The sequence below is a fragment of the Flavobacterium hauense genome, assembly GCF_054457175.1.
This window is the reverse complement of sequence record NZ_JBTKVX010000005.1, coordinates 172,808-215,029: the sequence shown is the minus strand read 5'-3', so window position 1 is coordinate 215,029 and position 42,222 is coordinate 172,808. Positions and strand designations below refer to the sequence as shown.

Genomic DNA, 42,222 nt, shown 5'->3' with positions numbered 1-42,222 from the left:
GCCCCAGAACTTTCGTTCTCAAAGCGGCTGCAAAACTACAACTTCTTTTTAATCCCGCAAGCTTTTTCAAAAAAAAATTTTTCTTTTTTTAAAGCCTACCTTTTTAAGTCTTCCAGTCTTTTATGAACTTCCAAATCCTTGCGGTTTGGGAGGGCAAAGATAAATACTTTTTCCCTTTAATTCCAAAAGTTTTCTGAACTTTTTTTTCGGTTATTTCTACTCCTTAGTACAAGGGTAAAAATGCGGTCAGTATCTCAAAGTACGTTGCTCTGTTAAGCGGGGTGCAAAGGTAAATCCTTTTTCCTTTTAATTCCAAAAGTTTTCTAAACTTTTTTTGTTTCGGAAACCTCTATGATAAAAAAAAGCTGCCTTTTCAGACAGCTTTTAATTTGTAATTACATATTCATCAGCCAGTTCCGAACCGAAACCGCTTCATTAATTATTCCTCTCAATTCAGAAATTTTAACTCTATCCTGCTGCATACTGTCGCGATGACGTATAGTTACCGTCTGATCTTCGAGTGTCTGGTGGTCAACCGTGATACAAAAAGGGGTACCTAAAGCATCCTGTCTTCTGTAACGGCGGCCTACTGCATCTTTCTCGTCATAAGCCACATTGAAGTCCCATTTAAGGTCTTCGATGATTTCTCTTGCAACATCAGGCAGCCCGTCTTTCTTAACCAACGGAAGTACCGCTGCCTTAGTAGGTGCAAGCACCGAAGGAAGAGCAAGTACCGTACGTGTAGTACCGTCCTCAAGAGTTTCCTCTTTTAATGAGTTAGAGAAAACCGCAAGAAACATCCTGTCTAGGCCTACAGAAGTCTCTACTACATATGGTGTATAGTTCTGGTTTAGTTCTGTATCAAAATACTGAAGTTTCTTACCCGAGAACTGCTCATGCGCCTTAAGGTCAAAGTCAGTTCTTGAGTGTATACCCTCAAGTTCTTTAAAGCCGAATGGGAAGTTAAACTCAATATCGGCAGCAGCATTAGCATAGTGTGCCAGCTTTTCGTGATCATGAAAACGGTAGTTCTCTTTACCAAGACCTAATGAAAGGTGCCATTTTAGCCTTGTTTCTTTCCAGTACTCATAATATTTCATCTCTTCGCCCGGACGAACGAAGAATTGCATTTCCATTTGTTCGAACTCACGCATACGGAAAATAAACTGTCTTGCAACAATCTCGTTACGGAAAGCCTTACCCGTTTGTGCAATACCAAACGGTATTTTCATACGGCCGGTCTTCTGTACGTTCAGGAAGTTCACGAATATACCCTGTGCCGTTTCCGGACGAAGGTACAAGTCCATTGCAGTAGCAGCTTCAGCACCCAGCTTGGTACCAAACATCAGGTTAAACTGACGTACCTCTGTCCAGTTTTTAGAACCGGTTTCAGGATCGGCGATCTCAAGCTCTTCGATAAGTGCTTTTACGTCGGCAAGGTTCTCTGTTTCCAGCGAGCGTGCCATACGCTCAAGTATCTCTTTCTTTTTAGCAAGGTATTCTACCACACGTGTATTAGTGGTAATAAATTCCTGTTCGTTAAAGGCATCGCCAAAACGCACTCTTGCTTTTTCTATTTCTTTTTGGGCTTTCTGGTTTATCTTCTCGGCATAATCCTCAATAAGCACATCGGCCCTGTATCTTTTTTTAGAATCTTTGTTGTCGATCAAAGGGTCATTAAAGGCATCTACGTGCCCCGATGCTTTCCATGTTGTGGGGTGCATAAAGATCGCGGAATCAATTCCCACAATATTCTCATGCATCTGCACCATAGATTTCCACCAGTATTCCCTGATATTCTTTTTCAGTTCGGCACCATTTTGCGCATAATCATATACAGCGCTAAGTCCGTCGTATATTTCGCTCGACGGGAAAATAAACCCGTACTCTTTTGCATGCGAAATAACATTCTTAAATAAATCTTCTTGTTTTGCCATAGTTGTGCAAAAATATAAAAACCAGTTGTATATACCGCCTCACAATAATCAGAAAATATCTGCCTCTGCAATTACTAAGGGAAATATATTATTTCAACAGCATTTTAACGCATTAATAGGATTAATTCTATTTTTCTGAAAACCAGACACTAATTTATTATATTTACAATCAAATCACACCCCCAATGATTAGATCCTTACTTAATTTACTTTTCCCAAAACCATGTTCGGGATGCGGCAAGACGCTATTAGAAAGCGAACATTTGGTTTGTACTCACTGCCGGCACGACATGCCTTTTACGCAGCATCATCTTGACGAGAATAACGAAACCGTAAAAAAATTCAGAGGCAGGCTTCCTTTAGAACATGCTTCATCGGTAGTGTACTTCCATAAAGAAGGTATTGTTCAGGAACTTATCCACAACATGAAATACCGCGGTAAAGAAGAGATAGGCTCCCTTATAGGGAAATGGTATGCTCAGGATATTAAAGATGTTGAGGCCTTAAAGACCGTAACCGAAGTAGTACCGGTACCACTACATAAAAAAAGGCTGCGCCAGAGAGGTTATAACCAGGTTGCCGGTTTTGGCAAAGCACTGGCAGAAGGCCTTGGCAAAGACTTTAACAACGATATATTGCTGCGCACAACCTATTCCAAAACCCAGACAAAGAAAAATCTTGAAGCAAGGGCAGAAATAATAAGCGAAGCCTTTGATGTCAGGCCAACCGGTAACGAAACCAACAAGCATTTTCTGTTAGTAGATGATGTGATTACCACCGGTGCTACTCTTGAAGCCTGCGGCAAAGCACTGCTTAAGATTCCCGGAGCTAAAGTAAGCATCGTCACCATTGCTTATGCTCATAGTTAAGCATTCGCTTTAGCCACGAATCACTCCAATTTTACAAATTATATAAGCAATTCTGAAAAATTAGTATCCTTGCATGCAACCTGTCTGCCGGCAGGCAGGTTCGTGTCAAAAAAATTTCCTTAAGACGGAATATAATCGTTATTTTGTGCAGTCAAAGAATACGATATGCTGAAAAATAGAATTCTCCTTTTTTTACTGTTTGCCTCCCTGGCTTTTACTTCATGTGCTAAAAGAGGTAGTATCACCGGAGGAGCAAAAGACACTATTCCTCCTTACATCACCGGCAGTTCTCCCAAGAACATGAGCACCGAATTTAAAGGCAGTGAGATACGTATAAACTTTAACGAATATATTAAGATAAAAGACGTAAACAAGCAGCTTATCATCTCACCGCCAATGGAAAATCCACCGGTGATTACCCCTGCCGGAAGCTCGAGCAAGTTTATCAACATAAAAATAAAAGACACTCTTAAAGAAAACACCACATACAGCTTTAACTTTGGGCAGAGTATTACTGACAATAATGAAGGTAATCCGTATTCCCAGTTTAAATTCATATTCTCTACAGGTACCTATATTGATTCGCTTACACTTAACGGAAAAATCAAAGATGCTTATTCTGCCAAAACTGATAATTTTGTTACCGTGATGCTTTATGAGGCCGACTCCACTTTTACCGATTCTACCATCTACAAACAACGTCCACGTTATGTGACCAATACACTGGACAGCATGGTACAGTTTTCGCTGCAAAACCTTAAGCAGGGCAAATACCATCTTTTTGCACTGAAGGACGGAAATAACAATTATAAATTTGACCCAAAAACAGACAAACTTGGTTTTCTTAATCAAACCATAAATGTGCCTAACGATACAATTTATGAACTCGAGCTGTTTCAGGAAAAAAGGCCATTTAAAGCATTAAAGCCAATTCAGGCGAATTCCAATAAGCTCTATGCCGGATATGAAGGCAAAGACTACGAAAACATAAAAATACAGGTACGCAATGGTGCCGATACTGAAGATATTCCATCTATAGCCACTAAGGTTAAAGACAAAGACTCGTTGCAGGTATGGCTTCCCCGAAAGATTACTGCCGACTCTCTTAAAGTAACCGTAACATACCGCGATTCTATTAAAAAGTTCAATGTGAAATTCAAAGAACTCAAAGCCGCCGATTCACTTGCTATTGATGCAGTACAAAAAGGAGGGCTGCATTTCAGGGAAAAGTTCACACTTTCATCCAGTACTCCGCTTATCAGCATAGACAGCACAAAAATACGCCTGATAAACAAGGATTCTATTGCCATGAAATACACGATGGCCTACGATAAACTTAAACAGGAACTGGTCTTTGATTTCCCGAAAGAGGAAAGCCAAAAATATACCATGACACTCATGCCCGGTGCACTTAAAGACTTCTACGAAAAAGAGAACGACACCCTTAATTACAAGTTATCCACAAGAACCTATGCCGACTATGGCAACCTGCGCCTGACACTTGCCAATGCAAAAAGATTTCCGCTGATGCTGGAAGTACTTAACAGCAAAGGAACTGTCGAAGCTTTCTACTATTCTGAAGGTGAAACCAAAATAAACTTTGATGCCGTATTGCCCGATAAATATACACTAAGGATATATTATGACGACAATAAGAACAAAGAATGGGATACCGGCGACTACCTGCTAAGACGACAGCCGGAAGAGGTTATCTATATGCCTAAGGTAATAGATGTGCGTGCTAACTGGGATCCGGAAGAAATCTTTAATCTTGGAGACTAAAACTATCCCTGTCGCTTAAGAAATCAAACTTTTTACGGGTTTCAAGCATGCTTTGCTTATTCATTTCTACAGTAAAGACACCTTCGCTCTCCGAAGGAGCAATTACATTGGCACCAAGGAAGTCAACAACCTGAGAATGCCCGGGATAATTATGCCCATTATTGTCCTGCCCTGTCCTGTTCACGCCTGCCACATAACACATATTTTCAATAGCACGAGCCTTTAACAAGGTATCCCACGCATGAATGCGCGGAGCGGGCCAGTTAGCAACATAAAGTAGCAAGTCAAAATCTTCGGTGTTACGCGAAAAAACAGGAAAACGAAGGTCGTAGCACACCAGCGGACAAATCTTCCAGCCACGGTAGTCTATAATAAGCCTGTTTACACCTGCGGTATATGCTTTGTTCTCACCCGCAAGTGAAAACAGGTGGCGTTTGTCATACATCTTTATTTCGCCGTCAGGCAATGCAAACAAAAAACGGTTATAGTGATTTCCATTTTCAGCAATTACAATACTTCCTGCCACTGCACAATCTTTTGCGGCAGCCATGGCTTTCATCCATTGTATCATTTCCCCTTCCATGCTTTCAGCAACCGTTTCTGGCTCCATAGTGAAGCCCGTAGAGAACATCTCGGGTAGCAGGATAATATCCGTTTCTTCCTGAATGCTGTTAATGAGCCTTTCGAAATTAGCACGGTTAGTCCGGGCATTTTCCCAGATAAGGGAGGTTTGAATAAGAGAGATTTTCATGACAGGTGGTTTAGGGTAAAAATACAAAAAAGCGGACATAAAAAACGCCCCCGCTACAGCGGGGGCGTTTCAGTATAATTAATCTTCGTTGATTATTTAACGCTTGCGAAAAGATATTCCCTGTTCATACGTGCGATGTTCTCAAGAGAGATTCCTTTAGGACACTCAACTTCACATGCACCTGTATTTGTACAGTTACCAAATCCTTCTTCGTCCATCTGCCTTACCATGTTAAGTACACGCTGAGTTGCCTCAACCTTACCTTGCGGAAGCAATGCATACTGAGATACTTTTGCTCCAACGAATAGCATAGCCGAACCGTTTTTACAGCTTGCAACACAAGCACCACAACCGATACATGCAGCAGCCTCGAAAGACCTGTCAGCATCATGTTTAGGAACCGGGGTAGCATTAGCATCGATCGTACGTCCTGAAGTGTTTACAGAAACGAAACCACCTGCCTGCTGAATCCTGTCGAAAGAACTACGGTCAGTAACCAAGTCTTTAATTACAGGGAATGCTTTACTTCTCCATGGTTCAACATAGATAGTATCGCCATCTTTAAACGATCTCATGTGCAGCTGGCACGTTGTAACTTTACTAGCCGGTCCGTGAGCCTGTCCGTTGATGTATAGTGAACACATACCGCAAATACCTTCACGGCAGTCATGGTCAAAAGCCACAGGTTCTTTTCTTTCGTTGATAAGCTGTTCGTTCAGCTGATCAAGCATTTCAAGGAATGAACTTGCAGTAGAAACGTTATCAAGTTTGTAAGTTTCTATTTGTCCTTTAGATTTAGCATCTTTCTGACGCCAGATTTTAAGGTTTATATTTATATTTTTATTAGAAGCCATCTCTCTTGTATTTTATTTGTAGTTCCTTGCGGCAATTTTAATGTACTCATAGTTAAGAACCTCTTTATGAAGTTTCTCAGCATTAATATCGCTACCGCCATATTCCCAGGCACCCACGAAATTAAAGTTAACGTCGTCACGAAGGGTTTCACCTTCGCTATCCTGATACTCTTCTCTGAAGTGTCCTCCGGCAGATTCTTTACGCTGTAAAGCATCCATAGCCATAAGCTGTCCAAGCTCCATGAAGTCAGCAACACGGATAGCTTTTTCAAGCTCAGGGTTAAGTTCATTAGCAGATCCAGGAACATAAACATCTTTATAGAATTCAGCTCGTAGTGCATCGATCTCAGCAACAGCTTCTTTAAGACCCTGTTCGTTACGGCCCATACCTACTTTATTCCACATGATGTTACCAAGACGCTTGTGGAAGTGGTCAACCGATTTTGTTCCGTTATTATTAAGGAAACCATCGATCTGCGCTTTCACAGCATTTTCAGCTTCAACGAACTCAGGAAGGTCAGTAGAGATCTTACCTGTACGGATATCTCCTGCAAGGTAATCAGAAACTGTATAAGGAAGCACGAAGTAACCATCGGCAAGACCCTGCATTAGTGCAGAAGCCCCAAGACGGTTAGCGCCGTGGTCAGAGAAGTTAGCTTCACCGGCTACGAAACAGCCCGGAATTGTACTCTGTAAATTATAGTCAACCCAAACACCACCCATGGTATAGTGAACCGCAGGATATATTTTCATTGGTGTTTCATAAGGATTTTCGTCAGTGATCTGCTGATACATCTGGAAAAGGTTACCATATTTCTCTTCAAGCCATGCTTTACCAAGTTTGATAACTTCTTCGTCAGAAGGATTGTGGTTACCTGATGCATACGCAGTCTGTTTACCTTTACTGATGATCTCCGAAGAGAAATCAAGATAAACACCTTCATTAGTATCATTCGCCTCAATACCAAAACCTGCATCGCAACGCTCTTTAGCAGCTCTTGAAGCTACGTCACGCGGCACAAGGTTACCAAAAGCAGGGTATCTTCTTTCAAGGAAATAATCCCTGTCGTCTTCAGCGATCTGTGTTGGCTTCATGCTTCCTGAACGGATAGCTTCAGCATCTTCTTTTTTCTTAGGAACCCAGATACGTCCTGAGTTACGAAGCGACTCAGACATCAGCGTAAGCTTAGACTGGTTTGTTCCGTGAACCGGGATACATGTAGGGTGGATCTGTACGTAGCAAGGGTTTGCGAAGTAAGCTCCTTTTTTGTGTATTTTCCATGCAGCAGTCACGTTACTTCCCATTGCATTTGTAGAAAGGAAGTATACGTTACCGTAACCACCTGATGCAACGATCACAGCGTGTGCTGAATGTCTTTCGATTTCTCCTGTAACAAGGTTACGTGCAATGATACCACGTGCTTTTCCATCAACCTTAACGATGTCAAGCATCTCGTGACGGTTATACATAGCAACATTACCAACACCTATCTGTCTTGAAAGTGCAGAGTACGCACCTAACAATAACTGCTGGCCTGTTTGTCCTGCAGCATAAAATGTACGCTGAACCTGTGTACCACCAAACGAACGGTTGTCAAGCATCCCTCCGTAATCGCGGGCAAAAGGAACACCCTGAGCCACACACTGGTCAATAATATTTCCGGAAACTTCGGCAAGACGGTGAACGTTTGCTTCACGTGCCCTGTAATCTCCTCCTTTTATAGTATCATAAAACAGTCTGTAAACGCTGTCACCATCATTTTGGTAGTTTTTAGCGGCATTTATACCACCCTGAGCAGCAATAGAGTGCGCACGGCGTGGAGAATCCTGGAAAGCAAATGCCTTAACATTGTATCCCATCTCACCAAGCGACGCAGCAGCAGCAGCTCCTGCAAGGCCTGTACCTACAACAATTACATCAATCTTTGGCCTGTTGTTTGGGGCAACCAGTCTTAAATGGTCTTTATATTTCGTCCATTTTTCGGATATATGCCCTTCGGGTATCTTAGAATCTAACATAGTTACTGATGTTGATTATTTTATAAAAAAGTGAATATATACAGGGATGACAGCAAACAATAGCGGAACTATTATCGCGAATGCATACCCGAATGTTTTAATGAATCCGTTGTATTTAGGATTGTTGGCACCCAAAGACTGGAATGCGCTGCCAAAACCATGGTAAAGGTGGAATCCTAAAACTATCATAGAGATAACGTAAAGTATCGTGAAAAGCAAACCATACTGAGGCTGCTTGAAGAATTCAACCGTAATCTTGTAAAGGTCTTTGTAACCCTCTTTCAATTTTACATTAGCACTTGCTTCATAAAATTCAGTTCTGTTCTCTATTTTAATCTGACCCTGCTCTACCTGCATTTTAGGAATATATCCTCCATCAGTAGTAAGATAAAACTCCTGTGGCATACCGCCGGCGTTTATCATAACTGTCTGAAGCGGCATTGCTTTATCAAAGTGCATCCTTGCCCAGAAGCTTACCATGTGCGTAACGATGAAAATAAGAATAACTGTACCTAATACAGCCATATTTCTCGAAGCCCAGATCGTGTTCTTACCCGGTCTGTTCATTACATAGCTTACCGGCCTTGCTTTGCGGTTCTGTACTGTAAGCACGATACCGTCGATAGCATGGAATAGGATTGAAATGTAAGTTAGGTAAGAAAGAATTTTTACCGCCGGGTTAGTTGTCATAAACAATGCGTACTGGTTGAAGTGCAGTGCAGCATCTTTACCTGAAGACAACAATTGAAGGTTACCCAGTAAATGCCCTGTAAGAAACAGGCAGAGAAATAAACCTGTTAAAGCCATCCAGTATTTCTTGGCGATGGAAGACTTCAAAAATGCAGATTTTGCCATAATGTATGATTAAATAAGGATAAGGTTTTTAAAAAATCAAACAAAAATAAGGCTAAATGAAATTAACTACAACCTTTGCGGCTTATTTATAATGAGTTTAAAGTGCTCCTTTTCCTGAACTATTGGCAACAAAAAATTATGTTTTAAGAACTTTTAACCTCAAAACATCTAAAAATCTGCAATATAAATGCAATTCTTACAATTTATAACTACTGAGTCTTTGTCATATCCTCATCTACAACAAGAATAAAATCGGCAAGTTTAAGGTTCTCTTTTTCAAGTTTCAGTACATCTTTTTGCGACACAGCAGCGATTGTCATAATTTTTACAGCCGGCTTTTCTCTTTTAAGATACCAGTTAATACCTTCAAAATTATTACTGTGATAGGTTCCGTTATAGTGAATAAAGATAGTTCCCGGTTTAAGATTCTTAGCAATAAAATGAGCCATAGTAGCATCTTTTATCGCCTGAGCTTTAGGCATGTTAGATGTCGCATGGTCACCCATCATTTTCATCATCTCTACATAACCCGGCAGATTGGCATCATATTCTATTGGCAAAGGAGCGATCCATTGTTTTTCTTCTGCCGTAAGGCTGTTTAGCGACTCAAGTCCCTGTTTGTTCACCTGTCTTGCATAACGCCTTGGCACGTTCGTAGCAATGAACGGAAAATGCTTTTCTTTAGCATAGTCTACCAAAGGCTTATAGTCGGTTTTATGATTTGGCCAAAGACGTGCCGTAGAATCAAAAACCTTTTGATTGATCTCCCCTTTCAGGTACTGGTCAAGTTGTTTCTGGTTATCGGCCTCGATCATTTCGGCGCCCAGAACCAGCTTATTTTTCTCACCAAGGTCTTTGGTGAGCTCCAGCTGCAACCAGTGAATCAAAGAGTTATCATGAAGCTCGCCAAAAAACACCACTTCGGCATCTCCTGCCGCATTCAGCATTTTTTTATAGGTAACGGCCTTACCATCTTTGTTGAATATCTGGTACCCCTGTTTGTCCTGGGCTGTTGCAAAAGTAAAAGTGATAAAGGCAGCTAAAAGCGTATATAATTTCATGATAACCTGATTTGAATTTATTGCAGGCAAAAATAGGCATAACATCTTATTTAGAAATTGTCTAATTAAGAAAATTGTCCCCTATTTTGTTATAATTTGATAAAAATGAAAACCGGAATCATTTTATCAGCACAACCAAACATTCCTCTTACTAATTTTAGCGTTCCAAATAAGATAGCATGACTACCGGAATTGATGCAATAGCTTTTGATATCGCCAAACTATATTTGCCTATACAAACATTGGCACAGGCACGTGACATTGACCCTGACAAACTTGAAAAAGGCCTAGGCCTGCTCAGGATGACATTGCCCGATGCCCATCAGGATGCTGTGGTATTTGCTGCCAATGCATTGACAAAGCTTATCGAGCAAAACAATGTCAATCCAAAGGAAATTGCCCGTATTTATGTAGGTACAGAGAGTGGCGTAGACAGCGCAAAGCCCATTGCCTCATTTCTTGTCGGCCTAATGGACCAAAAGTTTGGATTGGGCACATTTTTGCACTGCGACGCAGTAGATTTCACTTTTGCCTGCATTGCCGGAGTCGATGCATTACAAAACTGCCTTGATTTTATCAGACTAAACCCAACAAAAAAGGCTATTGTAGTCACTACAGATATTGCAAAATACGACCTCGAATCGACCGGGGAATATACCCAGGGAGCGGGGGCACTTGCCATGCTGATTACGGCCAACCCAAAAATTATCGCTTTCGACACTAACTGGACAGTAGCTACCGGAAACAACTTCGACTTCTTCAAGCCACGACGTACCATTGAAAAAAGCGAGATTACAGGTGATGATGCTAACGAACCGTGGTTTGGTAATCTCGAGACCGAAATAGAAATACATAAAGACCAGCCGGTGTTTGACGGACAATATTCAAACTTTATTTATACCGACAAGGTTAAGAGCACCTACTTTATGCTGAAAGAGCTCAAAGGCATTCAGGTACCGCTTTATGATCAGTGGCACAGCATCATTATGCACCTGCCCTATGCCTATCAGGGACGAAGAATGTTTTCGGAGATTTACAATTTTGATTCAGATAATCCGCTTACAAGCCAGCGACTATCCCCCGAAGAATTTCAGGCAAGATTAAAAGAAGTACCGAAGTCGGCCGAATACAAAGAATTTGTAAACCAGAAACTGCAGCCTGCCGAAATAGCATCTTCACTTATAGGCAACCTGTATACAGGATCTGTATTTATGGGATTGTTGTCCACTTTGAGCCATTTCGCAAAGACTGAAACCGACCTGACCGGAAAGATTTTTGGCTTTTTGGCCTACGGAAGCGGATCGAAGTCGAAAGCTTTTGAGGGTATCATTCAGCAAAGCTGGAAAGAAGCAGTACAAAACGTACTGCTATTTGAAACCCTTGCCAAAAGCAACGAGATAGATTTTGAGACCTACCTGAAGCTGCACAAAAAAGAGCAAAAAGAGAGCATTTTGGCGCCATCCGGCGAATGGATACTGGATAGGATAGAAAAAGAAATCCCGAATCTGGTTGGGGCAAGGTATTATAAGTGGGTGGAGTAGTTATAAAAAATCGCTTACCCTAAGTATATCATCATAATTAACTTTACCAATCATCTTATTTTCAACCAGATACTCTTCAGAGTATTTTTTAATCAAAGAATTATAATCTGCTCTTAAATCATTAAGATTAATAGCAATTTCACGAATGCCAATATCTGTTAAATAAGTTACATCATAAGCATGATTTATTTTAACCACAAGGGCTTTAACAACTTTAATTTCGTCATTTGATCTAATTTCAATTCCTAAAATTTTACCTTCAACAAGTTTATCTAAAATTAAGGGTTTGACAAAAATTGCACGTTCAACATTTACGCCTCCAATAGCTATATCATTAATCTCCACCAATCTATTTTTAATAGGAAACATAAATTTTAAATTTTTGACAAATGAATCATTTGAGTTAATAATATTAACTCTAGAAATTGAATTATATAAATTTGGTTGTAAATTATTCTGGAAATTTGACAATAATTCCATTAATATATCTCTTTGGCTTAATGCGTTTAATCTTTTTGCGCTTACTAATAGTGTGTAGTTTGGCTCTAGATAACTATCATTCGGTATAAATAGGATTAAATCATAATTTTCTCCAGAAAGTCTAAAATCGTTCTTGTAAATTAAAAATTTTTCAAGCCGATTTTCTATTATTTTAAAAATTGTTGTATTCACCATCTTTTTTTTATCCAAGTTAAAATCCCATCTGTTCTATCTTCTAATGCATCAATCACATCACTAATATCAGCTTGAGAACTAGTCCCAATAGACTTATAACGAAAAACTTCAGACCAACTAGTGACTATCGACCAGTTTGTTTTAAATCTAATATTAGAATTTAATTCATTATCAAAACTTTTTTGCAAACCACCTAATTTAATTAAAGTTTCAAATTTATGAGTCATAAAAGACCTGGAAACTTCTCCAGAATCTGGATAATCAGAATCTAATATTTTGCATATCCTAGCTTTTAAAGCTGTTTCAATTACATATCCAGATAAGTATTTAGCCCCATCATATGACCCTGCTCGATAAAGTATCTTAACTTCAGTTAATCTCTTTTTTGCTATCGTTTGTAATTCATTTCTACTTGGCATACACAATAAGTTAACAATCTTACAAAGTGTAAATATATAAATCTGCACCCACCCTTTAACACAACTTCTCAATAATCTTACTACTTTTGGTATCCGAATAAAACTTATTATCATGAAATACCATCAGATAGACCGCAACCTGTACATCAAGAACCGTAAAAAATTTATGGCCGAGATGAAACCTAAAAGTGTTGCGGTATTCAACTCTAACGACATTTACCCTATAAGCGCTGACAGCACCATGCCGTTCCAGCAGCACCGTGATATCCTTTATCTTACCGGTGCCGATCAGGAAGAAAGCATCCTTTTGCTGTGCCCGGATGCTCCTTATGAGCACCTGCGCGAAATACTTTTTCTTCGTGAAACCAACGAGCATATCGCTATCTGGGAAGGCGAAAAACTGACCAAAGAGCGTGCTACCGAAGTTTCGGGCATCAAAAACATACAGTGGCTTCAGGATTTCGAAAAGACACTTTTCGAAGTGATGACCTACTGCGACACTATCTATATCAACACTAACGAACATTACCGTTCGTCGGTTCAGACACAGACGCGCGAAGACCGTTTCATAAAATGGTGGAAAGAAAAATACCCTGCACACCAGGTAGCGAAAAGCAACCCGATATTGCAAAGGCTTCGTTCTGTTAAGGAAAGTGAAGAGATTGACCTTATACAGACTGCATGTAACATTACCGAAAAAGGCTTCCGCCGACTGCTTGGTTTCGTTAAGCCGGGTGTTATGGAGTATGAGATTGAAGCTGAGCTTATCCACGAGTTCGTTCGTAACCGTTCAAAAGGTTTTGCTTATACGCCTATCATCGCGTCGGGTAATAATGCGAATGTATTGCACTATATCGAAAACAACCAGCAGTGTAAAGATGGCGACCTTATCCTTCTTGACATCGCCGCCGAATATGCCAACTACTCAAGCGACCTTAGCCGTACCATTCCTGTTAATGGACGTTTCACAAAAAGGCAGCGTGAAGTTTATGATGCTGTACTTCGCGTGAAGAACGAAGCTACAAAAATGCTTGTTCCGGGGACGCTTTGGAAACAATATCATATAGAAGTAGGCAAAATAATGACATCAGAGCTTCTTGGCCTTGGCCTTATCGATAAAGCCGATGTTCAGAACGAAGACCCTGCATGGCCTGCATACAAAAAGTATTTCATGCATGGTACGTCGCACCACCTTGGCCTTGACACCCACGATTACGGATTGCTTGTTGAGCCAATGAAAGCCAATATGGTATTTACCGTAGAACCGGGTATCTATATCCCTGCAGAAGGTTTTGGTATTCGTCTTGAAGATGATGTGGTGATCCAGGAATCTGGCGAGCCTTTCAACCTGATGCGCAATATTCCTATTGAAGCAGAGGAGATTGAGAGTCTGATGAACGCTTAATTTAGTTTTCAGTCGCAGTCACAGTTTACAGTGACTCACATAAATAAAAAAACGGCTTACGATTGTAAGCCGTTTTCTTTTTTAGCAAACCTAATATTTTGAGGCAAAGGCTGGCAAAGCGACTTGTTTACAATCTTCTCTCGCATCATTTCTTTTTTATTGAAATGCCTTGAAATATTTTGGACGATTTCAGTGTAATTATCGGTTCTACCATCTGCTTTTGGTTCATCAAACTGATGATAAAATACTTTTATTGAACGACAATTATGGTGCTCAAATATTTTGTTTAACAATATTCTATCAGACAGTCCACATGAATGTCCCATTATATATAACTGAAATTTATCACTATCAATAAAATCAAGCATATCTCTATAATTCGAATTTTGCAAATATTGAAAAGACTTGATATTTTTTAAGTATTCGTTATCATCCTTTTTCTCAATTATTTTATAATCATCGTCCATTTCATCACCGAAACCAAAGTTTATCTGATTATTTAAATCATTTAATCTTCCATGAATTTGAATTTGAGGAGAATACCCATATAATGTAAAATCTGAACTATTATTCATCAAAGTAATATACTTATCGATAGAATGTGTATAATTAAAATTCAAAAATAAATTAGTAATTTGAATATCTCCAGATTTAATCATTTGATTAAGATTACCGTCAATATAAGCTTGAGTAGCTGTGTTATCAAAATCAAATAATTCTTCATGATCTTCATTCGGAAATTCTTTTAGATAATCATTATTGCCAAATGACCTTAATTGATTCACTTTGATTTTAAACAATTTCAATATATTTTGATGAAAATCATTTGGTTTTGAAAAGTCATAACACTCATTAACTGCAATTTTCAGATACTCATCTAAAAGCTTTTTAACTTCTTCAAATTCTTCATTTAATTTTTTCACTCTAGAATTACTACCTTCCTCTTTCAAACAATCTTTCAACAATTTATAGTATTCATTCTCAATATCAACCCAATTTTGAATATAATGACGATTATTAATTATTTGAAAAAAATCATTTTTTGTAAAATCAATATAGTTGAACCCTTCAGTATCTATCCTTAATTCAGAACATTTTTTGACGAATTTAATATAATCTAAATGTGTTTCTATTTTTCTAAACTCCTCGAGTATTTGCATTGGAAGATTATATACATCAAAATTGAACCTGATAAATTCATCCTGATAATCAAACTTATACCGTGGGTAACTAAAAACACTAAAGACATTACGCCAATAATCATCTATAAAATCACAATACCCTGTTGGCAAGCCGTGTGCTAAATCAAATCCGTTTCCTACAATAACAAGTCGGTTCATCTGTATATAATTGATTCCCAAATTTAAATTAAATAAGTTAACATCTTTGCGGTATTTGGATGGATAAAGTATTTTTGCAATCAATAACATAACCCTAATCCCTCTGAGATTGCCACGCTCCGTTACACTGCGCTCGCAATGACAGGGAATACTTACACCGATCATCGGACTTCCGACATCGGACCAAAAACCATGAAACAACTCGTTTACAAAAACATCAACCTTGCCTATTCCGAAACCGGAAAGGGTACGGCTATCGTTATGCTGCATGGATTTCTGGAAAACAGCAGTATGTGGGATTTTTTTGTAGCAGAGTACAGCAAGAAGTACAGGGTTATTACCATTGACCTTTTAGGCCATGGGCAGACAGAATGCCTGGGGTATGTACACACCATGGAAGACATGGCCGATGCCGTTTATGCCGTTCTGCATGAACTACGTATCCGAAAAGCGATATTCATGGGACATTCGATGGGTGGTTATGTGGCTTTGGCTTTCGCCGAACTGTATCCTGATATGATGAAGGGAATCGTATTGCAGAATTCTACTTCACGTGCCGATAGCGACGAGCGTAAAGTCAACCGCGACCGTGCCATTAAAGCAGTCAAGCAGAACTATACGGCGTTCGTACGTATGAGTATTGCCAACCTGTTTAGCGAAGAGAACCGTGAGCGTTATGCGGACGATATAGAGGCCCTGCGCGAGCAGGCTGTGAAAACACCTTTACAGGGAATTGTTGCTGCCTTAGAAGGCATGAAAATACGCAAAGACCGTGAGGTAATACTCCACTTTGCGCCTTATCCTATCCTGCTTGTATTAGGAAAACAGGACCAGAGCCTTATTTACGAAGAACACGTTGACCAGATTGAAGGCACCGATGTAAAACTGGTTACCTATCCTTACGGACATATGAGCCATATCGAAAGCCGCAAGCCGCTGCTTAAAGAAACACTGGAGTTTTTTAAGCGTTGCTAAACAAGCTTACACAAAAAGCTATTACACAGAGTCACACAAAGAAAATTCAGAGATACACAAAGACTTTTTAGATATGAAAGCACACAGAGTCTTTTCTGCCAACGGCAGAATTCTCAGAGCGCTCAAAAAATAAAACTCAGTGATACTCTGTGCTGACTTAGCGAAGCTCTGTGGTATAACTTCTGCTCCCTCTATAAACATCGGACATCCAACCTCAGACTTCCGACGTTAAACAATTTTCTCCTTAAAAGGAACATCCACATTCAGTATCTCATTGATAAGCGCCACCAATTGCGTTTTGAACTCCTCAAGCATATCGCTGTCTACAAAATCCTGCGCCGGTGCCGACTTGTCAAAGCCATCCTTAAAGCAGAAGTTCATAAAACCGCTTTTCATGTTCTTAAAGGAAACGATACCAACTTCGGTTTCCTTCCCTGCACCATGCGGTTCATACATAAAAGCGTATGTAAGCAGCTGGATTATCTTTTCATTCTTTATATCGGCAGGAAGGCCATCCCATGTTTTAAGTACAAGGTTATTTTTCTCTACTTTACCAGTTTTATAATCGGTAATACGGATTCGTCCGTTGCGTTCCTCTATACGGTCAATATTACCCGAAATCATAACAGGGTAAGGCAGGCGGCTGTCTTCAAGCAGGCGTTCAAATTTATGTTCGAGAAATAAGATCTTTACAGCATCCCCTTCAGTAAGCTGTCTTTTCTCCTGCTTCAGGAAGTTGTGCACGTTACGTTTGGCAACCTCAAAAGCAAGCAGGTTACGTCCTTTTTTAACTTCCCCTTCTTTGTAGACTAGTTTAAACTGCCTCATCACTTCATCATCTGCCAGTGCCGCCATATTATCGACATCGTGAGTTGCCAGGAATTTCGCAACATATGGCGTATACAGCACTTCCAATGCCCCGTGGATGATAGTCCCGAGCGTATTCAGTGCTATGCTTTCTTCTACTTCTTCTGCTTCGCTTATGCGCAGCACCCTTTGATAGTAGAATTGCATCGGGTTACGGATATACCCCGTCAGTGCCGATGGCGAAAAGCCTTTAACAGTTGCGATCTCCTTCAGACGTTCCATTACCTTTTGGGTTTTGGGTACGACCATAGGTTCATAGGCCTTTGGCGGAAGGACAGCATTATATATTTCGGAAGTCAGCGTGTGTTTCTGCTGCTTCTCAATTTCGAGCTGGGTAAGGAAACGGCTGCGTTCGCCGGCATCAAGCCCTTCACTTTCGGTATTGTAAAGCAGGTAAATATTTTTCGCCCGCATTAGCAAATGATAAAAGTGAAAACTGTAAATCGCATCTTTCTCTTTGTAAGTTGGCAATCCCAGTTCACGTTTTACATCATAAGGAATAAAAGAATTCTGTGTCTTTCCGGCAGGGAATTTCCCTTCGTTCATAGAGGTGATGATTACATTCTCAAAGTCGAGAACACGGCTTTCCAACACTCCCATTATCTGAAGGCCGGATAATGGCTCTCCTTCAAACGAAACTTCAGCAAGATCGATTACCTGTTTGTATATGGTGTAAAGCACCGGGATACTGTCCATCTGCGGATGCGCCTCGTAGTAATTGATAAGCTTGTTGATTACTTTAAAAATAGAATACAAAAACGCCTTCGCAATCTTATCTTCTTCCTCGTCATCACTCATAAAACCTTTGAGCGTAACCAGAATATCAGATAACCTGTTGAGTATATCTCCTACATTGCCATCCCAACGGTCAAAAAGCAATTTGAAAAATGGCGAAGCATCAGCATGCAGCTCATATAATTTGGAATGCGAAAAGAAGGTAAAGTTATTTTGATTAATCGCCTCTATAAGTTCCGTCGCTTCCGAATAAGGCTCTACAAGCGGATGCGTTAATACATCAAGTACCTCACGGTAATAAAGCGTATAATTTTTCTCATTACGGTTAATGGCATTAGTATGCAGCTTAAACAATTTCTGTATCAGCAATTGCGCCGGATTGTTCTTACTGCTGTACCCCATTGTGATATTCAGGGCACCTACGCTTTTCGGCAGGCTGTACAACAAGGGAATGAGCATGCTTTCTTCACCCAATACCAGTGCGGTTTTATCAAGACTGTAACCCTCTTTCTGAAACTGCTCTACCAGTTCACCTGCAATCTTAGCCTGTCCTACGGTTTTTGGCGTACCAATGATGTGAATATTCTTCGACTGGCTGAACTCTTCCGTAATCCATTCAAACGGCTGTAATGCATATTGTTTCCACTCTTTCCTGAAACGCCTTATGAATAGTCCCGCATCGTGATACGGATCGCTTAAGAAAGCATTGTCTATATCCCAATATACTTTGGCCTGCCCAAGCGACATCAGATGCTGGATTATCTTTTCCTCAGCAGCATTCAGCGCGTTGAAACCTGCAAATACCATTTGCCCTTTGGTAAAAGAATTCGAAAAGTGATGGATATTGTTTACGGCTTCACGGTAAATGAGCCCCTGATAACCTGCGCCTTTTTCTAATAGGTGCGCATAAAGCGTAGTATAATAGGAAGGCAGCAATTTCCAAAACTCAAGATAGTTCTCGATCATGGTAGTGCGCCTGTCTACATCTACGGCCCAGTGTTCTATTTCCTGAATGTTTTCAAGATAGGTAAGTACGTGCACGGGATTTAACAGATAGCGGTCTATCTCATTAAAATCCTGAAGCAGTGTTTTTGCCCAGTTGGCAAAAGTTTCGAATGGCTGTTGCTTTTCTTTTGGCGTAAGGCCAATATACAGGGTATAAAATTCAAACAGCAGTTCAATAGTATCTATAGAACGGATGCCCGCCACATTCTGCACAAAATCTTCTATACTGATAATCTTTGGTGCAAATACCGTTTCGGTAAGTTGCTTTTTCAGCGCTTCCAACAGGAATATCCTGGCTCTCTTATTGGGCAGCACCACAACCACATCGGGTAGTGTGTTGCCATAATCCTGTATCAATTGGGTACTTAGCTTATCGAGGAATGTTACATCTGCCATGGCATAAAAATAAAAAAACGCCCCCGATTTGGGGGCGTTTCCTGTATTTATTTTGGGAGGTTATCCTTATTCTTTGATAAGTTTAACTACAACCCTTCTGTTTTCAGCTTTACCTTTTGCAGTCTTGTTAGAAGCAATTGGTTGAGTTTCACCGAAACCAACAGCTTTAAGTCTGTCAGCTGCGATACCGTTCTCTACTAAGTAAGCTTTAACTGCAGCTGCTCTGTTTTCAGAAAGCGTTTGGTTAAGTGCGTTACTACCATCGCTGTCAGTGTGACCTTCAAGGATGAATTTAGAGTTAGGGTACTCTTTGAAAATTTTGTTCATGTTCTCAAGAACTACAACAGTTCCTTCTTTGAATGTAGATTTACCGCTGTTGAATAAGATAGTTTTAGCATACTCATTCAGTCTTTTGATAACTTCTTCAGTTACTTCAGGACATCCTTTGTTAGCTACAGTACCTTTAACATCAGGACAAAGATCATCTTTATCTAGAACACCATCACCATCAGTGTCTGGCCATGGACATCCAGCGTTTTCTTTAGGACCTTTAACATCCGGACATTTATCGTTTTTATCAGCGATACCGTCACCGTCTGTATCAGGACATCCTTGTAGGCTAGCAGGACCAGCTACTTCAGGACAAGCGTCATCTTTATCAGCGATACCATCACCGTCAGTATCAGGACATCCCTGGAATTGAGCAAGACCAGCTACTTCAGGACAAGCGTCATCTTTATCAGGAATACCGTCACCGTCAGTATCAGGACATCCCTGGAACTGAGCTAGACCTGGTACATCCGGACAAGCGTCGTCTTTGTCATAGATACCATCTTTATCAGTGTCTTTTCCACCGAATTTGAAGCTAAGACCAGCAAAATGCTGAATGTGTCTTGGCACGTTAGCCTCATTTTGATCTTCAAATGTATGTTTGTAAGTAGACTGAAGTGTAAGACCAACATTTTCTGTAAACCAGAAGTTGAATCCGATACCTCCGTTTAATGTACCGTTACCTTGCTCGTCCATCCATGTGTAACCTCCACCAATGTGAACGTATGGATTGAACCAGCTTTTTGGTAAAATGCTATATTTAACGATAGCATCTACTCCGTAGTACGTAAGGTCATCTGCAGGAACTTTTACAATGATATGAGTACTGCTAGGATCATCAAGATACAATTCGTCAATTTTGTTAACCGATCCAGTTAAACCAACTGATAAGTTGTTTCCAATGTGTCTTGACACGTTAATGTAAGATACTGATGGAAGTACATTCCACTCACTTACTTTAAAATACTTGTTGAAATTGTCAGTGAAATCAGCACTAGCGCCAAAACGGGTACTAACCGCGTTAACACCGAAGCCAATTTGCCACGGATTGTCTTCGTCCTGCGCCTGCGCATTCAAGCTCAAGGCCATAAGTGCAGCAACGAAAAGTTTGTTAAGATGTTTCATACTTTATTTAATTACAAAGGTTATATGCAGACAAATTTACTCTGTTAAAATTGAACAGCAAAACGTTTTATTAAAATTTATCCTACGGAAGGGTCTAAAATGTCGTTAAATTATAGTTAACGATTTCCCAACCTCTGAAAATGAAGCGATTGCATGGTCCAAATGTTCCTTAGTATGGGCCGCTGAAAGCTGTACTCTTATCCTCGCTTTGTCTTTTGGAACCACCGGAAAGAAGAATCCGATCACATAAATGCCCTTTTTAAGCAATTCATCAGCCATAACCTGGGATAATTTAGCGTCATACAGCATTACAGGAACGATTGCAGAGTCACCATCGATGATATCAAAGCCTGCTTTTTTCATTCCTTCTTTAAAATAATTGGTATTCCACTCCAGCTTATCCCTAAGACTTGTATCTTTCTTAAGAAGCTCAAACACCTTTAGTGAAGCACCTACAATAGATGGCGCAAGCGAGTTAGAGAACAGGTATGGCCTTGAACGCTGCCTTAATATTTCAATGATTTCTTTTTTAGCCGTAGTATATCCGCCCATGGCACCACCAAGCGCTTTACCGAATGTACCTGTGATTATATCTACTCTGCCCATTACACCTTTAGCCTCAAGCGTACCTTTTCCGGTTGCGCCAATGAAACCTGCTGCGTGGCATTCGTCTACCATTACCATTGCATCATATTTATCTGCAAGGTCACATATCTTGTCAAGCGGAGCCACAACTCCATCCATTGAGAACACACCATCAGTAACGATAAGCTTAAAACGGTGTCCTGCTTCGGTAGCTTTTATAAGCTGCTCTTCCAGCTCCTGCATGTTGTTATTGGTATAACGGTAACGTGCCGCTTTACATAAACGCACACCATCAATAATAGAAGCGTGGTTAAGGCTGTCAGAGATAATGCAGTCTTCTTCGCCAAGCAATGGTTCGAATACGCCACCATTAGCATCAAAAGCTGCAGCATATAATATAGTGTCTTCAGTTCCGTAAAAATCGGCAACTGCTTTTTCAAGTTCTTTGTGAATATCCTGCGTACCACAAATGAAACGCACCGATGACATACCGAAACCATGAGTATCAAGCGCGTCTTTGGCAGCCTGTATCACTTCAGGGTGCGACGAAAGCCCAAGGTAGTTGTTCGCACAAAAGTTAAGTACTTTCTGACCTGAGTCTAATGTTATCTCTGCTCCCTGTGGCGAAGCGATGATACGCTCCTTTTTGTAAAGGCCGTTTTCTTTTATCGTTTCAAGTTCGGCTGTTAAGTGCTCTTTGATCTTTCCGTACATTTTTATGTCGTTTAAGTTTATAGATTATAGTTTTCTCAAAAAATCAGGTCAAATTTACCACATTTATAGTTTCACCTATATATACGAGTGTTTTTTTAATCACTTTGAGCCCCATTTCTTCCAGTGCCAATTGATAGGATGCCAGCTGCGCTTCATATTTAGGCTGATGGGTACCCGTTTTATAATCCAGAAGCAGAGCATTATCCCCTTTTATAGCAACTCTGTCGGGTTTGATGGTCTGTACATCGTGGCGAATAATGCTTTGCTCATTATATATAATGTTATCTTCGCCAAAGAAGACATTAAGTTCCGGATGGAATATAACCGCCCTCAATGTTTTCTCAACCTCTTCCCTTTGGCTTCTTACTATCAGTCCGTCTTCAATTGCTCTAACCAATGCAACCGGAATATCATGTTCTGTTTTTACAAACGAGAGTATTTCGTGCATCACATTTCCAAACTCAATCGCCTTTAATCGGGTTGTTCCCCACATAAGCGATTCGCGCTGCGCGATCTTCACCCCACGCGGACTGAATCGCTGGCCTACTACCTTAATGTTCTGCTGTTGTTTTTCAATCTCTTCATCGGGCGATAGTTTTGCAGGACTGCCAAACTCATATTGGGCAATGCGGTTGTCAAACAGCTGCTTTTGCATCAGGTATTTAATAAAATAGGACGACATATTATTTGTCAACTCGCCCTTACTGGTAAAATTCCTATTCGAGATAATGTACAGCTGCTCTTCGGCACGGGTTAACGCCACATATAATATATTGATATTATCCAACAGCTCTTCCTGCGATTTTATAAAGTACAGTTCTGATGCTTTTTCGCCATACTGGGCAACATCCTTGTTACTGTCTACTAATGCCTTTTGGAATTCAAATGTAGTATCGTCAAGCTCCAGCCACATCTTACTGCGGGGTGAACGGCTGTAATCTTCTTCCGCAAACGGGAAGATCACAACAGGAAACTCCAGGCCTTTAGACTTATGTATGGTCATGATTCGCACGGCATCATTACCCTCGGGCGACGGGATGCTGAATTTGGAACCGTTCTTATCCCAGTAATCCAGAAAATCGGCAATACCCGACTGCGTACGCATATCTCTCTCGAGCACAAGGTCAAGAAAATACTGCACATAACTCTGGTTGCTTTTCTGCTTAATAAAAGCATCAACTATAGTTTCAACTGCCTCATACAAGGAGCGTTTTCGGCAATTCCTGAATGAAATGTTTATCGCATGAAGCGAAAGCCAGTTCTCGAGATGCGCTTCAGTAGGTTGTGCCATGCCTTCGGCAATAAAATCGTGTATGGCGATATCTCCCTGATTGCTCGCTGCAAAATACAAGAAGTGCGCTTTGGCTTCTATATTATCATTGCTTTTCAGGTAACGCAGCAGGTTTATTATAAGTTTTACCTCGGTCGCATTCTCAATAAGTAATGTTTCTGATGACAATATAGGTATCGACTGCTCAGTAAGGTAGTTGGCCAGAAGCACACCCGGAGTCCGCTTTCGCGTAAGCAGAACGATATCCTTATACTTAAACCCATTAGCCACTGCCTTATGAATAGCCGCCAGCGTAGCCTGCAGGTATAGCGTATCTTTATCGGTTTCCTCTTCCGATTCCTGTTGAATTTCAGGAAGGAAAGAAATATTTACATAGCCTCCGTTTTTAGGGTTCGTTTCCTGTCCACTTGCGGCATACATGGTTTTATAATCTTCATTTTTAAATTCGCCCGAAAGCACATTGAAGAATTCATTATTGAAATCAATTACCTGAGAGTAGCTCCTGAAGTTTGTACCCAGATTGAGGATCTCTTTATCAGGATTCGAGAAAGGATTATGGTCTTTACCCAACTCAATAAACTGCTCCGCCTTACCACCGCGCCAACGATAGATGGATTGTTTAGGATCACCCACTATCATCAGGGTTCCACGATCACCAAGTAAATCTTCAGATGACAGGGCATTGTCGATAAGCGGCACCAGGTTGTTCCACTGCATTTGCGAGGTGTCCTGAAACTCATCTATAAAAAAGTGGCGATAACGTTCGCCAAGCCTTTCATATATAAATGGCGCAGGCTGATTCTGTATCTCTTTGTGGATAATAGCATTGAACTCAGATATCGAAAGCACATTCTGCTCTTTCTGAATACGCTCGAGCTCCTGCCCTATCGAGTTAAGCAGCGACAACGGCGTGATGTTCTTGAGGAACGCCTGGTAAAAATTACGCTTCTCATAATTCTTATAGGCTTTTTGAAGCAGCATCAAAAGCTCAGGCAGTATGCTTTCTATTATCTCACGGTCTTTGGCCGTTTTGTTGATGCGGACATCGTCAAACTCATGGTATTTTTTATGGGTGTTATTTAAGACCCCATCACGAATGTATTCTATATGTTTTGGGAAATGCCCTGCCGAAAACGATTTTAGGTCTATCCCCCTGCTTTCCATAAAAGCAAACATCTCATTAGCAATGGCTACGCTCTGTGCTTCAAGTTCAGCAACCGATTGTTTCAGCTTTTCCTTGATAAACAAGAACTCTTCAATGGTCTTGTCCTTAAACTGGTGCAGCTCATTACGGTTATTCTCATCTATTAGTAGTTTTCCGGTTTCGAAAAGCTCATAGGTAACATCCCAACTCTTGTCGTTATCGGTTTTATCGAGAGAAAAATCCACCAACAAAGATGTCAGCACCTCATTTTCTCCTGCCTTTGCAATAATAGCATCTACAGCTTCCTGTAAAAGGCTGTCGGTTTCCAGCGAAACATCAAACGAGACCGACAGGTTCAGGTCATGCGCAAACGCACGAATTACCTTGTGGGTAAACCTGTCAATAGTTGAGATATCAAACGAGGCATAATTATGGATGATGTTCTTGATAATAGACCGTGACTTGTCTTTTATGGTTGCGACAGACAATCCTGTTTCATCCGAAAGCACCTTCATTAAAGCTCCCGCCCTTTCGCCGGGATCATCTTTAGAGAAATCCGAAAGGTTCATGATAATGCGCCCCTTCATCTCGGCCACGGCCTTATTGGTAAAAGTTATGGCAAGGATCTTTCGGTAAGCGTCGTCAGTAGTACTTTGCAGAAGTATACGCAGGTATTCCTTTACCAAAGTATAGGTCTTACCCGAGCCCGCCGAAGCGTTATAAATGGAAAAAGCAGTTTTATGCACTTATTATGAGGTGTTTATATTTTAAAGTTTCAAATTATAACAAATTCTTATTTATTGTAAACCCTAAATACTGTAAATTTGGATTTAAAATTAATACTAATCTTTTAAAATCCCATATTATGGCTTTTGAATTACCTAAACTTCCTTATGCATACGATGCGTTGGAACCACACATTGATGCCAGGACGATGGAAATACACCACACAAAGCATCATAATGCATATACTACCAACCTAAATGCAGCAATTGCAGGTACAGACCTTGAAGGAAAAACTATAGAGAACATCCTTATCAACCTTGATCTTTCGAATGCAGCGGTAAGAAATAATGGTGGTGGTTTTTACAACCATAACCTTTTCTGGACCATCCTTTCGCCAAAAGGCGGAGGCGAACCTACAGGAGAACTTGAAAGCGCTATCGAGGCTGCTTTTGGTTCGTTTGCAGAGTTCAAAGCTAAATTCGCTAAAGCTGCAACAACACAGTTTGGTTCTGGATGGGCATGGCTTTGTGTACAAAAAGGCGGAAAGCTTGACGTTTGTGCTACTCCAAATCAGGACAACCCGCTTATGCCGGAAGTAGGCTGCGGAGGAACTCCAATACTTGGACTTGACGTTTGGGAACACGCTTATTACCTGAACTACCAAAACAGAAGACCTGACTATATTGAGGCTTTCTTTAGCGTAGTAAACTGGGAAGAAGTTGCAAGACGCTATGCACTTGAAAAATAAGACTTACTGTTAAAGTATATAAGCGGGCATCATTTTTATGGTGCCCGTTTTATTTTTAGTGGTTTTGAAAGCTGCTAATTATTCAAACTTTAAATAAACGTTTCCAGACATACATAAATAAAAAAGGGAAAACATTGCTGTTTTCCCTTTTTTTGCCCCCAAAAATACCGTAAAAATTAATTTACTAATGCTATTTTCTATTGTAAACATAGGATGTTATCAAGACGCACACAAGTGTTTTAGACCAAGTGCACACAAAATCGATAAACTACCCGCAAAATCGATAAACTACATTTTTTAACATTTACATTTTAAATACTGAATATTAGCCTATTAGGATTCATATTAAATCGAAATGTCATAAAATAAGAAAGGGAAAACATTACTGTTTTCCCTTTCTCTGCCCCCAAAAATACCGTAAAAATTAATTTACTAATGCTATTTTCTGGAGCGAATATATAACGCTAGATAATTTCCCACAAAAATTTCCGACCAACGGCATTAAAACTCGTTGAGAGGTGTTTTAATAAGCTCTTGCGTCGTTTCCTTCATAGAAATTGATGAAAGCACGGTTCACAACACGGTTACCGCCCGGTGTAGGGTAGTCTCCTGTAAAGTACCAGTCACCTAAATTCTTAGGACAAGCTATGTGAAGGTTCTCTACACTCTGGAAGATGATCTTAACCTCTGCATTGATACCTTCTGAACTAAGCATTTCGGCGATCTTGTCAGATATCTCCTGATCGGTAAATGGTGCGTAGAACTCGGTTACGTGATTTACAACTTCAGTATCCGGCAGGTTCTCCTGTGCTTTACATTTTTTGTAAACATCATCTACTATATGAGACAAGCCTCTTTCTTTAAGCAGCTCTAACGCTGCCTGGAAAGCTACAAGCCCCTCAAGTTTTGCCATATCGATTCCGTAACAGTCAGGATACCTGATCTGTGGTGCAGACGATACTACCACAATACGCTTTGGCGAAAGCCTGTCCATCATCTTCAGGATACTCTTTTTAAGGGTTGTACCCCTAACAATAGAGTCATCAATGATAACAAGGTTATCCTGCGGCTTGATAACGCCATAGGTAACGTCGTATACGTGAGCCACTAAGTCGTCACGGCTGCTGTCTTCGGTAATGAAGGTACGCAGCTTAGCATCTTTAATAGCAATTTTCTCGGTACGTATCTTAACTTTAAGAAGTTCCTCAAGGGTTTCTTCTGTAAGTGTATTCCTGTGTTCAAGGATATGCTTATTCTTACGCTGGTTCAGGAAATCCTGAGCAGCCTCTACCATACCGTAAAATGACGTTTCGGCCGTATTTGGAATGAAAGAGAACACTGTGTTGTCAGTATCATCCTCAATAGCTTCAAGCACTTGTGGCAATACCAGTTTACCAAGGTTTTTACGCTCCTGATAGATCTCAGCATCACTACCTCTTGAAAAGTATATCCTTTCAAAAGAACATGCTTTTTTAGGCAATGCAGGTATGATTTCTTCTATCGACACCTTGCCGCTTTTCTTAACGATAAAGGCATGACCCGGGTCAAGTTCTTTAACCGCATCAAACGGAACGTTGAATACCGTTTGGATAACAGGCCTTTCAGATGCTACAACAGCAATCTCATCATCCTGGTAGTAATATGCGGGACGGATACCCGCCGGATCACGGAAAACAAAGCTGTCTCCATGACCTATAAGGCCTGCCATCGCATAACCGCCATCCCATTGTTTGGAAGCACGCTTCAATATTTTAGCAATATTCAGCCTTTCAGATATAATAGCCGAAGCCTCCTGTTTTGTAAAGCCTTCATTTTTGCAATCCTGGTAAAGATCAGCAACCTCACCATCAAGGAAATGGCCTATCTTTTCCATTACCGTTACGGTATCTGCAAGCTCTTTAGGATGTTGGCCAAGCTCTACAAGGCTATCAAAAAGCTGCTTAACATTGGTCATGTTAAAGTTACCGGCTACAATAAGGTTGCGGTGCATCCAGTTGTTTTGGCGAAGGAACGGGTGAACGCTCTCTATGCTGTTCTTACCAAAGGTTCCGTAACGCACGTGGCCTAAATATACCTCTCCTATATAAGGAAGATTTTCTTTTTGTGCCGCAACACTGTCGTTATACTCAGGGTGTGCCGTAAGCTCCTCATTGATCCTTTCGTTGATTTGCTTGAACACATCCTGTATAGGCTGCTGCTGGTTAGAGCGTACACGACTAATGTAACGCTGTCCCGGCTCTACATCCAACTTAATGCTTGCAAAACCCGCACCATCCTGTCCGCGGTTGTGCTGCTTTTCCATAAGCAGGTACATTTTCTGTATCCCGTAAAAAGCAGTCCCGTACTTCTCTTTATAGTATTCTAATGGCTTTAATAATCTTAACAGCGCAATACCGCATTCATGTTTTAAAGCGTCACTCATAATAGTGTGTTGTGTGTTTTTGTTGTATTTCCTATTAAAAAAAGCCCGCAATTGGGCTTAAGTTTTCTTTATTCTGTTTCCAGCGCAATGTCAAACTGCGTCAGCGACCTGAATTGTTGCAGGCGCTCGAGCACCTCCTCTTTTGTAAGGCTTATAATTCGTTCCGGCCCAAACTTCTCTACACAGAAAGAAGCCATGTTAGAACCGTATATGATCGCATTTTTCATGTTCTCGAAAGAAATGTTCTCGCTTTGTGCAATATAGCCTGCAAAACCTCCGGCAAAAGTATCGCCCGCCCCTGTTGGGTCAAACACCTCTTCAAGCGGAAGCGCAGGAGCAAAGAACACCTGTTTGTCGTTGAAAAGCAAAGCGCCATGCTCACCTTTTTTGATAACCACAAATTTCGGACCCATTTCCTGAATTTTGGCAGCAGCCTTAACCAGCGAATACTCACCTGTCAGCTGGCGTGCCTCTTCATCGTTTACTGTAATTACGTCAACGCGTTTTATAACCTCTTTAAGTTCAGGCAGTGCACAGTCCATCCAGAAGTTCATCGTGTCAAGCACAACAAGTTTTGGTTTAGCCGTAAGCTGATCCAGAACACTTATCTGGACCATTGGGTGCAGGTTACCCAGCATCACGACATCAGCATCTTTAAAGTCTTCAGGGACTTTAGGCTGAAAATCGCCAAGGGTATTCAGTTCTGTAACAAGGGTATCGCGTGAATTCAGGTCGTTATGGTAGCGTCCGCTCCAAAAGAAGGTTTTGCCGCCTTTAACCACCTCAAGGGCAGAAATATCAATATTTCTTTCAGTAAAAAGGTCAAGATATTCCTGAGGAAAATCATCTCCTACTACTGACACTACGGCCGATTTTACTTTAAAGAATGACGCTGAAAAACCTATATACATACCGGCGCCACCAAGTATTTTTCCGGTTTTGCCAAAAGGCGATTCTATGGCATCAAAAGCTACCGAGCCTACAATCAGTAATTTGTTCATAAAAGATAATGAAATTGAGGATGCAAAGATAATTTATATCTTCAATACATACAAGATTTTGATTATCAAATTAAATTATGGTTATATATAGGAAATCAATGGGTTACGGAGAGAGGTGAACTATATCGTTATTTTTACTTAAAGAGTATTTTGTATTGGAAAATTCTTCTAAAAACAGGTAAATCATTTTATCAATAAAAATCACACAATAGTCTTGTTAAAGAATTTGTTAAATTCTTATATTTACTTTAACCAACAATCAAACTTATGAGCAAATTTTTAACTGGGAAAGACCTGATAGAAGCTATAGATGAAATTATATGGGAAGCCGAAAAAACATTATTAATTGTATCCCCATTTATAAAATTAGATGATTATTTTAGAAAACTTTTTGAACATCAGCTACATAAACCCGGCTTACACATTATAATAGTTTTTGGAAAGAACGAAAACGAGGTTAAAAGAAGTTTAAATCAAAATGACTTTGATTATTTCAAAAAATTCCCAAACATCAGCATCATTTATACTAAAGACCTTCATGCAAAATACTATGGGAACGAACAAAAAGGTGTTGTTACCTCAATAAACTTATATGATCATTCTTTCAAGAACAACATTGAATTTGGCGTTTATACTGAACAAACACTTCTTACTCAACTTGGAAGTAACTTAGATGTGGATGCATGGGATGAATGCTTAAAAATCGCAAACAGCAATGATGTAGTATTCATAAGAAGACCTATCTACGAAAACAAAAAGTTCTTAGTTACTTTTGCGAAAAATTACACAAGTTCTGAAACCTTATTAGACTACACAGATCACTTCTACGGAACAAAAGGCAGATACCAATCAAAAAGACTAAAAGATTTTGAAGGTGAACTAGAACTAGGATTTGACAACACAAAAAGACCAAATCGTGAAGAAGTCAAAAAAGAAAAAGCTAAAGAGGAAAAACCAAATTATCGTTACAAAGAAAACACTCAACAACTGGGCTATTGCATAAGAACTGGCGAACAGATTAAATTTGACCCGCAACGTCCTTTTACGTATAATGCATGGCAATCTTGGAACAAGTATGCAGATATAGATTATAAAGAAAAATACTGCCATAAAACCGGAAAGCCGTCGTATGGTAAAACATCTATGAGAAATCCTATTCTAGTGAATTAAAGCAATTTCTGCCCTTCATCTTCATAATAAGCATCGACATTTAAGTGTGGTTGTGTCGATGCCATAACAGCCAACTGGTCACAGCGTTCGTTTTGCGGATGGTTGTTGTGGCCCTTTACCCATTTAAAGTCGACTTTATGCTGGCGGTATATTTTAAGGAAGCGTTTCCAAAGGTCGGGGTTCTTTTTGTCCTTATAGCCTTTTTTCTCCCAACCGAACACCCAGCCTTTAACCACTGAATCTATCACATATTTAGAATCACTTACCACCAGCACACTTGTATTAGGTGTTTTTAGCTTTTCGAGGCCAACGATTACCGCCAGTAATTCCATGCGGTTATTGGTCGTCAGGCGAAAGCCTTCATAGAATTCCTTTTTATAGCCGGTCCCTACCTGCTCCATGACCACGCCATAGCCTCCGGGACCCGGGTTTCCTTTGGCAGCGCCATCTGTATATATATGTACGGTGTGCATGTTTATTGGTGGATTTGGTTATTTGATTATTTGAAAGAAGAGGGCTAACGAATAACCCCATCAACAAATAACCGAATCAACTATTAAGTATTTCTTCTATCACCCTTGGAAAATGCTCATGCTCCAGCGAAAGTACTTTTAATGCTACTTCTTCGGGACTTATGCATTCTTCAACCGCTATGGCATGCTGATAGATGATATTACCTTCATCATAATTATCGTTTACATAATGGATCGTGATACCACTTTCTTTGTCCTTATTTTCCAAAACAGCACGATGAACGTGGATGCCATACATCCCTTTTCCTCCATATTTTGGCAGTAGTGCCGGATGAATATTGATCACCTTATGAGGGTAGGCCGCAATGATATCTGAAGGGAATTTTAGTAAAAACCCTGCCAAAATAATAAGATCAGGATTGATTTCGTTAACAATTTGAAGCACTTTTCCTTCATTTAGCTCATCTCGGGTGAACAAATGGGTGGGTACATTGAAGGTTTTTGCCTTCTCAATGACACCTGCATTTTGATTGTTTGTGAGCACTGCCGAGACCACAACTTGCTGCTTTCCGTCGAAATACTGCATGATCTGCTCTGCGTTAGAGCCCCCGCCAGAGGCAAAAAGGATGATTTTTTTCATTTTTTGGAAAGATTTTCAGGGTGTGTAAACAATTATAATATCCTGCAAAATAACGGCGTTTTAAGATATTTCTAAAATTAATTTTCTAATTTAGTGCGACATTTTTTAGCGAAGATGCGGTTTTAAAATAAAGTTTTTTATTTTTGCCATTCAATTTAAATTCTAAAATTAAAGATTATGTCAGACATTGCATCAAGAGTAAAAGCGATTATCGTAGACAAATTAGGTGTTGACGAAAACGAAGTTGTAACAGAAGCTAGCTTCACAAATGACCTGGGAGCAGATTCATTAGACACTGTTGAGCTTATAATGGAGTTTGAAAAAGAATTTGACATTCAGATTCCGGACGATCAGGCAGAAAACATTTCTACTGTTGGTCAGGCTATTTCTTACATCGAAGAGGCAAAAAAATAATAAATATTAAACATCCATGTAGTGCTTAATTACATGGATGTTATTATTTATTGGAAACTTAAGGCCAAAAACACACACGAAAATATGAGAACCTCTTAAAGACAGAGTGTTTTCATTAAAAAACATCTCAATGCCCATGTTTTCTTAAATTTTTATAGAGATGCATGGGTATTGTTCTTTAAATTTGAAACTATAAAATTGACCTTATGAAATTAAGAAGAGTTGTAGTAACAGGACTGGGTGCACTTACACCGATAGGAAATAACGTTGAGGAATACTGGAACGCACTTATTAATGGTGTGAGCGGAGCAGCCCCTATTACTTATTTTGACACGACTAACTTCAAGACTAAATTTGCCTGTGAGGTAAAAAATTTCAACGTTGAAGATTTTATAGACCGTAAAGAAGCAAGGAAAATGGACAAATATGCCCAATATGCCCTTGTTGCAACGGATGAAGCTATTAAAGATGCTAATTTTGACTTTGACGTTTTAGATAAAGACAGAGCCGGTGTTATCTGGGGATCTGGTATTGGCGGACTTGAAACTTTCCAGGAGGAAGTTATCAACTGGGCCAAAGGACCGGGCATCCCTAAATTCAACCCTTTCTTTATCCCTAAAATGATCGCTGACATCGCAGGAGGCCATATCTCTATAAAATATGGTTTCAGAGGACCAAACTTTACAACGGTTTCTGCCTGTGCATCGTCTACAAATGCATTGATCGACGCTTTCAATTACATTCGCCTGGGCCATGCCGATGTCATGATCACCGGAGGTAGTGAAGCTGCTGTAACCATTGCCGGAATGGGCGGGTTTAACGCAATGCATGCACTTTCAACACGAAATGACGACCCTAAGACCGCTTCAAGGCCTATGGACAAAGACCGTGAAGGCTTTGTACTTGGCGAGGGAGCCGGAGCACTTGTACTTGAAGAGTATGAGCACGCTATCGCAAGGGGTGCAACTATATACTGTGAAGTAGGCGGAGGCGGAATGAGCGCCGATGCTCACCACATTACTGCCCCACACCCGGAAGGGCTTGGCGCACGCAATGTAATGATAAACTGCCTTAGGGATGCAGGCCTTAAGCCTGAAGATGTAGACGGTGTAAACATGCACGGTACATCTACCCCGCTTGGCGATATTGCAGAATCTAAAGCTATTACCGAAGTTTTTGGCGAGCATGCTTACACGCTTAACCTGAACTCTACAAAATCTATGACAGGCCACCTACTTGGTGCTGCAGGTGCCATAGAAACAATAGCTTCTATTCTTTCTATTAAATACGGCATTGTACCTCCTACCATCAACCACTTTACGGATGATGAAAATATAGACCCTAAGCTTAACTTTACTTTCAACAAGGCTCAAAAAAGGGATATGAAAGTGGTTATGAGCAACACATTTGGGTTTGGCGGACACAACGCATGTGTATTGGTTAAAAAATTAGACCTGTAATAATACCACTATGGGTATCATTAAAAAAATATTCTCTAAAAATACCCGTCTTTCTCCGGAAGACGGGATTTTTTTTGATGAACTCCACAAAATACTGGGTTTCCAGCCGGTAGACCTTACACATTACCGCAAGGCATTTACCCACCGCTCCTCTAACAAGCAGGACGAAAATGGCCACCCCATCAATTACGAAAGACTTGAGTTTTTAGGCGATGCCATGCTGGGATCGGTTATTGCTGCACACCTTTTTAATGAAGTGCCAACAGGTGACGAGGGCTATCTTACCAAAATGCGTTCTAAAATCGTGAGCCGCGAGCACCTTAATGAGCTTGGCCGTGACCTTAACCTTATAAAATGGGTAGAAAGCAAAGTATCGGCACAGCATTTTGGCGAAAACATTCACGGTAATCTTTTTGAAGCATTTATTGGCGCCATATACCTTGACAGAGGTTTTAACTGGTGCGAGAAATTCATACACAAAAAAGTAATTGCTCCTTATGTAGACATTCCTAAGCTGGAAGGTAAAGTAATCAGCTACAAAAGCCTTGTTATCGAATGGTGCCAAAAGGAGAAAAAAACTTTTCAGTATGAGATCTATGAAGATAACGGCACCGAAGGACAAAAGCATTTTGCCGTTAAACTAAAGATTGATGGCAGGATAGTTGCACGTGCTCGGGCTACTTCAAAAAAGAAAGCAGAAGAGAAAGCATCTCAACGCGCATTTTTTGCATTTCAGGAAAAAATTAACAAAAAATAAGTCAACTTCTTAGTAAACTAAAACGTTTTCGTAAAGAAAATAGCATAAAGTTAATCAAACACCCCGCTTTTTCTTAACATTAAATTGTATATTTACAGGCTTATTTTTGAGTTTTACTATGGCTATTCACAGATTATTGATTGACGATTTTGTAACGGTCGATTATGGATTGATTGCCATACATTCTTCCCTTGAAGACCATAGGCTTGCCTATTTTATAAACAGGGAATTATCTATACTGCTTGAGAAAAGCCCAAACGACATATGGGTTACCATTAATGAAGGGGAAAGCTGTTTTTCGAGATTTATCTTTGAAGACCCCGGCAATGACAGTACCTGGAACCTGATCCAGAACAGGACAAGGATAACCAGCCTGCAGAGCAATACCACAACTTCTTTATTTGAAGACACCGACCTGCCTGTTGAGACAAGCGTTTTTTTAATGCCTGAACTCAAAACGGTAGACTTTGTGCTGAAAATTGAGCATATTCCTGCCTCTTTTGAGACAGATGATGTTGTAGAAAAACTACTGGCCATAAACCAGATTGCCACAGCCTATACTATTGACCACAAAAAACTGAAATCTAAGAACAATTTAATTTTTTAAAAAGAATGCCGACAAGAAAAAAAACTAAAATTGTAGCCACATTAGGACCTGCATGCAGTACAAGGGAAATACTGAAAGACATGATCGATGCAGGTGTAAACGTATTCAGGATTAACTTCTCGCATGCCGATTATACCGATGTTAAAGAACGCATAGACATGATCAGGAGCCTGAACGATGAGTTTGGCTACAGCACTTCTATATTAGCCGATTTACAAGGCCCTAAATTACGTGTTGGAATAATGAAAGAGGATGTTGTCGTAAACAGAGGTGACATCATCACGTTCCAGACAGCTGAAGACGTACCCGGTACTGCCGACAGGGTATATATGAATTACAAAGAATTCCCTAATGACGTAAACCCGGGCGAAAAGATTCTTCTTGACGACGGTAAACTTATGTTTGAAGTTCTTGAAACGAACCGCCGTGACGAGGTGAAGACCATCGTTATCCAGGGCGGCCCGCTAAAATCTAAAAAAGGTGTAAACCTTCCTAATACTAAAGTGTCGCTTCCGGCGCTTACGCAGAAAGACATCAGGGATGCTATTTTTGCATGCAAAGAAAAGGTTGACTGGATTGCGCTTTCGTTTGTGCGTACTCCAAAAGACCTTGAAGAGCTTCAGGACCTTATCGCTGAGCACTCTGCTCACAAAATTCCGATCATAGCAAAAATTGAGAAACCGGAAGGTGTTGAGAACATCGACAAGATCGTTGCTTTTTGTGACGGACTTATGGTTGCCCGTGGTGACCTTGGTGTTGAGATCCCTGCTCACGAAGTACCGCTTATCCAGAAAAAACTTATCAACCGTGCTAAAACAGCACGCATACCGGTAATCGTGGCTACACAGATGATGGAAACCATGATCACAAGCCTTACACCTACCCGTGCCGAAGTAAACGACGTTGCCAACTCTGTAATGGATGGTGCCGATGCCGTAATGCTTTCAGGCGAAACATCAGTAGGTAACTACCCGGTTCAGGTTATTGAGAAAATGACACAGATCATTGAAGCTGTTGAAGATTCTCCGCTTATCACTGTACCGCAAAACTCTCCGCAGGTAAGAACAAAACGTTTTATCACTAAAACAATTTGTTACCACGCTGCTGCTATGGCAAACGTTATCAAGGCTAAAGGTATCTGTACGCTTACCAATAGTGGCTATACTGCTTTCCAGATCTCTGCATGGAGGCCTAGCGCGCATATTTTGGTATTCACGTCTAACAAGACCATACTAACGCAATTGAACCTGTTATGGGGTGTTAATGCGTTTTACTACGATAAATTCTCAAGTACTGACGAAACCGTAGAAGACGTTAACCAGATCGCGAAAGAAAAAGGTTTTGTAGAGAAAGGTGATTTCCTTATCAACCTTGCTGCCATGCCGGTTATAGATAAAGGTATGGTTAATACCCTTAGGGTATCTGAAATAGAATAGTTTCTAATTTTTCATAGCGAGAAAGCCATCCCCAAAAAGGATGGCTTTTTTTATTTGGAGAAAAAGCAAAAAAAGGCTGCCTATTGGCAGCCGTTCAAATTGTTTTTATCCCCTATTCCGGTATGGCAACATCAATTTTCCCACCGGAAATACTAATACCGCCATCTACAGTCATCAGTTCTCCCGAAAAAGTTCCTGTAAGTTTACCTTCACTAAATACTATATTACTTACAAAAGGAAAATCTTCTGGCTGGTCAAAATAATTATAATATTCACTACCACTAACCGGATCATCACTTGAAATATCAGGAAACTGAAAAGCAACACCAAAAAGTTGGTAGATATTATTGTTGTTATAAAAATGAAGCTCCAACTTATATTTTGTCACCGTAAGTGCATTTTTATAATATATATATCCAATAATGCTCTTACCTATTATCTCATGATTAGTATTTTCAACATTAATAACAAGAATTTTATCAAATACAATTTCCTCATTATTATAGTTTAACGACAATGTATCTTTTTCGTTAATTGTTACATCATCATGATTGCAAGAGAAGAGAAACAACATTAGTAGTAATAGAGAATGTATTTTTTTCATAATTATTCTTGTGTTCGGCGCGGTTCTAATGTAAACCTTACTGCACCTGTCGAATATTGTTTAAATCTATATCTAGTTCCAAAAAGCCAAGTAGTACGCTGTCCTATAATAACATCTTCTCCAAAACTCACAATTTGATCACCAAGTTCGTCATTACCCTGCGTGTAGGTCCTAGTAATAGTTTGTGTATTACTCGCTTCACCACTAACACCGAATTTTATCCCTAATTTAACATCATCAAGACTAAAATTAGTTGCAATCTTAGCAGTATTACTTTCTTGAATCACAGTAGTTGTAGGAATATCTACTTCTTCAATTATAAATTTCCATTCAGCAGACTTATTTTGCAAATCCCATGTAATTACATGTTTATTAACATACATATACTTACAAGAAATATCTTCCAATGTATATGTAGTTTTACTCCACCATAAAAAATTTCTAACATGGCGTTGATAAGTCAACTCAAATAAATCATCTGGTCGAATTGGCAATATTCGTACAGTTTCGGCACCTGCACCTTGACTAGAATTTATTAAAATTTTAACTTTAAATTCATATTGATTATCAGTCCAATGATTCCAATCACCACTGCCAAGATCAGGATTCACATTAGGGTCGCCAATTTGGTCAGAAACTAAACTATACGCCGTCCATGGATCACCTTCCATACCAAAATCACCTATACTCTCTTTAAAATCAAAGGACATTGGGCCATCATGTGTATCGCCAGGGCCGTCTCCATCTATTCCATAATAGATGTAATCTCTCTCCCATCCATCTTTACCTTTATAAATACTATCTGCTTTTATTAATCTTTCATCAACTCTTTTGAAAGAACTATACATATATGATTTAGGTTTAACTTTAGCATCAAATTCATCGTCCATAAATTTCAATACTATGCCATTTTCCTGATAAGCGATATTCGTATTGATGTCATCGAAGTTAGGAGTATTAGTTCTACTGATTAATCTTTCATTATCTTTTACAACTAAAACTGGAAATCCCGGGATTTCAGCAGCTGGAATCACCTCTACTTCACCTGAATTCCAAACAATGGGCACGTCATTGGTTATGTCCAATCTAATTGCAACAGAAGGAACTTCACCGTTCACATCCCAAATTTCAGCAGAAAAAGATTCTTCAGGCAAGGTAGGGACTAATATAGTAAGTTCCGGATCATTTGTAATAATATCTTGAAGTTTTTGTTTACCTCCCTCGATATTATTCCCAACTAATTCAAAAACAGTTCCATTCTCTAAAGGCATATCCTTAATTAACACAAATAATACTTCAGTATCATTATTAAATTCCTTCAAAGCTTCTTCTTTAATAAGGGTTCTTAGCAAAACGCTTTGATTTAAACTTGACACCAAAGCTTTACTAAACATTTTTTTGTCAATATCTTTCTTATTAGTAAAGAACCTATCAAAATCCTTGCTCTTAGTGCTAACAACACTGTTATTTCTTTCTGAATCCATCTCTTTATCGCAAGAAATTAACGCTGTCATAGACAGAATTGCTAAACATAGCAGTCTTTTTTTCATTATAAATTGGTTTTATGGTTAACACAAACATATAGAAAAAATACTACAGAAAAATTCTACAAATTAATATTAACTTTTTTTTAACAGTCAACAAAGTTAATGAGAGACAAATTCTTACCATTTCTTAACAAAAATTTAGTTCGGTTACAACCGAACTAAACGAACTAAGTCGTATCTTTGCGCAAAATTTTGTAAATTAGATGTCAGATTTAGAAAAAGACCGTGAAGAATTAGTGGAGCTGTTTGGGGTTTTCTTTGAAAGCACACATCTCCTGCCGCCGCTTGGTGCACGCATTTTAGCAAATCTAATTGTTGACTCGCGTGGAAACCACATAACGTTTGATGAGCTCGTTGAACGCATGGGGGCAAGCAAAAGTTCAGTATCAACAAACCTTAACCTTTTGGTAAAACTGGGTAAGATAACATACTTTACCCTGCCGGGCGACCGAAAAAAATATTATAAACCCACACCTTTTAGCGACCGTTTTGACAATTATCTTAAAATGATTGCCTTAGAAAAAGTATTAGTTGAAAAAATGACTGCATACAGGGATAAATCTTTATGCCCAAAGTCAAAATCTGATATTGAAATGGTGAAGGTATACAAAGAGCACCTTCTCGAAATGGAAAGACTGATACTTAAAAGTGTAAACGACTTTAAAGAGATAGAAAAAAACAATCCAATATAATATCATCAATAAAACGAACATTTAATCCAAGTCCACAAAATGAAAAACAGATCATTTCTAGGCGCTATTGCCGCCTTATTTATACTTGCCTCATGCGGCAAGAAAGAAGAGCAGGCCCCACCAATGGGCCCTATGCCTTTTCCGGTTCAGACAGTTGGAAAACAGGATGCAACCATATTTGAAGAATATACAGCCAACCTTGAAGGACAGCAGAATGTTGAGATTCGCCCGAAAGTGAATGGCTTTATCCAGAAAATATATGTTGATGAAGGCCAGGTAGTGCGCAAGGGCCAATTACTATTTAAAATAGAAACACAAACCCTTAACGAAGATGCTGCTGCTGCCAAAGCCAATGTTACCGCTGCTCAGGTAGAGGTAGACAGGCTAAAACCTCTTGTTGACCGCAAGATCATTTCCAGCGTTCAGCTGGAAACCGCAAAAGCAAAACTGGCACAGGCCAAAGCTTCATACAGTGCTGTTGCTGCTAACATCAATTACGGTACAATAACATCTCCGGTAGACGGTGTTATCGGCAGCCTTCCGTACAAAGAAGGAACTTTGGCTACAGCCAACAGCGAAATGCCGCTTACTACAGTATCTGACACTAAAGTGATGCGTGCTTACTTCTCTATGAACGAAAAGCAGATGATCAGCTTTAGTCGTGAGTTTAAAGGTGCTACGCTTCAGGAAAAACTGAAGAATACACCGGCAGTAACTCTTTTACTTGCTGATGGCAGCGAATATGAAGAAAAAGGAAAACTGGTTACCGTTACAGGCCTTGTAAATGCTGTTACAGGCACAAGCCAGTTCAGGGCAGAATTCAACAATCCACAGGCTATATTAAGAAGCGGTGCACACGGTTTGGTTCGCCTTCCGATTAATATTAAGAGCGCGCTTATAGTTCCGCAGAATGCAGTTTTTGACATGCAGGGAAAACAGATGATCTATGTGGTAAACAAAGACAATACTGTAAAATCGAAGATCATTACGGTAAAAACCACTTCAGGCACCAACTTTATTGTTGACGGCGGCCTTGAAGCAGGTGAAGTTATCGTGGTTGAAGGCGCAGGTAAACTTAAAGACGGCATGGCTATCATCCCTCAGCCTAAAAAAGAAGAAGTTGCAGCTCCTACACAAGATAGCGTAAGCTCCCAAAAAACAACTACAACAACTGTTGCAAAAAAATAAACACAAATGCTAAAGACTTTTATAGAAAGGCCGGTACTGAGTACCGTAATTTCGATATTGATAACCATATTGGGGGTACTGGGGCTAATGTCGCTTCCGGTAGAGCAATACCCAGAGATTGCCCCTCCTACCGTTCAGGTTACGGCCACCTATACCGGTGCCAATGCTGAAACGGTACTAAACAGTGTTGTGGTTCCGCTTGAGGAAGAGATCAACGGTGTAGAAGGCATGACATATATGACCTCGAGTGCTGCCAATGATGGTACCGCTAAAATAAGCGTGTTCTTCGAACTTGGCGTTAACCCGGATATTGCCGCGGTAAACGTACAGAACAGGGTGGCACGTGCAACCAGCAAACTGCCTCAGGCGGTAATTCAGACAGGGGTTACTACCCTTAAGAGCCAGACCAGTGCGCTAATGTTCGTTTCGCTTTTCAGCAACAACAAAGAATATGACGGTACGTATGTACAAAACTTTGCCAAGATCAACCTTGTACCAAGGCTTCAGCGTGTAAAAGGTGTAGGCCAGGTAAACGTATTCGGTGCAAAAGATTACTCAATGCGTATATGGATAGATCCTGAAAAAATGGCTACCTACGGGCTTGCGCCAAAAGATATTCAGGCTGCACTACAGGAACAGAATGTAGAGGCTGCACCGGGTAAATTTGGTGAAAACTCAGGAGGCATATACGAATATGTAATAAAATATAAAGGCCGCCTTTCTCAGGTAGAAGACTATGAGAATATCGTAGTAAAAGCCATTGGCGGCGGAAACTTCCTTCACCTTAAAGATGTTGCTAAGATCGAGCTTGGCGCCTTTAACTATGGCTCTAACAACTACGGTATGGGCAACGAGGGTGTTGCGATAGGTATCTTTCAGGCATCGGGCTCCAATGCTAACGATATTATTGAACAGACAATGGCTATCCTTGAGGAAAGCAAAGCGAGTTTCCCTGAAGGTATAGACTATGTTGTACCTTTCAATACCAAGACCTTCCTTGATGCATCCATCCATAAAGTAATATCTACCCTTGTAGAAGCCTTTATATTGGTATTTATCGTGGTATTCCTTTTCCTTCAGGATGTGCGTTCAACACTTGTACCTGCCATTGCGGTACCGGTAGCCATCATTGGTACGTTCTTCTTCCTGCAGGTATTCGGATTCTCGATCAATCTACTTACCCTGTTCGCACTGGTACTGGCCATCGGTATCGTTGTGGATGATGCCATCGTGGTTGTAGAAGCCGTTCACGCCAAGCTCGACGAAGGAGAGAAAGACCCTAAGCAGGCAACCTTATCAGCGATGAGCGAGATTACAGGAGCAATCGTATCGATTACCCTTGTAATGGCCGCGGTGTTTATTCCGGTATCGTTCCTTAGCGGGCCATCAGGAGTATTCTACCAGCAGTTTGCCATTACGCTTGCCGTAGCGATCTTAATTTCGGCAGTAAATGCATTAACGCTGAGCCCTGCCCTTTGTGCCCTATTGCTAAAACCACACGAAGAAGGCCACGAACACAAAAAGAAAAACCTGAAAGAGCGTTTCTTTACTGCATTCAATGCCGGATTCGACTCTATGAATAATAAGTATGTGAAATCGTTAGGTTTCCTTGCCAAAAAGAAATGGATAACGGCCGTTATCCTGATATTCTTCTGTGGTGTT

The 42,222-nt window shown here is 40.1% G+C and carries 34 protein-coding genes (1 of these 34 running past the window's edge); 15 read left to right on the top strand and 19 right to left on the bottom strand.

All coding sequences use genetic code 11. The features are described 5' to 3' along the window. Window positions 1–395: 395 nt before the first annotated feature. A complete protein-coding gene (locus tag ACX0HA_RS05220) occupies window positions 396–1,937 on the bottom strand; it encodes a glycine--tRNA ligase (RefSeq protein ID WP_458844212.1) in 1,542 nt (513 codons plus the stop codon). 185 nt (window positions 1,938–2,122) lie between these two features. Between ACX0HA_RS05220 and ACX0HA_RS05215 the strand changes: the two genes are divergently transcribed. After that, complete coding sequence (locus tag ACX0HA_RS05215) at window positions 2,123–2,806, top strand: ComF family protein (RefSeq protein WP_458844211.1); 684 nt, start codon at window positions 2,123–2,125, stop codon at window positions 2,804–2,806. A 165-nt stretch (window positions 2,807–2,971) separates the two neighbouring features. Then, window positions 2,972–4,588, top strand: a complete 1,617-nt coding sequence (locus tag ACX0HA_RS05210; protein ID WP_458844210.1) for an Ig-like domain-containing domain — start codon at window positions 2,972–2,974, stop codon at window positions 4,586–4,588. On the opposite strand, the gene ACX0HA_RS05205 is transcribed toward ACX0HA_RS05210, so the two are convergent. From ACX0HA_RS05205 to ACX0HA_RS05185, 5 genes are all read right to left on the bottom strand, one after another. Then, window positions 4,572–5,339, bottom strand: coding sequence for an amidohydrolase (locus ACX0HA_RS05205; RefSeq protein ID WP_458844209.1), 768 nt, complete (start codon window positions 5,337–5,339; stop codon window positions 4,572–4,574). The two genes, ACX0HA_RS05210 and ACX0HA_RS05205, sit on opposite strands and share 17 nt — an antisense overlap. 92 nt (window positions 5,340–5,431) lie before the next feature. Further along, window positions 5,432–6,193, bottom strand: coding sequence for a succinate dehydrogenase/fumarate reductase iron-sulfur subunit (locus ACX0HA_RS05200; RefSeq protein WP_458844208.1), 762 nt, complete (start codon window positions 6,191–6,193; stop codon window positions 5,432–5,434). 12 nt (window positions 6,194–6,205) lie between these two features. Further along, window positions 6,206–8,212 (bottom strand): fumarate reductase/succinate dehydrogenase flavoprotein subunit, encoded by a 2,007-nt coding sequence (locus ACX0HA_RS05195; RefSeq protein WP_458844207.1) that lies wholly within the window; start codon window positions 8,210–8,212, stop codon window positions 6,206–6,208. A 15-nt stretch (window positions 8,213–8,227) separates the two neighbouring features. Then, entirely contained in the window at window positions 8,228–9,067 is an 840-nt protein-coding gene (locus tag ACX0HA_RS05190; protein WP_458844206.1) for a succinate dehydrogenase cytochrome b subunit, read from the bottom strand. Window positions 9,068–9,276: 209 nt separating this feature from the next. Then, window positions 9,277–10,128, bottom strand: a complete 852-nt coding sequence (locus ACX0HA_RS05185) for a ChaN family lipoprotein (RefSeq protein ID WP_458844205.1) — start codon at window positions 10,126–10,128, stop codon at window positions 9,277–9,279. Between the two features lie 179 nt (window positions 10,129–10,307). Here ACX0HA_RS05185 and ACX0HA_RS05180 point away from each other — a divergent pair, with 179 nt between their 5' ends. Continuing rightward, window positions 10,308–11,669, top strand: a complete 1,362-nt coding sequence (locus tag ACX0HA_RS05180; RefSeq protein ID WP_458844204.1) for a hydroxymethylglutaryl-CoA synthase family protein — start codon at window positions 10,308–10,310, stop codon at window positions 11,667–11,669. On the opposite strand, the gene ACX0HA_RS05175 is transcribed toward ACX0HA_RS05180, so the two are convergent. Then, the gene (locus ACX0HA_RS05175) at window positions 11,670–12,344 is read right to left on the bottom strand and encodes a hypothetical protein (protein WP_458844203.1); all 675 of its coding nucleotides are present in this window, start codon (window positions 12,342–12,344) and stop codon (window positions 11,670–11,672) included. Next, on the bottom strand, window positions 12,338–12,763 hold the full coding sequence (locus tag ACX0HA_RS05170) for a hypothetical protein (protein ID WP_458844202.1): 426 nt from the start codon (window positions 12,761–12,763) through the stop codon (window positions 12,338–12,340). Before ACX0HA_RS05170 ends, ACX0HA_RS05175 begins: the two co-directional genes overlap by 7 nt. Window positions 12,764–12,875: 112 nt before the next feature. On the opposite strand from ACX0HA_RS05170, the gene ACX0HA_RS05165 reads away from it, so the two are divergent. Beyond that, window positions 12,876–14,168, top strand: coding sequence for an aminopeptidase P family protein (locus ACX0HA_RS05165; protein ID WP_458844201.1), 1,293 nt, complete (start codon window positions 12,876–12,878; stop codon window positions 14,166–14,168). A gap of 56 nt (window positions 14,169–14,224) precedes the next feature. Here the strand turns inward: ACX0HA_RS05165 and ACX0HA_RS05160 are convergent, their stop codons facing one another. Continuing rightward, window positions 14,225–15,508 carry an AbiH family protein gene (locus ACX0HA_RS05160; protein ID WP_458844200.1) on the bottom strand — a complete coding sequence of 428 codons (1,284 nt, stop codon included), beginning with the start codon at window positions 15,506–15,508 and terminating at the stop codon, window positions 14,225–14,227. Window positions 15,509–15,700: 192 nt separating this feature from the next. On the opposite strand from ACX0HA_RS05160, the gene ACX0HA_RS05155 reads away from it, so the two are divergent. Continuing rightward, the gene (locus ACX0HA_RS05155) at window positions 15,701–16,483 is read left to right on the top strand and encodes an alpha/beta fold hydrolase (RefSeq protein ID WP_458844199.1); all 783 of its coding nucleotides are present in this window, start codon (window positions 15,701–15,703) and stop codon (window positions 16,481–16,483) included. A 228-nt stretch (window positions 16,484–16,711) separates the two neighbouring features. Here the strand turns inward: ACX0HA_RS05155 and ACX0HA_RS05150 are convergent, their stop codons facing one another. From ACX0HA_RS05150 to ACX0HA_RS05135, 4 genes are all read right to left on the bottom strand, one after another. Then, window positions 16,712–19,486: a PD-(D/E)XK nuclease family protein gene (locus ACX0HA_RS05150; RefSeq protein ID WP_458844198.1), complete on the bottom strand. Its 2,775-nt coding sequence runs from the start codon at window positions 19,484–19,486 to the stop codon at window positions 16,712–16,714. 66 nt (window positions 19,487–19,552) lie between these two features. Next, on the bottom strand, window positions 19,553–20,941 hold the full coding sequence (locus tag ACX0HA_RS05145) for an OmpA family protein (protein WP_458844197.1): 1,389 nt from the start codon (window positions 20,939–20,941) through the stop codon (window positions 19,553–19,555). A gap of 105 nt (window positions 20,942–21,046) precedes the next feature. Next, entirely contained in the window at window positions 21,047–22,240 is a 1,194-nt protein-coding gene (kbl, locus tag ACX0HA_RS05140; RefSeq protein ID WP_458844196.1) for a glycine C-acetyltransferase, read from the bottom strand. Between the two features lie 43 nt (window positions 22,241–22,283). Next, complete coding sequence (locus ACX0HA_RS05135; RefSeq protein ID WP_458844195.1) at window positions 22,284–25,421, bottom strand: UvrD-helicase domain-containing protein; 3,138 nt, start codon at window positions 25,419–25,421, stop codon at window positions 22,284–22,286. A 119-nt stretch (window positions 25,422–25,540) separates the two neighbouring features. Between ACX0HA_RS05135 and ACX0HA_RS05130 the strand changes: the two genes are divergently transcribed. Next, window positions 25,541–26,149: a superoxide dismutase gene (locus tag ACX0HA_RS05130; RefSeq protein WP_458844194.1), complete on the top strand. Its 609-nt coding sequence runs from the start codon at window positions 25,541–25,543 to the stop codon at window positions 26,147–26,149. Window positions 26,150–26,672: 523 nt separating this feature from the next. Here the strand turns inward: ACX0HA_RS05130 and ACX0HA_RS05125 are convergent. Next, entirely contained in the window at window positions 26,673–28,571 is a 1,899-nt protein-coding gene (locus ACX0HA_RS05125; RefSeq protein ID WP_458844193.1) for an amidophosphoribosyltransferase, read from the bottom strand. Between the two features lie 68 nt (window positions 28,572–28,639). Continuing rightward, window positions 28,640–29,572, bottom strand: a complete 933-nt coding sequence (locus tag ACX0HA_RS05120; RefSeq protein ID WP_458844192.1) for a PfkB family carbohydrate kinase — start codon at window positions 29,570–29,572, stop codon at window positions 28,640–28,642. 267 nt (window positions 29,573–29,839) lie between these two features. On the opposite strand from ACX0HA_RS05120, the gene ACX0HA_RS05115 reads away from it, so the two are divergent. Further along, the gene (locus tag ACX0HA_RS05115; RefSeq protein ID WP_458844191.1) at window positions 29,840–30,742 is read left to right on the top strand and encodes a phospholipase D family protein; all 903 of its coding nucleotides are present in this window, start codon (window positions 29,840–29,842) and stop codon (window positions 30,740–30,742) included. On the opposite strand, the gene rnhA is transcribed toward ACX0HA_RS05115, so the two are convergent. Together rnhA and purN are read right to left on the bottom strand one after the other, a co-directional pair. Next, a complete protein-coding gene (gene rnhA, locus ACX0HA_RS05110; protein WP_458844190.1) occupies window positions 30,739–31,215 on the bottom strand; it encodes a ribonuclease HI in 477 nt (158 codons plus the stop codon). The genes ACX0HA_RS05115 and rnhA overlap by 4 nt on opposite strands. A 76-nt stretch (window positions 31,216–31,291) precedes the next feature. Then, a complete protein-coding gene (purN, locus tag ACX0HA_RS05105) occupies window positions 31,292–31,855 on the bottom strand; it encodes a phosphoribosylglycinamide formyltransferase (RefSeq protein ID WP_458844189.1) in 564 nt (187 codons plus the stop codon). 177 nt (window positions 31,856–32,032) lie between these two features. Here purN and ACX0HA_RS05100 point away from each other — a divergent pair, with 177 nt between their 5' ends. The 5 genes from ACX0HA_RS05100 to pyk all read left to right on the top strand — a co-directional run bounded on the left by ACX0HA_RS05100 (window position 32,033) and on the right by pyk (window position 36,529). Beyond that, window positions 32,033–32,269: an acyl carrier protein gene (locus tag ACX0HA_RS05100; protein ID WP_019037482.1), complete on the top strand. Its 237-nt coding sequence runs from the start codon at window positions 32,033–32,035 to the stop codon at window positions 32,267–32,269. Between the two features lie 206 nt (window positions 32,270–32,475). Next, window positions 32,476–33,729 carry a beta-ketoacyl-ACP synthase II gene (gene fabF, locus ACX0HA_RS05095; protein ID WP_458844188.1) on the top strand — a complete coding sequence of 418 codons (1,254 nt, stop codon included), beginning with the start codon at window positions 32,476–32,478 and terminating at the stop codon, window positions 33,727–33,729. Between the two features lie 10 nt (window positions 33,730–33,739). Continuing rightward, window positions 33,740–34,486 (top strand): ribonuclease III, encoded by a 747-nt coding sequence (rnc, locus tag ACX0HA_RS05090; protein ID WP_458844187.1) that lies wholly within the window; start codon window positions 33,740–33,742, stop codon window positions 34,484–34,486. A 118-nt stretch (window positions 34,487–34,604) separates the two neighbouring features. Next, on the top strand, window positions 34,605–35,093 hold the full coding sequence (locus ACX0HA_RS05085) for an IPExxxVDY family protein (RefSeq protein WP_458844186.1): 489 nt from the start codon (window positions 34,605–34,607) through the stop codon (window positions 35,091–35,093). Window positions 35,094–35,098: 5 nt separating this feature from the next. Continuing rightward, window positions 35,099–36,529 (top strand): pyruvate kinase, encoded by a 1,431-nt coding sequence (gene pyk / locus ACX0HA_RS05080; protein ID WP_458844185.1) that lies wholly within the window; start codon window positions 35,099–35,101, stop codon window positions 36,527–36,529. Window positions 36,530–36,641: 112 nt separating this feature from the next. Here pyk and ACX0HA_RS05075 read toward each other — a convergent pair whose 3' ends face one another. Both ACX0HA_RS05075 and ACX0HA_RS05070 read right to left on the bottom strand, forming a co-directional pair. Next, entirely contained in the window at window positions 36,642–37,133 is a 492-nt protein-coding gene (locus ACX0HA_RS05075) for a hypothetical protein (RefSeq protein WP_458844184.1), read from the bottom strand. Between the two features lie 2 nt (window positions 37,134–37,135). Then, a complete protein-coding gene (locus ACX0HA_RS05070) occupies window positions 37,136–38,683 on the bottom strand; it encodes a hypothetical protein (RefSeq protein ID WP_458844183.1) in 1,548 nt (515 codons plus the stop codon). A 200-nt stretch (window positions 38,684–38,883) separates the two neighbouring features. Here ACX0HA_RS05070 and ACX0HA_RS05065 point away from each other — a divergent pair, with 200 nt between their 5' ends. The 3 genes in view from ACX0HA_RS05065 to ACX0HA_RS05055 are tightly spaced (at most 39 nt apart) and all read left to right on the top strand, a layout consistent with a single transcriptional unit that may run on beyond the window. Continuing rightward, window positions 38,884–39,372: a GbsR/MarR family transcriptional regulator gene (locus tag ACX0HA_RS05065; RefSeq protein WP_458844182.1), complete on the top strand. Its 489-nt coding sequence runs from the start codon at window positions 38,884–38,886 to the stop codon at window positions 39,370–39,372. Between the two features lie 39 nt (window positions 39,373–39,411). Further along, window positions 39,412–40,560 (top strand): efflux RND transporter periplasmic adaptor subunit, encoded by a 1,149-nt coding sequence (locus ACX0HA_RS05060; protein WP_458844181.1) that lies wholly within the window; start codon window positions 39,412–39,414, stop codon window positions 40,558–40,560. Window positions 40,561–40,566: 6 nt separating this feature from the next. Next, window positions 40,567–42,222 carry the 5' portion of an efflux RND transporter permease subunit gene (locus ACX0HA_RS05055; protein WP_458844180.1) on the top strand. Its footprint extends 1,503 nt past the window's final position, so only the first 1,656 of its 3,159 coding nucleotides appear in the window; its start codon is at window positions 40,567–40,569; its stop codon lies beyond the right edge, outside the window.

What these genes read in the sequence shown, in the direction of transcription:
- ACX0HA_RS05220 (WP_458844212.1), bottom strand. Translation starts at nt 1,937, where the DNA reads ATGGCAAAACAAGAAGATTTATTTAAGAATGTTATTTCGCATGCAAAA.
- ACX0HA_RS05215 (WP_458844211.1), top strand. Translation starts at nt 2,123, where the DNA reads ATGATTAGATCCTTACTTAATTTACTTTTCCCAAAACCATGTTCGGGA.
- ACX0HA_RS05210 (WP_458844210.1), top strand. Translation starts at nt 2,972, where the DNA reads ATGCTGAAAAATAGAATTCTCCTTTTTTTACTGTTTGCCTCCCTGGCT.
- ACX0HA_RS05205 (WP_458844209.1), bottom strand. Translation starts at nt 5,339, where the DNA reads ATGAAAATCTCTCTTATTCAAACCTCCCTTATCTGGGAAAATGCCCGG.
- ACX0HA_RS05200 (WP_458844208.1), bottom strand. Translation starts at nt 6,193, where the DNA reads ATGGCTTCTAATAAAAATATAAATATAAACCTTAAAATCTGGCGTCAG.
- ACX0HA_RS05195 (WP_458844207.1), bottom strand. Translation starts at nt 8,212, where the DNA reads ATGTTAGATTCTAAGATACCCGAAGGGCATATATCCGAAAAATGGACG.
- ACX0HA_RS05190 (WP_458844206.1), bottom strand. Translation starts at nt 9,067, where the DNA reads ATGGCAAAATCTGCATTTTTGAAGTCTTCCATCGCCAAGAAATACTGG.
- ACX0HA_RS05185 (WP_458844205.1), bottom strand. Translation starts at nt 10,128, where the DNA reads ATGAAATTATATACGCTTTTAGCTGCCTTTATCACTTTTACTTTTGCA.
- ACX0HA_RS05180 (WP_458844204.1), top strand. Translation starts at nt 10,308, where the DNA reads ATGACTACCGGAATTGATGCAATAGCTTTTGATATCGCCAAACTATAT.
- ACX0HA_RS05175 (WP_458844203.1), bottom strand. Translation starts at nt 12,344, where the DNA reads ATGGTGAATACAACAATTTTTAAAATAATAGAAAATCGGCTTGAAAAA.
- ACX0HA_RS05170 (WP_458844202.1), bottom strand. Translation starts at nt 12,763, where the DNA reads ATGCCAAGTAGAAATGAATTACAAACGATAGCAAAAAAGAGATTAACT.
- ACX0HA_RS05165 (WP_458844201.1), top strand. Translation starts at nt 12,876, where the DNA reads ATGAAATACCATCAGATAGACCGCAACCTGTACATCAAGAACCGTAAA.
- ACX0HA_RS05160 (WP_458844200.1), bottom strand. Translation starts at nt 15,508, where the DNA reads ATGAACCGACTTGTTATTGTAGGAAACGGATTTGATTTAGCACACGGC.
- ACX0HA_RS05155 (WP_458844199.1), top strand. Translation starts at nt 15,701, where the DNA reads ATGAAACAACTCGTTTACAAAAACATCAACCTTGCCTATTCCGAAACC.
- ACX0HA_RS05150 (WP_458844198.1), bottom strand. Translation starts at nt 19,486, where the DNA reads ATGGCAGATGTAACATTCCTCGATAAGCTAAGTACCCAATTGATACAG.
- ACX0HA_RS05145 (WP_458844197.1), bottom strand. Translation starts at nt 20,941, where the DNA reads ATGAAACATCTTAACAAACTTTTCGTTGCTGCACTTATGGCCTTGAGC.
- kbl (WP_458844196.1), bottom strand. Translation starts at nt 22,240, where the DNA reads ATGTACGGAAAGATCAAAGAGCACTTAACAGCCGAACTTGAAACGATA.
- ACX0HA_RS05130 (WP_458844194.1), top strand. Translation starts at nt 25,541, where the DNA reads ATGGCTTTTGAATTACCTAAACTTCCTTATGCATACGATGCGTTGGAA.
- ACX0HA_RS05125 (WP_458844193.1), bottom strand. Translation starts at nt 28,571, where the DNA reads ATGAGTGACGCTTTAAAACATGAATGCGGTATTGCGCTGTTAAGATTA.
- ACX0HA_RS05120 (WP_458844192.1), bottom strand. Translation starts at nt 29,572, where the DNA reads ATGAACAAATTACTGATTGTAGGCTCGGTAGCTTTTGATGCCATAGAA.
- ACX0HA_RS05115 (WP_458844191.1), top strand. Translation starts at nt 29,840, where the DNA reads ATGAGCAAATTTTTAACTGGGAAAGACCTGATAGAAGCTATAGATGAA.
- rnhA (WP_458844190.1), bottom strand. Translation starts at nt 31,215, where the DNA reads ATGCACACCGTACATATATATACAGATGGCGCTGCCAAAGGAAACCCG.
- purN (WP_458844189.1), bottom strand. Translation starts at nt 31,855, where the DNA reads ATGAAAAAAATCATCCTTTTTGCCTCTGGCGGGGGCTCTAACGCAGAG.
- ACX0HA_RS05100 (WP_019037482.1), top strand. Translation starts at nt 32,033, where the DNA reads ATGTCAGACATTGCATCAAGAGTAAAAGCGATTATCGTAGACAAATTA.
- fabF (WP_458844188.1), top strand. Translation starts at nt 32,476, where the DNA reads ATGAAATTAAGAAGAGTTGTAGTAACAGGACTGGGTGCACTTACACCG.
- rnc (WP_458844187.1), top strand. Translation starts at nt 33,740, where the DNA reads ATGGGTATCATTAAAAAAATATTCTCTAAAAATACCCGTCTTTCTCCG.
- ACX0HA_RS05085 (WP_458844186.1), top strand. Translation starts at nt 34,605, where the DNA reads ATGGCTATTCACAGATTATTGATTGACGATTTTGTAACGGTCGATTAT.
- pyk (WP_458844185.1), top strand. Translation starts at nt 35,099, where the DNA reads ATGCCGACAAGAAAAAAAACTAAAATTGTAGCCACATTAGGACCTGCA.
- ACX0HA_RS05075 (WP_458844184.1), bottom strand. Translation starts at nt 37,133, where the DNA reads ATGAAAAAAATACATTCTCTATTACTACTAATGTTGTTTCTCTTCTCT.
- ACX0HA_RS05070 (WP_458844183.1), bottom strand. Translation starts at nt 38,683, where the DNA reads ATGAAAAAAAGACTGCTATGTTTAGCAATTCTGTCTATGACAGCGTTA.
- ACX0HA_RS05065 (WP_458844182.1), top strand. Translation starts at nt 38,884, where the DNA reads ATGTCAGATTTAGAAAAAGACCGTGAAGAATTAGTGGAGCTGTTTGGG.
- ACX0HA_RS05060 (WP_458844181.1), top strand. Translation starts at nt 39,412, where the DNA reads ATGAAAAACAGATCATTTCTAGGCGCTATTGCCGCCTTATTTATACTT.